45 protein-coding genes and 1 tRNA gene are annotated in these 43,516 nt (G+C 65.1%); 31 read left to right on the top strand and 15 right to left on the bottom strand.

Going from position 1 to position 43,516, the window contains the following annotated elements:
• Positions 1-104: 104 nt before the first annotated feature.
• A tRNA-Met gene (locus ACP16H_RS23640) sits at positions 105-181 on the top strand.
• Positions 182-440: 259 nt separating this feature from the next.
• Here ACP16H_RS23640 and ACP16H_RS23645 read toward each other — a convergent pair.
• The 6 genes from ACP16H_RS23645 to ACP16H_RS23670 all read right to left on the bottom strand — a co-directional run bounded on the left by ACP16H_RS23645 (position 441) and on the right by ACP16H_RS23670 (position 5,444).
• Positions 441-965 carry a DUF2478 domain-containing protein gene (locus tag ACP16H_RS23645; protein WP_425074653.1) on the bottom strand — a complete coding sequence of 175 codons (525 nt, stop codon included), beginning with the start codon at positions 963-965 and terminating at the stop codon, positions 441-443.
• Positions 966-1,037: 72 nt separating this feature from the next.
• Complete coding sequence (locus tag ACP16H_RS23650) at positions 1,038-2,909, bottom strand: sensor histidine kinase (protein ID WP_425074694.1); 1,872 nt, start codon at positions 2,907-2,909, stop codon at positions 1,038-1,040.
• A 110-nt stretch (positions 2,910-3,019) separates the two neighbouring features.
• Complete coding sequence (locus tag ACP16H_RS23655; protein ID WP_425074654.1) at positions 3,020-3,499, bottom strand: DUF6505 family protein; 480 nt, start codon at positions 3,497-3,499, stop codon at positions 3,020-3,022.
• Entirely contained in the window at positions 3,496-4,203 is a 708-nt protein-coding gene (locus tag ACP16H_RS23660; protein WP_425074655.1) for a DUF4444 domain-containing protein, read from the bottom strand. Before ACP16H_RS23660 ends, ACP16H_RS23655 begins: the two co-directional genes overlap by 4 nt.
• Positions 4,200-5,249 (bottom strand): P-loop NTPase, encoded by a 1,050-nt coding sequence (locus tag ACP16H_RS23665; protein ID WP_425074656.1) that lies wholly within the window; start codon positions 5,247-5,249, stop codon positions 4,200-4,202. The genes ACP16H_RS23660 and ACP16H_RS23665 overlap by 4 nt, the downstream gene beginning before the upstream one ends.
• Before the next feature lie 3 nt (positions 5,250-5,252).
• Positions 5,253-5,444 carry a DUF6494 family protein gene (locus ACP16H_RS23670; RefSeq protein ID WP_425074657.1) on the bottom strand — a complete coding sequence of 64 codons (192 nt, stop codon included), beginning with the start codon at positions 5,442-5,444 and terminating at the stop codon, positions 5,253-5,255.
• Between the two features lie 56 nt (positions 5,445-5,500).
• On the opposite strand from ACP16H_RS23670, the gene ACP16H_RS23675 reads away from it, so the two are divergent.
• The gene (locus ACP16H_RS23675; protein ID WP_425074658.1) at positions 5,501-6,238 is read left to right on the top strand and encodes a hypothetical protein; all 738 of its coding nucleotides are present in this window, start codon (positions 5,501-5,503) and stop codon (positions 6,236-6,238) included.
• Here the strand turns inward: ACP16H_RS23675 and ACP16H_RS23680 are convergent.
• On the bottom strand, positions 6,232-8,175 hold the full coding sequence (locus ACP16H_RS23680; RefSeq protein ID WP_425074659.1) for a 4Fe-4S binding protein: 1,944 nt from the start codon (positions 8,173-8,175) through the stop codon (positions 6,232-6,234). The genes ACP16H_RS23675 and ACP16H_RS23680 overlap by 7 nt on opposite strands.
• 369 nt (positions 8,176-8,544) lie before the next feature.
• Here ACP16H_RS23680 and ACP16H_RS23685 point away from each other — a divergent pair, with 369 nt between their 5' ends.
• The 10 genes from ACP16H_RS23685 (at position 8,545) to ACP16H_RS23730 (ending at position 18,343) form a co-directional block, all read left to right on the top strand.
• Positions 8,545-9,078 carry a DUF3305 domain-containing protein gene (locus ACP16H_RS23685; protein WP_425074695.1) on the top strand — a complete coding sequence of 178 codons (534 nt, stop codon included), beginning with the start codon at positions 8,545-8,547 and terminating at the stop codon, positions 9,076-9,078.
• Positions 9,075-9,713: a DUF3306 domain-containing protein gene (locus ACP16H_RS23690; RefSeq protein ID WP_425074660.1), complete on the top strand. Its 639-nt coding sequence runs from the start codon at positions 9,075-9,077 to the stop codon at positions 9,711-9,713. The genes ACP16H_RS23685 and ACP16H_RS23690 overlap by 4 nt, the downstream gene beginning before the upstream one ends.
• A gap of 9 nt (positions 9,714-9,722) precedes the next feature.
• Complete coding sequence (locus ACP16H_RS23695; protein ID WP_425074661.1) at positions 9,723-10,322, top strand: TorD/DmsD family molecular chaperone; 600 nt, start codon at positions 9,723-9,725, stop codon at positions 10,320-10,322.
• A 76-nt stretch (positions 10,323-10,398) separates the two neighbouring features.
• Positions 10,399-10,581, top strand: coding sequence for a twin-arginine translocation signal domain-containing protein (locus ACP16H_RS23700; protein ID WP_425074662.1), 183 nt, complete (start codon positions 10,399-10,401; stop codon positions 10,579-10,581).
• Positions 10,582-10,773: 192 nt separating this feature from the next.
• A complete protein-coding gene (locus ACP16H_RS23705; RefSeq protein WP_425074663.1) occupies positions 10,774-13,671 on the top strand; it encodes a formate dehydrogenase subunit alpha in 2,898 nt (965 codons plus the stop codon).
• A 12-nt stretch (positions 13,672-13,683) separates the two neighbouring features.
• Positions 13,684-14,277: a formate dehydrogenase FDH3 subunit beta gene (fdh3B, locus tag ACP16H_RS23710; protein WP_425074664.1), complete on the top strand. Its 594-nt coding sequence runs from the start codon at positions 13,684-13,686 to the stop codon at positions 14,275-14,277.
• A gap of 129 nt (positions 14,278-14,406) precedes the next feature.
• Entirely contained in the window at positions 14,407-15,642 is a 1,236-nt protein-coding gene (locus tag ACP16H_RS23715) for a formate dehydrogenase subunit gamma (protein ID WP_425074665.1), read from the top strand.
• Positions 15,642-16,895 (top strand): c-type cytochrome, encoded by a 1,254-nt coding sequence (locus tag ACP16H_RS23720; protein WP_425074696.1) that lies wholly within the window; start codon positions 15,642-15,644, stop codon positions 16,893-16,895. Before ACP16H_RS23715 ends, ACP16H_RS23720 begins: the two co-directional genes overlap by 1 nt.
• The gene (locus ACP16H_RS23725; RefSeq protein WP_425074666.1) at positions 16,892-17,017 is read left to right on the top strand and encodes a hypothetical protein; all 126 of its coding nucleotides are present in this window, start codon (positions 16,892-16,894) and stop codon (positions 17,015-17,017) included. Before ACP16H_RS23720 ends, ACP16H_RS23725 begins: the two co-directional genes overlap by 4 nt.
• The gene (locus ACP16H_RS23730) at positions 17,018-18,343 is read left to right on the top strand and encodes a sigma-54-dependent transcriptional regulator (RefSeq protein WP_425074667.1); all 1,326 of its coding nucleotides are present in this window, start codon (positions 17,018-17,020) and stop codon (positions 18,341-18,343) included. It abuts the gene before it with no gap.
• 199 nt (positions 18,344-18,542) lie between these two features.
• Here ACP16H_RS23730 and ACP16H_RS23735 read toward each other — a convergent pair whose 3' ends face one another.
• The 6 genes from ACP16H_RS23735 to ACP16H_RS23760 all read right to left on the bottom strand — a co-directional run bounded on the left by ACP16H_RS23735 (position 18,543) and on the right by ACP16H_RS23760 (position 23,463).
• Positions 18,543-19,412: a substrate-binding domain-containing protein gene (locus ACP16H_RS23735; protein ID WP_425074668.1), complete on the bottom strand. Its 870-nt coding sequence runs from the start codon at positions 19,410-19,412 to the stop codon at positions 18,543-18,545.
• 37 nt (positions 19,413-19,449) lie between these two features.
• Positions 19,450-20,262, bottom strand: coding sequence for a substrate-binding domain-containing protein (locus ACP16H_RS23740; RefSeq protein ID WP_425074669.1), 813 nt, complete (start codon positions 20,260-20,262; stop codon positions 19,450-19,452).
• Between the two features lie 37 nt (positions 20,263-20,299).
• Complete coding sequence (locus ACP16H_RS23745) at positions 20,300-21,040, bottom strand: ATP-binding cassette domain-containing protein (protein WP_425074670.1); 741 nt, start codon at positions 21,038-21,040, stop codon at positions 20,300-20,302.
• Positions 21,033-21,743 (bottom strand): ABC transporter permease, encoded by a 711-nt coding sequence (locus ACP16H_RS23750; protein WP_425074671.1) that lies wholly within the window; start codon positions 21,741-21,743, stop codon positions 21,033-21,035. Before ACP16H_RS23750 ends, ACP16H_RS23745 begins: the two co-directional genes overlap by 8 nt.
• A 167-nt stretch (positions 21,744-21,910) precedes the next feature.
• On the bottom strand, positions 21,911-23,149 hold the full coding sequence (locus ACP16H_RS23755; protein ID WP_425074672.1) for a lytic murein transglycosylase: 1,239 nt from the start codon (positions 23,147-23,149) through the stop codon (positions 21,911-21,913).
• 101 nt (positions 23,150-23,250) lie between these two features.
• Positions 23,251-23,463 carry a hypothetical protein gene (locus ACP16H_RS23760; RefSeq protein WP_425074673.1) on the bottom strand — a complete coding sequence of 71 codons (213 nt, stop codon included), beginning with the start codon at positions 23,461-23,463 and terminating at the stop codon, positions 23,251-23,253.
• A 77-nt stretch (positions 23,464-23,540) separates the two neighbouring features.
• Here ACP16H_RS23760 and ACP16H_RS23765 point away from each other — a divergent pair, with 77 nt between their 5' ends.
• The 16 genes from ACP16H_RS23765 to ACP16H_RS23840 all read left to right on the top strand — a co-directional run bounded on the left by ACP16H_RS23765 (position 23,541) and on the right by ACP16H_RS23840 (position 39,005).
• Positions 23,541-25,187, top strand: a complete 1,647-nt coding sequence (locus ACP16H_RS23765; RefSeq protein WP_425074674.1) for an ATP-binding protein — start codon at positions 23,541-23,543, stop codon at positions 25,185-25,187.
• Positions 25,188-25,196: 9 nt separating this feature from the next.
• Complete coding sequence (locus ACP16H_RS23770; RefSeq protein WP_425074675.1) at positions 25,197-25,880, top strand: response regulator transcription factor; 684 nt, start codon at positions 25,197-25,199, stop codon at positions 25,878-25,880.
• Between the two features lie 233 nt (positions 25,881-26,113).
• Entirely contained in the window at positions 26,114-27,040 is a 927-nt protein-coding gene (locus ACP16H_RS23775; protein ID WP_425074676.1) for a hypothetical protein, read from the top strand.
• A 98-nt stretch (positions 27,041-27,138) separates the two neighbouring features.
• Positions 27,139-28,089 carry an AAA family ATPase gene (locus ACP16H_RS23780; RefSeq protein WP_425074677.1) on the top strand — a complete coding sequence of 317 codons (951 nt, stop codon included), beginning with the start codon at positions 27,139-27,141 and terminating at the stop codon, positions 28,087-28,089.
• Complete coding sequence (locus ACP16H_RS23785) at positions 28,086-28,967, top strand: DUF58 domain-containing protein (RefSeq protein ID WP_425074678.1); 882 nt, start codon at positions 28,086-28,088, stop codon at positions 28,965-28,967. Before ACP16H_RS23780 ends, ACP16H_RS23785 begins: the two co-directional genes overlap by 4 nt.
• Positions 28,964-29,329: a hypothetical protein gene (locus ACP16H_RS23790; protein WP_425074679.1), complete on the top strand. Its 366-nt coding sequence runs from the start codon at positions 28,964-28,966 to the stop codon at positions 29,327-29,329. Before ACP16H_RS23785 ends, ACP16H_RS23790 begins: the two co-directional genes overlap by 4 nt.
• Positions 29,322-30,281, top strand: a complete 960-nt coding sequence (locus tag ACP16H_RS23795; protein WP_425074680.1) for a VWA domain-containing protein — start codon at positions 29,322-29,324, stop codon at positions 30,279-30,281. Before ACP16H_RS23790 ends, ACP16H_RS23795 begins: the two co-directional genes overlap by 8 nt.
• The gene (locus ACP16H_RS23800) at positions 30,278-31,147 is read left to right on the top strand and encodes a VWA domain-containing protein (protein ID WP_425074681.1); all 870 of its coding nucleotides are present in this window, start codon (positions 30,278-30,280) and stop codon (positions 31,145-31,147) included. The genes ACP16H_RS23795 and ACP16H_RS23800 overlap by 4 nt, the downstream gene beginning before the upstream one ends.
• Complete coding sequence (locus tag ACP16H_RS23805; protein ID WP_425074682.1) at positions 31,144-31,818, top strand: hypothetical protein; 675 nt, start codon at positions 31,144-31,146, stop codon at positions 31,816-31,818. The genes ACP16H_RS23800 and ACP16H_RS23805 overlap by 4 nt, the downstream gene beginning before the upstream one ends.
• Positions 31,815-33,005, top strand: coding sequence for a hypothetical protein (locus tag ACP16H_RS23810; RefSeq protein WP_425074683.1), 1,191 nt, complete (start codon positions 31,815-31,817; stop codon positions 33,003-33,005). The genes ACP16H_RS23805 and ACP16H_RS23810 overlap by 4 nt, the downstream gene beginning before the upstream one ends.
• Before the next feature lie 84 nt (positions 33,006-33,089).
• Positions 33,090-33,725 carry an S-(hydroxymethyl)glutathione synthase gene (gfa, locus tag ACP16H_RS23815; RefSeq protein ID WP_425074684.1) on the top strand — a complete coding sequence of 212 codons (636 nt, stop codon included), beginning with the start codon at positions 33,090-33,092 and terminating at the stop codon, positions 33,723-33,725.
• A 97-nt stretch (positions 33,726-33,822) separates the two neighbouring features.
• A complete protein-coding gene (locus ACP16H_RS23820; protein WP_425074685.1) occupies positions 33,823-34,551 on the top strand; it encodes a response regulator in 729 nt (242 codons plus the stop codon).
• Between the two features lie 16 nt (positions 34,552-34,567).
• Positions 34,568-35,731, top strand: coding sequence for an FIST N-terminal domain-containing protein (locus ACP16H_RS23825; RefSeq protein ID WP_425074686.1), 1,164 nt, complete (start codon positions 34,568-34,570; stop codon positions 35,729-35,731).
• Positions 35,728-37,974: a hybrid sensor histidine kinase/response regulator gene (locus tag ACP16H_RS23830; RefSeq protein WP_425074687.1), complete on the top strand. Its 2,247-nt coding sequence runs from the start codon at positions 35,728-35,730 to the stop codon at positions 37,972-37,974. The genes ACP16H_RS23825 and ACP16H_RS23830 overlap by 4 nt, the downstream gene beginning before the upstream one ends.
• A gap of 15 nt (positions 37,975-37,989) precedes the next feature.
• Complete coding sequence (locus ACP16H_RS23835) at positions 37,990-38,667, top strand: hypothetical protein (protein WP_425074688.1); 678 nt, start codon at positions 37,990-37,992, stop codon at positions 38,665-38,667.
• The gene (locus ACP16H_RS23840) at positions 38,664-39,005 is read left to right on the top strand and encodes a hypothetical protein (RefSeq protein ID WP_425074689.1); all 342 of its coding nucleotides are present in this window, start codon (positions 38,664-38,666) and stop codon (positions 39,003-39,005) included. The genes ACP16H_RS23835 and ACP16H_RS23840 overlap by 4 nt, the downstream gene beginning before the upstream one ends.
• 128 nt (positions 39,006-39,133) lie before the next feature.
• On the opposite strand, the gene ACP16H_RS23845 is transcribed toward ACP16H_RS23840, so the two are convergent.
• Entirely contained in the window at positions 39,134-39,940 is an 807-nt protein-coding gene (locus ACP16H_RS23845; RefSeq protein WP_425074690.1) for a quinoprotein dehydrogenase-associated SoxYZ-like carrier, read from the bottom strand.
• A 122-nt stretch (positions 39,941-40,062) separates the two neighbouring features.
• Here ACP16H_RS23845 and ACP16H_RS23850 point away from each other — a divergent pair, with 122 nt between their 5' ends.
• Positions 40,063-41,094: a quinoprotein relay system zinc metallohydrolase 2 gene (locus ACP16H_RS23850; protein ID WP_425074691.1), complete on the top strand. Its 1,032-nt coding sequence runs from the start codon at positions 40,063-40,065 to the stop codon at positions 41,092-41,094.
• Positions 41,095-41,290: 196 nt separating this feature from the next.
• Entirely contained in the window at positions 41,291-41,662 is a 372-nt protein-coding gene (locus ACP16H_RS23855) for a helix-turn-helix transcriptional regulator (RefSeq protein WP_425074692.1), read from the top strand.
• Between the two features lie 2 nt (positions 41,663-41,664).
• On the opposite strand, the gene ACP16H_RS23860 is transcribed toward ACP16H_RS23855, so the two are convergent.
• Complete coding sequence (locus tag ACP16H_RS23860; protein ID WP_425074693.1) at positions 41,665-42,270, bottom strand: hypothetical protein; 606 nt, start codon at positions 42,268-42,270, stop codon at positions 41,665-41,667.
• Between the two features lie 176 nt (positions 42,271-42,446).
• On the opposite strand from ACP16H_RS23860, the gene ACP16H_RS23865 reads away from it, so the two are divergent.
• A partial coding sequence (locus ACP16H_RS23865) for an S-(hydroxymethyl)glutathione dehydrogenase/class III alcohol dehydrogenase (RefSeq protein ID WP_425074308.1) occupies positions 42,447-43,516 on the top strand: 1,070 nt, incomplete at its 3' end.

Genomic DNA, 43,516 nt, shown 5'->3' on the forward strand with positions numbered 1-43,516 from the left:
GTGCTTCCACGCCAATGGTACTGCGTCTCAAGACGTGGGAGAGTAGGTAACCGCCAAACCTAGCAAAGACACAACTCTCTATACAAAACATAATACAAAATTGACGCGGGGTGGAGCAGCCCGGTAGCTCGTCAGGCTCATAACCTGAAGGTCGCAGGTTCAAATCCTGCCCCCGCAACCAAATCCAAATGCCTCAAAGGCCCGCCATCACGGCGGGCCTTTGGCGTTCGCAGCAGCTCCTTTTCCTTAAAAACTTAATCGCTCACAGGCACGATATGGGTCCTTCACTCATCGCGACAGGTGTATTTGGGGATTAGGTTTCTCGTCTGGCTCAAGCGAGCGGCAGGCTTGAACCGGTGCCTGGTTCGCCATTCGGGAACGAGTTGGCGAAAAATTCCGCTTCAACCAATCCAGCTATTATTTGGTAGAAATGGACAACCCTAAGTGACGTTTCGGAGGATCTGGCGATCCGTCGCTTGCGATGACCAGTCCAAAATTGCCTTCAGATCAGGCGTAACGGGCGCCGCCAGGTCGGCGGCGAAGTCGAGGAACGCCGGCACATTGTTCGGGTTCACGGCGACCAGAACGGCAATGTCCCGCGATAGCGCTTCGGCAATGATCGGGCGGAAGCCGCGGCCACCGATTTCCTGTTTCCCGTATTTGTTGACGATCAAAATGGCGGGATGCGTGTCCAAGGCCGCTGCAACCAGACCGACTGCACTCTCCAACCCGGCGGGATCCAGGCGGCAGCCCTGTGACAATGCGCCCAGATCCTGACTGATCCGAACCACATCTGTTCCAGACAGGATATGCAGGTCCATATGGCACTTACGCGAAGGATCGCGGTCGTCATTGACCTGCACCGCACCGGCCAACGGAATTCCGTTGGCTCGGAGAATGTCAGCAGCCTGTCTGAGCAGGGCGTCCGCGGCGCCGCGTCCATCCACAGAAACATATCCAAGCATTTTGTCCTCCCACGCGCTGGGATACCCCGAACCGTATGCCGGGAAAACGGATAAGTTGGTGGCAGAAGGGCTTCATTCTTCAGTGATCGGCAGCCAAACCGTGAATTCCGCGCCGCCCTCTGGACGGTTGCGATACATGATCCTTCCCCCGGCCCTTTGTGCCAGCCTTTGAGAGATCGACAGGCCAAGGCCGGTGCCCTCGCCGGGTTTCGTCGTGAAGAAAGGATCAAAAACCGTGTCCAGAAGGGACTCGGGGACTCCGGGACCATTGTCCGCGACGACGAGGTCGACGCCTTTCCGGCCGGAGTCCACCCGTTCCCGCAATTCAAGATGCAGCGTCCCATCCTGCTCCATGGCGTGGGCGGCATTGACGATCAGATTTATTACAATCTGTTGGATTTCACCGGCGGAAATGCGCACTGGCGGAATGACACTGAAATCGGTCTCCACGGAGATATTGGCCGAGGACAGCACATGGTCGACAAGCACCAGGCAGTCCCGCAGCACCGTCTCAAGATCGGTCAGGTCGTCCGCGCTGGAAAAATCGTCCGGACGCGCGAATTGCAGCAATTTCCCGACGATCGCGTTGATGCGCCCGATTTGAGCGTCGATAAGATCGACCTCGGTCCGCACGTCGTCGATGTTTGCGCCGAGGCTGTCGCGAAGGACGTCCAGATTGCCTTGGATGACGGCCACCGGATTGTTGATCTCATGCGCCACGCCGGCTGTGATCTCGCCGATTGAAGCGAGCTTCTCGCTCATGACCAATTGCCGCCAGGTGTCTTCGACCTTGGCATTCGCCGCCTTCAATTCGGCTGTGCGTTCATCGACTCTTTGGTTCAGTTCCTCGGCCCAGGCGCGCAGTCGGACGTCCCGTTCCTGAACCTGATCCAGAAGGTCGTCGAGATGATTGGCCACTTCGCCGATTTCGTCGGACGTGTTGCTGACCCCGTTTCGAGCGGACAGGTCTCCTTCGCCGACGCGCCGCATGGTACGTGACATGTGTTCGAGGGGCGCAAAGACACCTTTGGCGAGCCACAGGAAGAGCGGGACGGACACCACAACCACAGCAGCGAAAGCTGCCAGCATGACCAGGTAGGCGTTGCGCTTTGCCGTGGTGAAGGGGGCTTCGAGGAAGCCGACGTAAAGCATGCCGACAGGCTTACCAAAGCTGTCACGCAGCGGCAGATACCCGGAAATATACCAGTCGTTCACGACGAAAGCGCGGTCCAGCCATGTCCGCCCCTGATCCAGAACCTGTTCGCGGACCGCTGCCGAGACGCGGGTGCCCAGCGCACGGACGTCTTCGAACAGGCGCACATTGGTGGAGATGCGCACGTCGTCCAGAAACAGGGTTGCCGTGCCCTGACGATCTCCGCCGGTGAAGGCGTTGAGATAGACGAGTGCGTTGATCGTGTCGATGAATTGAAGGTTGCGGTTCAGAAGGATGCCGCCCACCAGCACGCCCCTTTTGCCGTTCAACCGCACCGGGGTCGCTGAGTGCACCATCATGCCCCGATCCTCCACCACCCGTTCGGTTGGTACTGCGGCCTTCGTCGGCAGAAGATCAACCCGGGCGCGGATGTCGAGCCCCCCGGGCAGAGCAGCCAGATCATCGGCGTCGAAGATGTCTATGGCTGTGCTGGGCTGGCCGTCGAATGCGGACTGGATCACTGGCCAGGTTCTGGCCTCGACGCGCGCCTCGTCCATGGAAAGGAAGCGCAGGACGTCGAGGCCCAGTTCGTCTCTCTTGCTCTCGAAATACAGGTCCCGCCGGGCTTTCGGCAGCTCCAGAGCCTCGGCAAACTCGACGGAACCCGCCACGCTGCCCAGTTCGTCGCTTGTGGTCGACATGATCCGCGCGAGATATTGTTCCGCGATCCTCAGATCGGATTGCACGTTGGCAATCAGGATCCTGTCGTAATCCGCCGTCCAGCGAGCCATGCCGAGCAGCAGCAGCAAGGGGGTCAGTACGACCAGCGGCGCAAGAGCCAGGAACAGCAGGCGCACGCGGATGGACCGCGTGAAGAGTCGCCGCACCTGCTCGAGCCCGGTCACGGGTCCAGATGCCCGTGTACCGCGAATTGGTCGAGGTCGGCATCATCGGCTTCGATCACGCGGAATACCTCGCGGACGCCGGCTTCGGTCAGGTCACGGGCGACGATCAGCAGGGTGTTGGGCGCGTGTTCCTCACACAGGTCGGCCATGTGGAACAGTTCCTCGCGGGCGACCGGACGGGCCGCATCCACCGAGGGCGCGCCGTAATAGGTGACGAAGTGCTGCGCCAGCGTGGTTTCCAGCTCGGCCAGTTCGGTGGGTTCGATCTGGGTCACGGCGACGAACGTCACCCGTCCGCCGGTTTCCAGCCCCAGCCAGCCGTTGGAAAAGGCCTGTCGCTGTTTGCCGGTCAGGTCGCCCTCGGTCCAGTCCGAGAATTCGAACCCTCCGGGGATGCACCATTCGCCAGTGCGCGCGGGCAGGGCAAAGACGTTCTGGTCGCTTTCATCAAAGTGGATGGCGCGGGCGAGTTTCACGGTGTGTCCTCCAGAAGGTCAGTCAGCGGGATCAGGCGGGTGTCGTCGCCGGTGCGGAGCAGCATCCCGAAATGTTCATCCACGCCGAGGAAGGTGCCGGAGGTATCGCCGCGTGTCACCGTCTCGCCCATGCCATGAACGAGGCCGCGCCATTCGGCGTTCAGCCCTTTGTTGCCTGCATCCTCCCAGCGGGCGATCCAAGCCAGAGTGTGCCGCGCCCAGGCTTCGACCAGCATCGCCGGTTCCACGTCGGCGCAGCCCTCGACGAACAGCGCGGTGCGGTCGGGGTTAAGCCCGGTGTCGTCGGACATGGGCAGCAGGTCCAGCGACCACGAGACCACCAGCCAGTCGGGCACGACATCGGGATCGTCAGTTGCCGCAAAGGCCCGCATGCCCCCGGCCAGCGCGCCGTTGACGCGCAGCCTGCCGTCCCAATCCAGATGCACGGCGACCTCTGGCGGGGCCAGCGCGCCAAGGGCGTTCTGGAACCCTACGCCGCACAGCGGCAGCATCGCCATGGCCTCGCGCAGCGGCACCTCGGGGGCAAAGACCAGCGCCGCCCCCATCCGGTCCTGCGCGATGCGATAGGTCACCAGCCCCGCGTCTACGCCCTGAATAGCCCGCAGGACGGCGGTTTCCTCGGGCGAGTCTGCAACCGCCTCGCCGTACATCGCCGGGGGAAAGCTCAGCGCCTGTTCCGTCATGCCATGTCCCGGTCGATCAGCGCGCGAGCGACCTTGTGGAAGGCCTCCGCCTGCGGGCTGTCAGGCTGGCTGACCACGATGGGCGCGCCGCCGTCCGCGGCAAGGCGAATGGAAAGGTGCAGCGGGATTTCCGCCAGCAGGGGCACACCCAGCTTTACCGCTTCGGCCGCGACGCCGCCGTGGCCAAAGACATGCTCCTCGTGGCCGCATTGCGAGCAGATATGCGTCGACATGTTCTCGATCATGCCAAGGATCGGGACGTTCAACTGCTTGAACATGTCCAGCCCCTTGCGGGCGTCCAGCAGCGCCACGTCCTGCGGCGTCGACACGATTACCGCCCCATCCACCTGCGCCTTTTGAGCAAGCGTCATCTGCACGTCACCGGTGCCCGGCGGCAGGTCGACGATCAGCACGTCCAGCGCGCCCCATTGCACCTGCATCATCATCTGCTGAAGCGCGCCCATCAGCATCGGCCCACGCCAGACGACCGCCTGATCCTCGTTGGTCATCAGCCCGATGGACATCATCGTCACGCCGTGGTTGCGCAGCGGCAGGATCGTCTTGCCATCCGGCGAGGACGGCCGCCCCGACACGCCCAGCATCCGCGGCTGTGACGGCCCGTAGACGTCCGCATCCAGCAGACCCACGCGCCGCCCCTGCTGAGCCAGGGCACAGGCGAGGTTCGCCGACACGGTCGATTTCCCCACGCCGCCCTTGCCCGACGCCACCGCGATCAGGTGGTTCACGCCGGGGATCTTCTGCGGGCCTTGCGGCTTGGGTTTCGGCTTTGCGCCCAGCCCCGGGGGCGGCGCATCCGCCGTCACCGCGATATTGACCGACCCCACGCCCGCCGCCGCCAGCGCCGCCTCGGCGCGCGCCTTCACCGGCTGCCAGGCGTCGGCCTGTCCCGGCGCGACCTCCAGCACGAATCGCACACCGGTGTCCGCCACGCCAAGCGCCCGCACCACGCCCGCCGACACGATGTCGCCGCCGGTCGGGGCCTCGATGGTCTTCAGGATCTCCAGAACCTCGTCACGCGTCGCCACGTCCTACTCCTGTCCTTGGATCTCGCCCGTGACCTCATGGGTCAGGTCGAGCTCCTCGATGGTGATGACGGCCTTCACCGCGTAACGCTTGCCCGACGTATCGGCGTCGCGCATCGCTTCCTCGATGGCCTGCTGCGAGGTGACACCCACCTGCTTCAGGAACTTGCGCATCGACATGTTGAATTCGTCGCTCATGACGTCTCTCCCGTGAAAGTTGACGCAAGGCCGCGCTGCCGCTTAGGCTGGCTGCCATGCGCTGTTTGTTGTTGATACTGGCCCTCGCCGTGCTGCCCTTCAAGGTGCTGGCACAGGAAAGGTCCGTCCTGCTGTACGCCCCGCCTGCGCTGGTGGACACGGGGCTGATGAAACACATCCTGCCGCGCTTTGCGCTCAAGACACAGGTGCGCGTCACCCTGACCGACACGCCTGAGGCCGCGCAGGTCGTTCTGGGCGACGCGGGTCAGCCGCTGTTCGAGGGGGCGGGGCAGGTCTGGGCCATGGAGGTGACGCAGCCGACCGAATGGACCGGGCGTTTCGCCGACTGGCTCGGCGGTGACATCGGCCGCGACACGGTGCTGGCCTATGCGCCCGATGGCGCGGCGATCTTCACGCCCCCACCGCAGGCTGCGCGCAAGGTTGCCACGCTGGAACTGGACGGCGACCCGGCGTTGGGCCTGCAAGTCTCGCGCCTGAAATGCGCCCGCTGTCATGCGGTCGACGACCAGACGCGCCTGTCCGGCATCGGCTCCACCCCCAGCTTTTCCGTGCTGCGCAGCCTGCCCGGCTGGCAGGACCGTTTCATCGGCTTCTACGCCCTGAACCCGCACCCCGCCTTTACCCAGATCGCCGAGGTCACGCTGCCCTTTGACGAGGCACGCCCCAGCCCCATCGTCCCCGTCGAGATGACGCTGGACGAGGTCGAGGCCGTGCTGGCCTATGTCGCCGGGATGGCCCCCGCCGATCTGGGAAAGCCGCTCGATCATCAGTGATCGCGTCGTTTCGAAAGGTAGTCCTCGGTGGTGCGCGGGCGCGGACGCGGCTTTGACGCAAAGGGGCTGTCGTCGGCGTGGAACTGCGCGTTCACCCGGCAATCGTCGCACATCTGGATCATCCGCAGCTTGTCGCCCGCGAACATCGCGTGTTCGGACAGCTTCGCCGTGATGCGTTCCACCGTGGATTTCACTCCGAACAGGGCGCCGCATTCGACGCAGGCAAAGGGTTCTTCCTCCTTCAGGATGCGCTGGCTCAGCGCGGCGTCGCTCAGGTCCAGACGCGGTTCCAGCGTGATGGCCTTTTCCGGGCAGAGGTTGGCACACAGCCCGCATTGCAGGCAGGCGTCCTCCTGGAACCGAAGCTCGGGCCGGTCGGGATTGTCCCCCAGCGCGCCCGAGGGACACAGCGACACGCAGGACAGGCACAGCGTGCAGGCGTCCTGATCCACCACAACCGCACCATAGGGCGCACCTTGCGGCAAGGGCAGGGTGGCATCGCCATGCAGCGCACGGGCCGCCTGCCGCGTGATCTGTCGCCGCGTGCCCATGGGCCGCACGGGCTGCGCCACGGCGTCAGGGGCGTTCTCGTCGAACAGTGCCTCTGACAGCGCATCGGGGTCCACCGTGTCGATGATCGACACCGAGGCCGCGCCGCCAATGGCCTGCGCCAGCGCCACCTGCGCACCGATGGCGTCGAGGTCCGCACCCGGTCCCGCCAGCAGGCTGACAGAGGCAAAGCCCGCCCCCAGCGCCGCCACCGCCTCGGCATGGCCAAAGACCCCGAGTTTCGGCAATTCCAGAGGGATCACGTCGGCGGGCAGGCCTTGGCCGTAACGTGCCGACAGGCGGATCATCTCGGCCCCGTGGGCATCATGCACCAGCAGGCGCGGCGCGCTGCCGCCTGCATCCATGAACGCCTTGGCCAGCGTCTGCACCCGCCGCATGGTCAGGTCCACCGGCGGCGCGTCATAGCTGATCGCGCCCGAGGGGCAGACCGCCGAACAGGCTCCGCATCCGGCGCAGATCATCGGATCGACGGTCACATGCTCGCCCGCAGGCAGGATCGCCCCCGTGGGGCAGAGGTCCAGACATCGCGTGCAGCCCGTCTGCTCGGCCCGCGAATGGGCGCAGAGCATCGGCTCCATCTTCACGTGCAGCACCTTCTCGAAGGTCCCCGTCAGATGCGAGGCCGCCAGCACCGCCGCCGCCACCGCAGGGGCATGGCCCGGCTCGGCCCGCAGGTAGCCTTCGCGCTTCTCATGTGCCGGGAACAGCGGCGCCTCGCCGCGCAGGTCCAGCAGGATGTCGCAGGCCGATTGCCCGCCGTCGCGCGGCTCGGACAGGGTCAGCGCCCCGCGTCCGCCCGGTTCCACCATGCGCAGCGCGTCGATGGTCACCTCGAACTGCCCCAGCGCGCCCTTGGCCCGGCGCAACCGCCCGGTGATGACGTCATAGGCGCGCGTATCCGGCACCTCCGCCCCGTCGGGCAGCAGGACGGTGACGGCGAGGTGGTCCTTCAGCTGTTCGGCGGCAGCCAGCGCGACCTCGGCGGGGCCGACGATCAGGCAGACGCCCTCGGACAGCACGTCGATGGTTTTCTCGGGCGCGGCGGGCAGCAGGGCCTCGGCCACGAGCGCGGACATTTTGGGTAGTTTGTGGCCCTGATCGGCGCTCCACCCGGCGCGGTCGCGCAGGTCCAGCAGGGGGGGCGCATCGACCCCCAGTTCCTCGGCCAGGGCGGTAAAAACTGCCTCTTCCTGGGTGCAGCAAAAAATCGTGTCACCGGTGGTCAAGGCCTCTGCCGCGCGGTCGATCTGCCGGGTGCACAGCGCCGTGCAGGGTGCGGGGACGGTCAATCCGGTGGCCTCGGACAGGGCCTTGGCGTCGATGGTCTGCGTTCCCAGACAATCACAAGTTATCAAGGTCTTGGCCATTCACTTCCTCCCCTGCGGCGCGCGGTTTTTTCCCGGTTCAGGCAGCCCGCGCGCCGGGTAGCTACACATGATTCGATGTGGTGAACAACCGCTTTCCAAGAGGCGCCCCTTGGCGTCCGGCCCCTTTCGTGGCCCGTTTCCCGCCAGGTGATTCGCCCGTTCTCATTCCGCCTGTTTTCCGAGCAAAACACTCGGGTTGGACACATTGGCCATGGGTGTCACCAGCCGCCGTGGACCCCGGTCAAAATGACCCGAAAACCCATTCGGCGTACGATGGTGTGCAAAAACGCTTTCGGCGCGGAAAATCCTGCGCTTAGGCTGGGGCAAGGGAGGAATACCGTGATCCACAACCCGAACGCCTATCGCACCATGCCGGTGGGGGTCGTCCTGCGACGGACGCCCGGCGTCACCCGTTGGGCCAAGTGGCACTGGTCCGCCTCCGCCGTCCTGCCCGGCGCGGGAGAGGCGTCGTGGAAGGAACTCCGCCGCGAGGGCGAAGCCGTGGAATACCACGCCGCCACCACAACGCTGGAACTGCACGGGGCCGAGGCAGAGGCCTACCTCAACGGCCTGTCCTCCGAAGTGCCCAGCCTCTACGTCGTCATGCGCCGCAGCGACGGCGAGCATCCGTTCGAAATCCTCCGCGTCACCGCCTCCCCCTACGAGGCGCAGGACTACACCGACAGCGGCGAGGAGCAGGTGGAAAAGGTCCCCATGCCGCACGGGCTGGTGGCCTGGATCCGCGCCTTCGTCGAGGAATTCTACGAGGAAGAAACCTTCATCAAGCGCAAGCGCGACCGCAAGCGCGTCGACCTCGTGCAGGACGGCATCGGCGATCCGCGCATCGGCAAGGCGGCGGACATCTACGCCTCGCCCAAGCTGAAACGGCGGAGGCTGCAATGAGCTTTTGGGAACGCCGCAAGGCCGCCGTCGCCGCCGAGGCGCAGGCCGAGGACGCGGCCCGCATCGCCGCCGAAAAGGCCGCCACCGAACAGGCGCTGGCCGAGAAGTCCGACGAACAACTGCTGGCCGAGGCCGGCCTGCCCGAGCCCGAGCAGGTCGAGAACGGCGAACAACTGCGCGCCTTCCTTCAGGCGCAACTGCCGCAACGGCTGAAGAACCGCGCCCTGCGCCAGCTGTGGCGGTCCAACCCGGTGCTCGCCAACCTCGATGGCCTGCTGGAATACGGTGAGGATTACACCGACGCCGCGCGCTGCGTGCCGGACATGAAAACCGTCTACCAGGTGGGCAAGGGCATGTTCGACAAGTTCGCCGAGGAGGCCGCGCAGGCCGCCCGGGCGGAGGACGGCGGGGCAGGCGAGGGGGTCACGGAGAGGCTCCGCGACGGGGAGCCCGACCTCGCCCCGCCCGCTTCCGACCAACCTGTTCCCGAACAGCCCCAGACGCCGGAACCCGAGACATCAGAACCCATCGCCGCCGCGCAGCCCGCGCCCGAGACGGCCCCGTACGAGATAACCGAACCCGACACATCCCCGGCCCCCGTGGCCCGGCGGATGCGGTTTCGCTTTGAGACCTGAGGAGAGACGATGACCGCAGCCGCTGCCACCCAGATCGCCGAAGAGGACCGCCTCCGCGCGGACCTCTACAACTACCTCGGGCTGATCCTGTCAGGCCCGCCGGACGAGATGTTGCTGGCGCAGACCTCGTCGCTGTCGGGCGATGACACCGCGCTGGGGCAGGCGATCAGCACGCTGGCCAAGATGGCCAAGGTCACCAAACCGCAAAGCGCCGCGCGCGAGTACAACGCGCTGTTCATTGGTCTGGGGCGCGGCGAACTGCTGCCCTATGCGTCGTACTACATGACCGGGTTTCTTAATGAAAAACCGCTGGCGGCCCTGCGTCAGGACATGACCCGCCACGGTCTGGCCCGCGCCGACAACGTGTTCGAACCCGAGGACAACATCGCATCGCTGATGGAGATGATGGGCGCGCTGATCGTCGGCCGCTTTGGCCGTCCGGCCCCGCTGGCGACGCAAAAGGAATTCTTCAACAAGCACATCGCGTCCTGGGCCGGACATTTCTTTGCCGACCTCGAAGGCGCCAAGGGGTCAGTGTTCTACACCCCCGTGGGCACCATCGGCCGCGCCTTCATGGACATCGAGGCCGAGGCCTTCCGCCTCGGCTGACATTGAGCCTGCGAGGGCGAAGCCCTCGCGTAACGAGCGGCGCGAGAGCGCCGGAACCAACAACCGGAGGAATGCAATGACGGAGAAAGAGGCCACGCGCCGCGATTTCCTGAAACTTGCGGGCACCGCTGCCCCCGTTGCTGCCGTGGCCGTGGCCACCAGCGGCACCGAGGCGGCTGCCAGCGCACCGGACCTGTCGTCCAACAAGATGCAGGACACGGAACATACCCGGGCCTACCTGGCCTCCGCGCGCTTCTAGGCGCGCCCCTGCGCGGTTTCACACCTGCGCAGAACGACGAACAGCGGCAGTCCGAAACAGGGCGCAGCACCCCCGCTGGTGGAACGAATGGTAGCGTGAGGCCCGACTGTTCCGCCTTTCACCGTCCGGAACGCGCAACTGCGTCCGGGCATCGTCCTGCGGGCCGAAAGGCACGTAAAGGGAGAGAGACACATGCTTAGGAAAAAGACCAACGGGGTAGCGCGACGCCCCCAGCGGACTTCGATCCTGTCCGAGGTGGCAAAGACCTCGGTCGACCGGCGCGGATTCCTCCGCGGTTCCGGTCTGGCGATCGGCGGCCTTGCTGCCATCGCGGCGACGGGCGGCACCGTCCAGCAGGCCAGCGCGGCCACGGCGTCCACGGGGAAGGTGGACCTGATCAAATCCGTCTGCACCCATTGTTCGGTCGGTTGTACCGTCATGGCAGAGGTGCAGGACGGCGTCTGGATCGGCCAGGAACCCGGCTGGGACAGCCCCTTCAACCTCGGCGCGCATTGCGCCAAGGGCGCGTCCGTGCGTGAACACGCGCATGGCGAACGCCGGTTGAAGTACCCGATGAAGAAGGTCGGCGGCGAATGGGTCCGCATCAGCTGGGAGGACGCGATCAACGAGATCGGCGACCAGATGATGAAGATCCGCGAGGAAAGCGGACCGGATTCCGTGTACTGGCTGGGTTCGGCCAAGCACAACAACGAGCAGGCCTACCTGTTCCAGAAATTCGCGCGCTACTGGGGGACGAACAACGTCGACCACCAGGCGCGCATCTGTCACTCGACGACCGTCGCAGGTGTTGCCAACACCTGGGGCTATGGCGCGATGACGAACTCCTACAACGACATCCACAACTCTCGTGCGATCTTCATCATCGGGGGCAACCCCGCCGAGGCGCACCCGGTGTCGCTGTTGCATGTCCTGCGGGCCAAGGAGCAGAACAACGCACCGCTGATCGTCTGCGATCCGCGTTTCACCCGCACGGCGGCCCATGCCGACGAATACGTGCGGATGCGTCCGGGGTCGGACGTGGCGCTGATCTGGGGCATCCTCTGGCACATCTTCGAGAACGGCTGGGAGGACAAGGAGTTCATCCGCACCCGTGTCTGGGGCATGGACCAGATCCGCACCGAAGTGGCGAAGTGGAACCCCGAGGAAACCGAACGCGTGACCGGCGTGCCGGGCAGCCAGCTGGAGCGCGTGGCGCGCACCATGGCGAACAACCGTCCGGGCACCGTGATCTGGTGCATGGGTGGCACCCAGCATACCACCGGGTCGTCCAACACCCGTGCCTACTGCGTGCTTCAGCTGGCACTGGGCAACATGGGTCTGTCGGGCGGCGGCACCAACATCTTCCGCGGCCACGACAACGTTCAGGGCGCGACGGACCTTGGTGTTCTGTCCCACACGCTGGCGGGCTACTATGGCCTGGCCAAGGGCTCGTGGCAGCACTGGGCGCGCGTCTGGGGCGAGGACTTTGACTGGCTGAACGGCCAGTTCGCCAAGATGAAGGCGGCGGATGGTTCCGACAAGGACCTGATGTACGAGACCGGCATCCCGGTGTCGCGCTGGATCGACGGTGTCCTCGAGGACGCCGAGAACATGGACCAGCCCAACAAGGTCCGTGCCATGGTGCTCTGGGGCCATGCGCCGAACTCTCAGACCCGCCAGGTCGAGATGAAGAAGGCGATGGAACTGCTGGACATGCTCGTGGTGGTCGACCCCTATCCGACCGTCTCGGCCGTTCTGCATGACCGCACCGATGGCGTCTACCTGCTGCCGGCGGCCACCCAGTTCGAGACCTACGGCTCGGTCACCGCGTCGAACCGCTCGATCCAGTGGCGCGATGCCGTGGTGAAACCGCTCTTCGAGGCGAAGCCCGATCACACGATCATCGGCATGTTCGCGCAGAAGTTCGGCTTCCACGACCGCCTGTTCCGCAACATCGCGATCGAGGAGGACGGCGTCACGCCGAACATCGAGGACACGTTGCGCGAGATCAACAAGGGCATGTGGACCGTCGGCTACACCGGCCAGTCGCCGGAGCGCCTGAAGCTGCACATGGCCAACCAGCACACCTTCGACAAGACCACGTTGCAGGCGGTTGGCGGCCCGGCGGATGGCGACTTCTACGGTCTGCCCTGGCCCTGCTGGGGCACGGCAGAGATGAACCACCCCGGCTCGCCCAACCTCTATGACATCAACACCCCCGTGGCGAAGGGCGGCCTGCCGTTCCGCGCCCGCTATGGTGTCGAACGGGACGGTCAGAACCTGCTGGCCGAAGGCGTGTCCAACCCCGGTGCGGAAATTCAGGACGGCTACCCCGAGTTCACCATGCAGATGCTGATGGACCTCGGCTGGGACGCTGACCTGACCGACGACGAGAAGGCCGCCATCCAGGCCGTCGCGGCGGAAAAGACCAACTGGAAGACCGACCTCTCGGGCGGCATCCAGCGCGTCGCCATCGCCCATGGCTGCGCCCCCTACGGCAACGCCAAGGCGCGCTGCGTGGTCTGGGAATACCCCGACCCCGTGCCGCTCCACCGCGAGCCGCTCTACTCGAACCGTCGGGACCTGGTCGCAGACTACCCGACCTACGAGGACCGCAAGTCGTACCGCCTGCCGACGCTCTACGCGTCGATCCAGAAGAACGACTTCTCGAAGGACTACCCGATCGTCCTCACCTCCGGCCGTCTGGTCGAATACGAGGGCGGCGGCGACGAGACCCGGTCGAACCCCTGGCTTGCGGAACTCCAGCAGGACATGTTCGTCGAGATCAACCCGCGCGACGCCAACAACCTTGGTGTGCGTGACGGGGCGATGTGCTGGGTCGAAGGTCCCGAGGGCGGCAAGGTGCTCGTCAAGGCAATGGTGACCGAACGGGTCGGCGAGGGCGTGGCCTTCATGCCGTTCCACTTCGGCGGCCATTACCAGGGCGAGGACCTGCGGTCCAAGTACCCCGAGGGTGCAGACCCCTATGTCCTGGGGGAATCCACCAACACCGCGCAGACCTACGGCTATGACGTCATCACGCAGATGCAGGAGACCAAAGCCACCCTCTGCAAGATCATGCCGGCATAAGGGAGAGAAAGAATGGCAAGAGCGAAATTTCTCTGCGACGCGGAACGCTGCATCGAATGCAACGCCTGCGTCACCGCCTGCAAGAACGAGCACGAGGTGCCCTGGGGGATCAACCGCCGCCGCGTGGTGACCATCCAGGACGGCAAGCCCGGTGAACGCTCGATCTCGGTGGCCTGCATGCACTGTTCGGACGCGCCCTGCATGGCCGTCTGCCCGGTGGATTGCTTCTACCAGAACGAGGAAGGCGTGGTCCTGCACTCCAAGGACCTCTGCATTGGCTGCGGCTACTGCTTCTACGCGTGCCCCTTCGGCGCGCCGCAGTACCCGCAGGCGGGCAACTTCGGGTCCCGTGGCAAGATGGACAAGTGCACCTTCTGCGCCGGTGGCCCCGAGGAGAACAACTCCAGCGCGGAGTTCTCCAAGTACGGTCGCAACCGGATCGCCGAGGGCAAGCTGCCCATCTGCGCCGAGATGTGTTCCACCAAGGCCCTGCTGGCCGGTGATGGCGACGTCGTGTCCGCCATCTACCGCGAGCGCGTGGTCGCCCGCGGCTTCGGCTCGGGCGCCTGGGGCTGGGGCACGGCCTATGATCAGAAGGGCGGCTGACGCCTGACAGGCGGGCCGGGGGCATTCCCCGGCCTGCATCCACCACCACTGACACGGCGGGGCCTTTCAGGGCCTCGCCCTTTGTGGCGTTGCGGGACCGGAGGGGGCCGCGCGCCAATGGGGAAACGCATGAAAAGCCGTACCGCAGAAGCGCTGTTCTTTGTCCTCCTGCTTGTCGTCGTCGCTGTGACGTCATGGTGGTTCACGCCCAAACGCGGCGTGGACGAGGTCGAAGCACAGCTGATTGCCGCCCGGCAGGCGACCGGCGGCGCACAGACGCTGGAAGACATCCTGCGGCGCCAGCAGGGGCTGCCGATCGACGAATCCTTCCGGTCGACCAACACCGGCGGCGACGCCGTCCCGCCGCCGAACCTCGCGCCGCTGGGCACCTCTTCGGACCCGGACCTGTGGCGCGCCATCCGTTATGACAAGCTGCAGGACCCGACCGTCACCACCGGCACAGAGGTCGGCGCGGTGATGATCCAGGACGGCGGGATGCGCTGGCTGGAATTCCGCGCGGGTCCACTGCGCACCTATGGCGGCTGGTTGCTGCTGGGCACCATCGGCTTCCTTGCCGTGTTCTTCCTGTTCCGGGGCCGCATCCGCATCGAGGGCGGCAAGTCCGGTCACACGGTCACCCGCTTTCACGCCTTCGAACGCTTCACCCACTGGTTGACGGCGGGGTCGTTCCTGCTGCTGGGCTTCACTGGCCTGTTCACCCTGTTCGGGCGCGCATTCCTGATCCCGATCATGGGTCACGAGGCCAATTCGACGCTTCTGATCGTGTCCAAGTACATCCACAACAACGTGTCCTGGGCCTTCATGATCGGCATCGCGCTGATCTTCGTCCTCTGGGTCTGGCACAACATTCCCGACAAGCTGGACCTGATCTGGTTCAAGCAGATGGGCGGCATCGTCGGCGACCAGCACCCGCCCGCCAAGAAATTCAACGCCGGGCAAAAGCTGATCTTCTGGTCGGTGGTCCTGCTGGGCGGCTCGATCTCTCTGTCTGGTTTGTCGCTGCTCTTCCCCATGGACCTGCCGCTCTTCGCGAAAAGTTTCATTCTGCTCAACGACCTTGGCGTGCCGTCGATCCTCGGGATGGACCCGCTGCCGGTGGCGCTGGCCCCGCAGGAAGAAATGCAGCTGGCGCAGCTTTGGCACGCCATCGTGGCCTTTGTCCTCATGGCGATCATCATCGCGCATATCTACATCGGTTCCGTCGGCATGGAAGGCGCATTCGAGGCCATGGGATCGGGCGAAGTGGACGAGAACTGGGCTGAGCAGCACCACTCGATCTGGTACGAAAAGAAGAAGGCTCAGGGCGAGGCCACAGCACCCGACGCCGCCACCCCGGCGGAATGATGCGCTGGCTGGCGGTCGCCCTCCTGTGCGGCGCTCCGGCGTTCGCGCAGGAGTTCACCACCCTCAAGGGACACGGCGGCCCCATCATGGGCATCGCCGTCTCGCACGAGGGCACGGTGGTGACCGCCAGCTTCGACAATTCGGTGGGGGTCTGGGAGGGGCGCTCGCCTGACTGGCTCGAAGGCCATGACGCGGCGGTAAACGCGGTGGCGCTGGGCGACGGCTTCATCGTCTCCGGCGGTGACGATTTCACCGTGCGCCTGTGGTCGGACGCCCCGCGCGTGCTGGGCCAGCACAAGGGTAAGGTCATGGCGCTGGCGGTCTCGGGCGACCTTGTTGCCAGCGCGTCGTGGGACGGCACCTTGGGCCTCTGGCCGCTCACGGGCGAGGGGCGGCTGCTCGACGCCCCCGGCGGCGTGAACACGGTGGCTTTCGACACCCCGTCCCGGCTTTACGCCGGGACCTCCACCGGCCAACTGATGCGCTACGATCTGGACACGGGCGAGGCCCTGCCGCTGGCCAACCACGGTTTCGGCATCAACGAGCTGATCGTTTCCCCCGACTGGATCGCCTACGGCGCCGTCGACGGCGGCACCCGGGTGATCGACCATTCCGGGGACGAGATCGCCGACTTCACTCTCGACCGCCGCCCGATCCTTTCCATGGCCTACCACGCGCCCTCGCACCAACTGGCGGTGGGCGACGGCCACGGCTATATCATGATGCTCGACACGGCGGCCTGGGCCATCACCCGCGACTTCCGCGCCACCCGCCAAGGCCCCGTCTGGGCGCTGGCCTTCTCCCCGGACGGAGCCACCATCTGGGCAGGCGGCCTCGACGACGTCGCCTACGGCTGGCCCGTCGCCTCGCTCGACGCCTTCGAGCCGGGTATCTCCGGCGAACGCTCCTTCCTGCGCGACGCCGATACCATGTCCAACGGCGAACGCCAGTTCATGCGCAAATGCTCCATCTGCCACGCCACCACTCCGGGCCCGTCACGCAAGGCCGGCCCCACCCTCCACGGCATCTTCGGCCGCCGCGCGGGCAGCCTGCCGGACTATCCCTATTCCGAAACCCTCGCCACGTCGGATATCCTCTGGACGGACGCGACCATCGACACACTCTTTGACCAGGGACCGGACCACTATATCCCCGGCTCCAGGATGCCCATGCAGGTGATCTCCGGCGCCACTGACCGCGCCGACCTCGTCACCTGGCTGAAGCAAGCCACAACAACGGAAGACACGAAATGAAAGCAATGCTCCTCGGGTTCCTCGCCATGGCCCTCATCGGTGTCGGCGCATGGTACGGCCTCAACGCGCTGGAACTGACCTCGGCGCAGGTCCACTCGGACAGCAACGTCCGGCTCGACTGAATGGCCGAGGACTACGGCAGCGACCTCGCCGGTGCGTCGATCCTCGTGATCGACGACGAACCCGGCATGCGCAACTTCCTCTACAAGACGCTTGGCCCCCGGGTGAAGCGCATCGAACTGGCCGCCTCCCCCGACGAGGCCACGGCCAAGCTCGACGAATGCCACTTCGACCTGGTGATCCTCGACAACGTCATGCCGCGCAAGACCGGCCTCGAGTGGGTCGCCGAACAGCGCAAGCTTGGCTTCCTCGCCGACACCATCCTCATCACCGCCTATGCCGACCTCGAAACCGCCATCGCCGCCCTGCGCGCGGGCGTCAGCGACTTCGTCCTGAAACCCTTCCGCGCCAACCAGATCCTCGGCGCCGTCGCCCGCACGCTGGACCGCAAGTACCTGCGCCGCGACAACACGCTCCTGCGCCACGAACTCAGCGCCGACCAGGGCGGCAAGATGCTCGGCACCTCCGACGCCCTGTCCGAGGTCCGCGCGCTCCTCAAACGCCTTGCCCCGCTGCCAACCCCCGTCCTCTTCACCGGCGCCTCCGGCACGGGCAAGGAACTGGCCGCGCGCACCCTCCACCAACTCAGCGACCGCCGCGACCGCCCCTTCGTGCCCGTCAACTGCGCCGCCATCCCGCCGGATCACATCGCGCAGGACCTCTTCGGCATCAACGGCCCCGAGGACACGCTGAAACCCGGCCTCTTCCTGCTGGCCGACGGCGGCACGCTGTTCCTCGACGAAGTCGCGCAGATGCCGGAACAGGTCCAGGCCGCGCTCCTGCGCGCGATCGAGGACCAGCGCGTCCGCCCCATCGGCGCGGAACGCGAATTCCCCCTCAACCTCCGCCTCGCCTTCGCCACCAATGCCGACTTGGAACAGGCGGTGGCCCAGGGCAAATTCCGCGCCGATCTCTACCACCGCATGAACGTGGTGCGCATCCACATGCCCCCGCTCAAGGACCGCTCCGAGGACATCACCGAACTCGCCGCCCTCTTCATGCAGCAATTCTCCACCACGCTGGGCCTGCCCGCGCTGGACCTCTCCGCCGAGACCCTGCTGAAGATGCGCCGCTACGACTGGCCCGGCAACGTGCGCGAACTCAAGAACCTCGTGGAACGCTCCGTCATCCTCGGGACCTTCCCGCCGGAATTCTCGGGCGACACCCGCGTCACCGGCAACCGTGCGGTGGAAAACCTCGACCAAGTCATGCAACGCCACATCCTGCACGTGCTCGACCTCTGCGACGGCAATCGCGCCGAGGCTGCCCGCCGTCTTGGCGTCTCGCGCAAGACCATCGACCGCAAGGTCACTGCCTGGGACGAATGACCCCGCCAGGAGGTCGGCACACCCCCCCCCTTCATCTTGACGAAAATACCGCGGGGGCCCGGGGGCAGAGCCCCCGCCTGTCGTGCGTAGCGCGACAGTCTGGACATGCGGGCAGAGCCCCCAACGCGCCCGGAACGGACGCGCCGGTCGCCTCGGCATAGCCGAGGCGAAACCTCACGCAGTCCAACGCCCCCAGCCGTCAGGCGTTCCAGCGGACCGTGCCCAGCCCTGTCAGGTCATAGCCGCCCATGCGATCCGCCCGCGCCGCCATGGCCTCGGACTGGCAGAACACCATCAGCCGCTGCATGCCCGTGTCGAACCAGGCGCGGCGGTTCACCAGCAGGTCGAACCGTTCCTCGATCAGCGGCACGAAGGGCAGGCCGAAATCCTTCGCCACCGACATCAGCCCCAGCGTCGCCTCGGCATCGCCGCGTGCCACCGCCTGCACGGCCTCGGTCTCGGTGCGGGTGACCTCGACCATTTCGACCCGCTTCAGGTCCAGCCCGGCCTTGGCCGCCAGCATCCCGAACAACACGTCCGACCCGCTTTCCGGCTGGCGCGGCACCACGCGCCGCCCCGCCAAGTCGGCCATCCCGGCAATGCCCGACACATCCCGCCCCAGCACAAGCCCGCGCGACCGGGTGGCAAAGCGCACCAGCACCGCGTTCTGCCCTGCGCAATCCCGCGCCACGCGGGGCACGTTCCACTCGCGCCCCTCGTCATCGGCCAGGTGCAGACCCGCCGCGACGCCTTCGCGCCGCCGGAACCGTACCAGCCCGTCCGTCGATCCATCGAAATAGGTGGCCAGGCCGCAACGCGATTCACGAATGGCCCAGTCCAGCAGCGGGTCATGCGATCCCAGTACCACCCCGGGGCGGGGCGTCTTGGACACCGCGCCCTCGGAATGCGCATCTAGCCAGGCGCGGATGCCCGCGGCGGGGAACAACAGCTTGCCCGTCGCCCGCGTACAGGGAACCTCGCCTGAGGCGGCGAGGTCGTAGATCTTGCGCTCCTTCAGCCGCAGCAACTCGGCCAGTTCGGGAACGGTGAGGAATTCGTGCTCGGTCATGGTCTGCCCTTTCGCCGGGCAGACCCCGGGGCATCCCTCAGTTAGCAACCTTCGGCGCGTTGGGGAAGAACAGCTGCTGCCCGTCGATCTTGTAGCCCGCGATGGCGTCCTGCCCTTCGGCGCTCACCAGCCAGTCGGAAAACGCCTTGGCCGCGTCGACCTTCACCGCCGGACATTTCTCGGGGTTCACCGGGATCACGCCGTACTGGTTGAACATGTCCTCGTCACCCTGAACGGCGATCTGGTAGTCCTGCTTGTTGCCAAAGTTGATCCAGGTGGCCCGGTCGGTCATGACATAGGCGCCCATGCCGATCCCGGCATTGAGCGTCGCGCCCATGCCAGACCCCGTCTCGCGGTACCACTCGCCCTCGGGCGCGATCCCGGCGGCGTTCCACAGCGCCACTTCCTTCTTGTGGGTGCCCGAGTCATCCCCGCGCGAGGTAAAGGCCGCGCCCTTGTCCGCGATGGTCTTGAGCGCCGCCTCGACGTCCGTAGACCCTGCCACGCCAGCCGGATCGCTGGCCGGTCCGACGATCACGAAATCGTTGTACATCAGGTCCGTGCGCATGGTGCCACCGCCCTCGGCGACGAACTTCTCTTCGGCGGGCTTGGCATGTACCAGCAGCACGTCGCCGTCGCAGTTGGCGGCGTTCTTGATCGCCTGGCCCGTGCCCACGGCGACCACGTTCACGGTGATCCCGGTCTTGTCGGAAAAGATCGGCAGCAGGTAGTCGTACAGCCCCGAATTCGCGGTCGAGGTGGTCGATTGCACGATGATGCTTTCCTCGGCCAGTGCGCACAGAGGTGTCATCGCCAGCGCGGCGGCCAGCGTCAGTTTGGTGAGTTTCATGATGTCTCCCTTGGGTTATGCCTTCAGGTTTGTCCGCTCAGGCAACAATCCTGCCGTTGATGAAATCCCGGGCCGCAGGGCATTGCGGACCGGCAAAGAAATCCTGGGCCACGGCATGTTCCGCCACGCGCCCGCGGTGCAGGAACACCACGTCATCGGCCAGCCTGCGCGCCTGTCCGATATCATGCGTCACCAGCACGACCTTTACGCCGCGATCGCGGGCGTCCATGATGATGCGCTCGATGGCCAGCACCGACCCGGGGTCAAGGCTCGCCGTCGGCTCGTCCAGCAGCAGCACGCGCGGCTCCAACGCCAGCGCCCGCGCCAGCGCCAGCCGCTGTGCCTCGCCGCCCGACAGGGCGCGCGCCGGTTGCCGCGCCTTCTCCAGCAGGCCGACATGCGCCAGCAGCGTATCGCGCCGACCCCGATCCAGCCCACGCGCCTTGAGCACGAAATCCAGGTTCGCCGCCACCGACCGCCGCAGCAGCACCGGCTTCTGGAACACCAGCGCCTGCGTCGCCGTCATCTCCTCCGCCGGGCGCCCGTTCCACAGAACCTGCCCGTGATCGGGGGTGTTCAGGCCATGCAGCAGCCGCAACAGCTGTGTCTTGCCAGTGCCGTTCGGCCCCATGATCGCCGTGATGCCCGGGCCGTCAAGTGACACGGATGCCCCGGACAGGATGCTGCGTCCGCCCAATGTCAGATGCAGGTCAACCGCTTCCAGTGTCATCGGTGCCACCGTCTGCACGCCCAACGGCGCATAGGCAAAATCACGCATGCGCCACCTCCGCCTCTCCCTGCATACGCAAGACCTGCACGGCGGCATTCACCCCCAGCGCGATGACCATCAGCACGATCCCCAGCGCCAAAGCTAAAGCCAGCTCGCCCTTCGACGTCTCCAAGGCAATCGCCGTCGTCATCACCCGCGTCAGGTGGTCGATGTTGCCGCCCACGATCATCACCGCGCCGACCTCCGCCACCGCCCGGCCGAACCCGGCCAAAGCTACCGTCATCAGCGCCGTGCGCCCGTCCCACAGCAAAGCCTGCACCGACTGCATCCGCGTCAGGCACAGCGACCGGAACTGCTCGGCATACTCGTCGTTCAGGTCTTCCAGCACCTGCCGCGACAGGGCCGCGACGATGGGCGTGATCAGCAGAGTCTGGGCGATAATCATGGCGGTCGGCGTGTACAGGAGGCCCATGAAGCCCAACGGCCCGGCGCGCGACAGGGCCAGATAGACCAGCAGGCCCAGCACCACCGGCGGCAGGCCCATCAGCGCATTGACCAGAACCAGCACCGCGCCGCGACCGGGGAAGCGCGTGATTGCCAGCAACGCGCCGATCGGCAAACCGATCAGGCAGGCCAGCAGACAAGCGGAGAGGCTGACGCGCAGCGACAGGCCGACGATCTCGATCAGATCGGCGGTGGGATGCAGCACCAGCCCAAAGGCCAGCGCGAAGGCATCACCAAAGTCCTGCATATCCTCCGAAGCCCTCCCGTTCTCCTGCGCTTAAAATACGGGTGGCACCAAGGTAAGGGCAAGGGAATGCTTGTCCCCGTTATGTCCCGTTGGTGTGCTGATGGGGGTCAAAGTGGCCGCTCAGCGATGCGACTGGGAAAATTTTGCAGGATTTTGCAGGTCCGAATTCACTTCAGCGCCGCTTTCATATCCTTTTCCGGAAAACAGGTCGCGGGCAGGCCTTTCGCCTCCTGCCAACGCCCGATGGAGCGCCGCGTCTTGAATCCCGGCAGGCCATCGGCCCCGCCGACGTCATGTCCCATCTTTTCCAGCGCGCGCTGCATGGCGGCCACGTCAGATCGGTACAGCCCGCCGACAGCGCCCCAGCGCGCGGTGAAATCACCCACGCCATACTGGATGCGGTCGCCGACATGTCCGACGAACAGCGCATAGAGATCGGACATGTTGTAGTCCTTCAGGACGTAGAAGTTCGGCGTCACGATAAAGGCCGGACCGTGCCGCCCGGCGGGCATCAGCAGGAATCCCTGTCCCTTCAACTCGTGCGCCGGGAACGCCTTGCCGCCGACGCGGCGCACCCCCGCCTTCTCCCAGTCGGCAATGCGCCGCCCCTGATCCGGTCCTTCGAGCGTGCAGCTGACCGAGGCCGGAACCACCACCTCGAATCCCCAGTCACGGCCGGTCTGCCAGCCATGCGCCTTCAGGTAATTGGCAATCGACGCAATCGTGTCCGCCTCTGACCGCCAGATGTCGGCGTGCCCGTCACCGTCGCCATCCGCTGCAAATTTCAGGAAATTTGTCGGCATGAACTGAGGTTGCCCCAGCGCACCGGCCCAACTGCTTTTCATGGCGGAAGAAGGCGCATGACCCTCCTGCGCGATCTGCAACAGGGCAATCAGTTCCGCCGTGAAGTAGGCCGCTCGGGTGGACATGAACCCTTTGGTGCCCAGCACCTGAAAGGCATCATGCGGGATCTTGGCCGCGCCATAAGCGCTTTCGCGGCCCCAGATGCCCAGCACGATCCGTCCCGGCACCCCAGTAGACGTCTCCGCGCGGGCCAACGCCTTGGCATGGGCTTTCATCATCCGGCGGCCCTGCGTGGTCGCGCCGTCCAATCCGCCCCGGTTGAAATATTTGCCCGGGCTGCCAAATTCCGCCTGCCGCTGGATCTTGGGCGTTGCGGGTTTCGTGCCCGGCGGTACGAGGTCCGGGAGGTCCCAGTTCAGCGACACGCCCTTGAACGCAGAGTCAAAAGTGCTGCGCGACACACCCTTGCGGCTGGCCGCAGGCCAGACCGTCTGCTCAAGCCAGCCGCGAAACTGCCGCTCGACGGCGGCCCGGTCCTGCGCCAGCGCGGGCAGGGCATGAAGGCAGACCAGCAAACTCAGAAAAAGGCTACGAAGGGGCACGTTCACTCTCCGACAAAGACCGTCGGTCAAAGCCTATCGCCCGATCTGCCAATGCGCATCCCCCGGGGTGCGCTTCAGCGATGTTTTACCGATGGAGGGCGTCAAGCCTCGCGTTCGGCAAGGTTCACCATCTGACATTTCCAGCTTTGGATACGTTCGCCGGGGTGCTCGTTCACCCATTTCGCCAGCTGCGGCTGGGCACCCATCATGCACATCATGGGGGTGACGTCCGTGAACAGCAGGGACCGTTCGTGGCAACTGGCTGCCTGTGACTGTGACCCGAACATACAGGTCATGAAAATCAGCTCGATCATCTGAGGCCTCGCTCAATACATCCTTTAGTCGCAATTCAACTATGCCTTAATGTCAGGAACGGTCTGGTTAACGCACCGTGCGCTGCTTCGAATTGTCCGCATTCGAAGCCTGTTTTGGTGGCAGGGCAACGGCATCTGCCCAAGGAAGGAGCATCATGGACAAGCCTCGCCCCGGTCTGTCTTTGAAAGCCCGGCTGACCGCGGGGACCATCGCGCTGACCTTTGGCACGGTTCTCACCGCGCTGGTGTTGCTGGTCGGTATGGCGCAGGTGGCCGCGCGGATGCAGGCGGCGCTGGATGCCGAAGCACGGATGGCACGCTATTCCACCTTGTCCACGCAGGTCTCGACCTTCCTTGTCGTGGCAACCGAAGCAGTGCAGCGCGGCGTGCCCGCCGAAACCCGCGCCGACCGCCTGACAGCGGTGGTGGACAGCATCCATGCCACGTTCGCGCTGCTCGACGGTGATCTCGAGCGAGCGGTAGCGGACGCAGAACGGCTTGATCTCAATACGCAAAGCCGCCACGGCACGCAGTCGCTTCTCCTTGCCCGCATGTCCGCGTCGGTGGACCAGACGCTACGAGGCCTCTCACGCGACGGACAGGAGACCTCTGCCCTGCGCGCTCATATCGACAGTTTTGCCTCCAGCTTCGATCCCCTCCTGAACGAGGCCGTGAACACCGAGGTGCTGTTCCGGCGTGAGACCCTTTCAGGCATCGAAACCCTCCGTCAGCGCCTGACTGTAATCGCCCTAGCCTTGGCAGTTCTGTCAATCCTTGCAGCCACAGTGTTTTACGCGGGACTCATTCGTCCGCAGTTTCGTCGTCTTGACCTTCTGCGCGGGGCAGCGCGCCAGATCGGACAGGAGGACTTCGCCGTCACCCTGCCCGAGACCCGCTCCGACGAGATCGGTGCCCTGTTCGCCGAGACAAACCGTGCCGCGGGCACCCTCGCCGCCAGAAAAGCGGAAGTGCAGGCAGACTGGGCGCGTCTCAACGATCTCATCGCCGAACGGACCGAACAATTGCAGGCTGCCAACGCACGGCTGGAATCCATAGATGAGAACCGTCGCCGCCTGTTTGCCGACATCAGCCACGAATTGCGCACACCGCTCACCGTCATCCTGATGGAGGCGCAGTTGGGCCAACAGGCCACACCTGAAGCCGCAGAGACGTTGAAAACGATCGAGGCCCGCGCTTCCCGACTCAACCGGCGCATTGACGACCTTCTCAGGGTGGCACGCTCTGACACGGGCGCTTTGGCGTTGTCGCCCGAACCCGTCTACATCCCGGACCTGTTCGTCGAAGTGGCCGAGGAAACCGCTGCGGAATGCGCCTCTGCCGGTGTGGTCCTGACCGTCAAGGCTATGTCCGCAACTGTAACAGCCGATCGCAATTGGCTGCGCCAGGTGCTTGTGGGGCTGATCCGCAATGCGCTACGCCACGCGCGCGACGGTAGTCTTGTCCAGCTTTCCGCCGACTCCGATGGCGTCCTTTCGGTAATCGACAACGGCCCGGGCATTCCTTCCGAAGTCCAGGCCACGATCTTTGACCGCTTCACCCAAGGCGCGCCCAATCGTGCGGGTTTCGGCCTTGGTCTTGCCCTCGCCAAATGGGTCATCGAGGAACACGGCGGAACCATTTCCATAGACAGCCCTGTCGCGGATCCACTCGGTGACCGGCCGGGGACAAAAGTTGCTGTTCGCCTCCCCCTCAACACGCGCTAAGACAAGGCCATGACGCAGCGGCTTCTCATCGTGGATGACGACCCCGGCATCGCTTCGGCGCTGGCGCGCGGCATGACGTTGAATGGCTACGAAACGACGACAGAAAACCGGGCGGATCGGGCCTTGTCGCACCTGATTTCAGACCAGTTCGACGCGGCGATTGTCGATGTCATGTTGGGGCAGGACAGCGGCATCGACGTGGTGCGCGCCGCCCGCGCCCGGGGCGCGACCTTGCCGATCCTCATGCTCTCTGCGCTGTCCGAAGTCGAACACCGGGCAGAGGGCCTCGAAGCCGGGGCAGACGATTATGTCGTCAAACCCTTCGACTTTGCCGAACTGGTGGCGCGCCTGAACGTGCAGGCCCGCCGCGCCCAGGCCCGCAGGCCGCAGAATGCCCGCTTCGCACGCTCGGACCGCAGCCTGACGCGCGGTCCGGACTCTGTGACCCTCACCGAACGCGAGGCTGACCTGCTGCTGCTCCTGCTTGACGCCGGCCCCGAGCCGCTTCCCCGCGGCGAAATCTTCGATGCGCTCTGGGCTGCCGAAGGCTCGGGCGCGGAAAATGTCGTCGATGTCTACATCGGGTATATCCGCAAGAAACTGACTGCGGGCGACTTCGGATTCACCATCAAGACCGTGCGAAACAGGGGGTTTTGCCTCGACGGAACGATGCCGGACGTCACTCAATTCTGAACCGGGTTACCTCTGAACCCTTTCTCAGAAAATAAGAATTCCGTCTTTCCCCGCGACCGGGCAAACTGGCTTCACCTCCCGACCGGGTGACCGGCGTTGTGCGGGGCCTCTCTCCCTTCCGGCCCCGCCAGCGCGCCGCGCGAACCTGTCCCTGCCAGCGCCGTCAACCAGACGATCACCATCACGTCACGCAAGGTTTGGACGAAACGCAACCCCGCACTATCATCGCGTCCATGCGCCACCTTCTGGTTCTCATTTTGCTGACGATGGTCTCTGCCCCCATCCGGGCGGCAGAGCAGTCGGTTGATCGCGCCAGCTACCTTGCGCTGGCCCGCACCGGGTGGACCTATGACCTGCGCACTTCGATGATGCGGCGGGACATGTCGATCCCGGTCCATATCAACGGGCGCGATTTCGCGGGAGCCGCGCTCTGTATTGTCGGTGAGCGCCCGACGGAGCAAACGCTCAAGACCCTTCAGGCGTTTTCCGATCTGGCGCGACACGTCTTTGGTCGGCCTTTGCCGATGCGCTACGCCGGGACCGAGGTGACCCATTGCGGGCCGCGTCGGACCGTGATCCTGCGGCTCTACTCCGGTTATCCGCCGAACCATGCTCTGACCCGCGATCTGGACTGGCTGGACGTGACCTATGCGCTGGGCCTGCCGAAGCGGCGAAACTATGCGGCCACTTCGCCGGGGCAGGCGCAAACCTTCTTTGGCCGCAACGGCGCGGCGACGCACATCCTTGTGCAGCAGGGGCCGAATGCGGGTGACGCACTGCACCGCACCTATTTCCGGTCCATCCTGATCGAGGAACTCTTCCAGAGCTTTACCTTCGGCATGGACATCCTGATGCTGCGGCGAAAGCCGGATTTCGCGTCAAAGCTTCAAGAAGTGCCGCTGAACATCCACCGCCTGCCTTGGGGTTCGCCTGCCTTCATGGCCGCCCTGGTCAGTTCCAACCCTTCCGGTCTTTGCGCCTTCGACGTCTTCATGATGCATGCCGTGGCGCAATCCCCTGTAGAAGAAACGACCGACCCCGCCTTCCTCGATTTCATCGACACGCATTTCGACGCCCTCGAAGGCCAGGCGCGGGCCACCCTGAACGATGCGAGGTTTTCGGCCGTCCTCGACCCGGATTGCCGCGCCTACCAGCCCTGAGCTTGCGACCTTCGACTGAATAGGTGCTTCGCTGGTCTTCGCGTTAGGGTGGTTCCCAGACCCGGCATGGGCAAGCCCTCATGGGGCTGGGAGGACACATGGACGCGCATACCACGCCTGCGGGGCTGAGGCCCCTTTGGGACCACCTGTCTCATGGTTTGATCGGTTTGGAACCGCTGATCGAAAGGCTCATGATCTCGCTGCTTTCTGGCGGTCATGTCCTGATCGAGGGGCCGCCCGGGCTGGCAAAGACCCGTGCGGTCAAATGGCTGAGTTCAGCCATCGAAGGCAGTTTCGCCCGTATCCAGTGTACACCCGATCTGATGCCCTCGGATCTGACCGGAACACCTGTGTATCGCCCCGGCACAGGCGACTTCGCTTTTGTGAAAGGGCCGGTATTCCACAACCTTGTCTTGGTGGACGAAATCAACCGCGCTCCGCCCAAGGTGCAGTCGGCCTTGCTCGAAGCGATGGCAGAGCATCAGGTCACCGCCGGGAACGAGACGCATCCACTGCCCGATCCCTTTCTCGTGGTGGCCACGCAGAACCCGATCGAGCAGGATGGGACCTTTCCACTGCCCGAAGCCCAGCTGGATCGGTTCTTGTTATACGTGGTGCTGACGCTCCCGGATGCGACGGCGGAGCGGCAGATCCTGGACCTCGTCGAATCCGAGAGCACCGGCGTCCGCCCAATGCCCCCGCAGCTGTCGCTGGATGATCTGGCAAATGCCCGCCAGCAGGCCATGCGGACGCACTTGGCACCAGAGCTGCGGGATTACATCGTCCGTCTTGTGATGGCCACGCGCGAGGGAGATCTGCGCGATGACATCGCTCATCCGGTCTCGCCGCGTGGTACGCTCGCGCTGGCGTCGGCCGCCAAGGCTCGGGCCTTCCTCAGGGGGCGTGACCATGCTCTCCCCGAGGACGTCGAAGCCCTCGCGCCGGATGCCCTTGCGCACCGCATGGTATTGTCCTGGCGCGCCGTGGCCGAGGGAAAGACCGCGCGGGCGCTTGTGTCCGACATCCTGAGCCGGGTCGAACCCCTGTGAGCGCCCTCCCGGAGACACCGGGTGTCACCCTGAATGCCGAGGGATTGATCGCTCTCAGGCACGTCGCCCTTCAGGCCCGGACCGAACCGATTCTGGCCGATCTGCCGGGCGGCTTTGCTGCGAAGCGCAAGGGCCATGGTCAGGAGGTTGCCGACGTCCGCGCCTATGTATCGGGCGACGACCTGCGCCATCTCGACCGCGGCACCACGGCCCGGACGGGGGAGCTTCATGTCCGGCAGTTCATGGACGAACGCGACCGGGTGACCCTGCTGGTGGCTGACTTCCGCGCGCCGATGCTTTGGGGCGTGACCCGCGCCTTCCGGTCTGTCGCCGTGGCAGAGGCTCTGGCCCTGCTTGGCTGGCAGGCCGTCGAGCAGGGCGGGCGCGTCGGGCTGCTGGCGATTACGGGTGTGACGACCCTGGCCGTTCGGCCAAGGGGGCGGGTCCGAGGGATGCTGGACGTGATCGGCGGACTGGTGACGGCGCACGCGCAGGCTCTTGCAAGTCCCGCGAACCAGCCGCTTGCCCCGGCGCTGGAACGGGTGGAGCGCCTTGTTCCGAGGCGGGCAGAAGTCGTGGTCGCTTCGGGGTTCGACGGCATCGACGGGCTCGAAGACCGCCTGTCCGAGATCGCCCGTCGCCGCCCCTTGCGCCTGCTGCGCATGGGCGACGCCGAGTCTGGTCGGCTCCCGCGCGGCCGCTATCCGATCCGGCTGCCTGACGGTCGCAGGCTGCGGGTGTCGCTGACTGGCAAGAGCCAGTCGACACCTCCGCTGGAGGTCGCGGGTCATCCCGTCCTGAACCTTGATGCCGGTTGGCCGGTTCACGATCTCGCGCGTCAGTTGTCCGCTGCCTTTCCTGCGGATCGCTCCCCATGAACGAAGCCCAGATCTCCGAAGCCACTCTTCAAGCGAGCCTGCGCGACATCCGCCTGCCGTCCGAGGCACAGGGAGGCCTCGCCGCCGACCTCGCCGCGACACTGGCTTTCGCGTCGCTTGCCGCCTTGATCGGCGCGGCGGTCTGGCGACTGGCGACGCGTGCCAAGCCGGTGAAAGCGCCGACTCTCAGGAGGTCACTGAACGACCTGCCAAAGGATGAAGATGCCCGCCGTCTGGCCCTGCTCCGCCTGTTGAAAACCCATGCGCCGGATCGTTTTGCCGCGCTCCGCCCGACGCTTTATGCCCCCGGCCCTGTATTGGATGTCCGTACCTTGGAGGCCGAACTGAAACGTCATGTATGAACTCGCCGCGCCATTCGCATTGCTGCTGTTCCCGCTGCCCTTTCTGGCTGCGCGGCTGCTGCCGGCAAGTGATACCCGAGGCGCCGCCTTGCATGTCCCCGAGACCATCGGCGCAGCCCTGATCGCCGCAGGGAGCGCGCATCGGGCAGGCATCGGGACCACGCGTTTTTTGCCTTGGGCCGCATGGGCATTGGTCGTTGTCGCCTTGTCCGGGCCAAGGATGCTGGAACCCATTGCCGCCTTGCAGGTGTCGGGCCGGGACCTTGCCATCGTGCTGGATCTGTCAGGGTCCATGGTGCGCGACGACTTCGACCTGAATGGCCGAAAAGTCACCCGGCTGGAAGCGGTCACCACCGTTGGCGCTGACTTTGCGCGGCGGCGCGCGGGGGACCGCGTGGCGCTGATCGTCTTCGGGTCCGAGGCCTACTACGCCGCGCCCTTTACCTTCGACGTCGAGGGAGTCGCCCGCAGGATCGAAGAGGCGCAGATCGGCATCTCGGGGCGCGCGACCAATATCTCGGACGGGTTGGGTCTGGCCCTGAAACGCATGGCCAAAAGCAAGGCCGAAAGCCGCGTCGTGATCCTGCTGTCGGATGGCAAGAACAACGCAGGCGCAACCAACCCGCGCGGCGTGGCCCAACTGGCGGCGCGGATGGGCGTGCGCGTGCATACTATCGCTCTGGGTCCGCTGGACCTGACGGAGGCAGAGGCGCACGACAACGGCGCGGTGGACGTGGCGACCTTGCGCGCAGTATCGCAGATCACCGGAGGAGAGACATTCCGCGTCAAGACAACTGATGATCTGTTCGCCGTCACCGGAGCCCTGGACCGGCTGGAGGCCACGGACAGTGCGGGGCTCGCGGCCGAGGTCTGGCGTCCGCTCTGGGTCTGGCCCGCCGCGCTGGGTGCGCTGCTGGCACTGTGGATCGCATGGCGGGAGGCCGAAGCATGACGCTCCTGCGCCCTGAATGGCTGCTGGCATTGCCCCTGCTGCTGGCGCTGGGTTGGCATCTGAGCCGTCGCGCCGGAAGCCTCGGCGATTGGGAACGCGCCTCCGACCCGGCGCTTCTGCGCGCCATGGCTGCGCTTGGACAAGTCGAAGGACAGGGGCGCGGCACGGGCTGGCTGGCCGCCCTTATGGCTGCAGGGTTCGTGGTTCTGGCGCTGTCGGGACCAGCCGTTCAGCGCCGCGATACGGTCTCCTTCCGCAACCTCGACGCGGCGATCTTCGTGTTGGATTCATCGGACAGTGCGACCGAAAGCCCGCTATGGCCGCAAGCGGTGGCGCTTGGACGACATGGGATCACGGCCTTGGGGACGCGCCCCGGCGCGCTGGTGGTCTATGCGGGCGACGCCTATGTCGCGACGGACATGACAGGCGATCACCGGCAGTTGGGCCAGACCCTGTCATTGATCGACGGCGATACCGTTCCCGACAGGGGCAGCCGACCCGAACGCGGGCTGGAAACAGCCCTGCGACTGCTGGACGAGGGCAACGTCCTGTACGGTGATGTCGTGCTGATTGGCGACGGCGGTGGCATTGGTCCGAACGCGCTGGCCGTCGCTCAGGAGATCGCCCGGCGCGGCGCACGCCTGTCTGTTGTGCCAATGGGCGGCGATCTGTCCGGTTTGGTGGCCGGTGGGCAGGTCTTCGATCCGGGCAACAGCGGCGCCTTTGCGCGCTTCCTGTCTGACGAGGGAAGGTCCCAGTTGATCGCTCAGGATTATCCGCTGCTGTTTTGGCGTGACCTTGGACCATGGATGCTGGCGCTGTCACTGCTTCCCTTGCTCTGGCTGTTCCGGAGGACGGGCGCGTGAGGCTTCTCCTTGCCATCCTCGCCCTGTCCCTCGGGCTGGCCCTGGCTCTGGGCGGAACGGCGCCCTTTGGGCGTGTCCTGATGGCGCTCCGACTTCCGACGCTCGCAGCGCCTCTGATGACCGATCCGGGCTGGCGCGGTGTCGCGTTGTACCGGGCTGGACGGTTCACCGAAGCGGAAGCGGCTTTCTCCGAGGCGCGGGCGTTCTACAACCTCGGGACAGCGGCGGCGCGCAATGGTCGCTATGCTGCGGCATTGGAAGCCTACGATCTTGTGATCCATGGCGGCGATGCCGACGCCCGCGCAAATTTCGACCTGATTGCGGGATATTACGCAGGGCTCGGCATCGACCCCGCAGCACTGGGACTGTTCCCGAAGCGCGAAGATGGCCCCGTCGCCGAAGCGCCCATCGCGCGGGGCAATGCGCGCGGTGCGGGCAGCGGTGACGAAGTGACGAACACCAATACGATGATGGGCACTGTCGAGCTGCAGACCGGCGAGCAACTGGGCGTCCGGCGGGTCTTTGACGACCGGTTCATGCTGGCGGACGAACGCTGGCTGGAACAGTTGTCGGATGTTCCGGGCGAATACCTGTCTGCCCGCATCGCCCTGGAGCGCAAGCGGCGCGATGCGCTGGGCCTTCTGTTGCCCGATCCGGAGGACCCGCGATGAAGTGGCTTGCTGTCATCCTGTTCCTCTTGCCCGGCCTGGCCATGGCACAGACCCGCGAAGTCCGCCCCGGTGAACTGTCCCTGACCGTATCCGTCGTGAACACCGAGCACGTCCCCTATACCCGCGAAATGGTGATGATCCTGATCCGCGGAGTCTATCGTCGGCATGTCACGCGCGAAAAGCTGGAACAACCGAAACTGGAGGGCTTCAACTGGACGCAGCTCGGGCCGGACAACTGGCACGAGGAACGCATCAACGGCCAGAAAGTGAAGGTGCTGGAGCGCCGGATGGCCCTCTACCCCGAGCGCTCCGGGACGCTGAAGATCGGTGCCTTCACCCACCACCTGACCCTGACCGACGAAGGCGACGACTGGTTCGATCACGACATCTCGTCCGAGCCGATCAGCATCGAGGTCGCCCCGGCGCCAGTCCCGGAAAATGGCGACTGGTGGTTTCCCACGCTCCGGTTGCAGGTCTCGGACCAGTGGTCGAACGCACCCGACCAGCTGAAGCCGGGGGAGGGTGTCCTGCGTGTCGTGCGTTTGGAGGCGCTGGGCGTCACGCCCGAGATGATCCCGCCGATGCCGGAACTGACGTCGCCCTCGGCGATGATCTTTGCCCATCCCGAGCAACGCTTTGTCGAACTCTCGCCCTACGGACCGATGACCTATGCCTTCTGGCGATGGACGATCCAGCCGACGAATGACCGGTCGGCCATCGTCGAACCGATCCGGTTTTCCTATTACGACACGCATCACCGGCAGATGCGCGAGGTAGAGATCTCGGCGCAGAGGGTGGCTTATGATGCCTCGGTCCTGCCTCCGATCCCTGCACCTGAACGGCCCGCTGAATTGCCGGGTTGGCCTATGGCTCTGCTCGGGTTTCTGACGGGTGCCGGTCTGCTGGCATGGGCCATGCAAGGACAACGGGCCGATGCCCGCGCATTGTATCGGCGCGTCCCGCTGCTCGACCCGCTGGCGCGGCGGTTGCGGCGGGCGGCCCGCAGCAATGACCTGTCCGCGACGCGCGCCGCCGCGCGGGCGTTCTTGGTTAGGGATGGCGTGACCGGACGCGAGGCCGGAGTGCTGGACGGTTTCGACCGGGCGGTCTTTTCGGCGCGGCGTACTGCGCCCGATGCAACCGGATTTGCCCATGCCTTCCTGCGCGCCAGAAGGCTTAAGACCTAATGCTGCATTGTTCGAATCCCATTGCAGGATCAACCTGACGGCGAGGCGCCTACGGGAGAGGGGCGTCCAACCGGGAGGAACAACATGGGACTACTCGACATTTTTTTCCGCGGAGGGGCTGACAGCGCTGCTGCCAGTGCGCCGCGATATACGCATGTAAAGATCCACCCCCAAGTGGACAACGGCATCCCCGCCGAACAGGCAGGGTTCGCAGGCGGCACGCTGACCTGCAAGTGCAAGTCGAACCCGGTCAAGGTGCAGATCAACGCCCAGACCGCGCATAACCACGTCTGCGGCTGCACGAAGTGCTGGAAACCCGCCGGAGCGATCTTCAGCCAGATTGCCGTGGTCGGTCGTGACCAGGTGAAGGTCACCGAGAACGGCGACAAGCTGGACATCGTCGACCCCAACGCCGCCATCCAGCGCCATGCCTGCCGCGAGTGCGGCGTGCACATGTATGGCCGGATCGAGAACACGGGCCACCCGTTCCACGGCCTCGATTTCGTCCACACCGAACTGTCGGACAAGACCGGCTGGGCGGCACCGACCTTTGCGGCCTTCGTGTCTTCGATCATCGAATCGGGCGTCAAACCCGAGCGCATGGACGACATCCGGGGCCGCCTGACAGAGCTTGGCCTGACCCCCTACGACTGCCTGTCGCCGCCACTTATGGATGCAATCGCCACCCATGTGGCCAAAACCAGCGGGAAACTCGCCTGAGCGACCCAAGGTCATGAGCGGAAATGTAAACATGCATTTCCGAAGGTGTTGCATTATGCCGCACAGGCGCTAGCCTTCCGCTCAGGGAGGACTACCAATGCAACACTTCAAGGTTGCAGCGCGTGACGACACCGTGTCGTCCGTGCTGATCGTTGATGACCATCCACTCTTCAGCGACGCGCTTGCCTCGGCACTCGAAGGGTTGTTCCCCGACTGCGTGTTCGAAAAGGCGCGTTCGCTGAAGGACGCCCTGCGGGCGCTGGACGCCGGCTTTCTGCCGGATCTCGTGATGTTCGATCTCAAGCTGCCTGATGTGCAGGGGATTTCCGGTTTCGTGACGCTGCGCGCCCGCGTGCCCGATGTGCCGATCCTGGTGATTTCCTCGCTGACCTCGCGCGCGCTGGTGCATGCGCTGATGGAGGAGGGGGCATCGGGCTTCCTGACGAAGGACACGCCGGTCGAGGACCTGCAACAGGTGCTGACGCAGATCGTGCGCGGTCGCAAGCATGTGCCGCTGGAGTACCAGCAGGCAGAGCAGCACTGCGCCACGGGCAGTTCGGCGGATGATATCAACCACAAGCTGGCCGCGCTGACGCCGCAGCAGAAGAAGGTGGTGAAACTCATCTGCGCCGGGAAGCCGAACAAGCAGATTGCCTACGAACTGCAGCTGGCCGAGGCCACGGTGAAGGCGCATATCACCGCGCTGCTGCGCCGTCTGGGGGCCAGCAACCGCACGCAGGCCGCGCTGATGATCGAGGCGGCGAACCAGCACGCCATGGGCGGGGCCGAGGAAACGCCCGAGGCGCGCAGCTTCCTGTGCCATTGACCCCGAGGGCACCGTCATGAAGGACGGATTCGAACCCGGGCTGCCGTCCTGCGTGACGGTGGCCTGTTCCAATGCGGGTGACGCGGAAACCGCCGCGCGCGAGGCGGCGGCGGGCATTGCGCTGGACGACACCTGTTTCGTTCTGGCGCTGATCCCTGCCGGGCTGGACACCGACGTTCTGGCGGGTGTCTTTGCCGAGGTGCTGGACAGCGTGCCGGTCTTTGGTTGCACCACGGCGGGGCAGATCACGCCCAACGGCTACGAGAACGACGCGCTGATGCTGGTGGCCTTCCGGCGCGAGCATTTCCGTTGTTCCTCGACCCTGATCGCGCCGCTGAAACCGCTGTCCATCGCGGGCATCTTTGACACCATGGCGCGGCAGAACGCCAAGTTCACCCGCACCGCCGGGTGGAACCGGCTGGCGCTGGTCTTTGCCGATGGGCTGGCCAAGCAGGAGGACCTGCTGGCCTCGGTGCTGGAAAGCGTGCTGGAGGGGATCCCGGTCTTTGGCGGATCGGCGGGCGACGGGCTGGCGTTCGAGCGCACGCTGATCCTGCACAATGGCCTATTCCACGACAACGCGGCGCTGGTGCTGCTGGTGGAGACGGACCTGCATTTCGAGGGGGTCTCTTTCGATCACTTCAAGCCCGAGGGGCATGAACTGGTGGTCACCGAGGCCCAGACCGAGGAACGGCTGGTGACCGAGATCAATGGCGCACCGGCGGCCAAGGAATATGCGCGGCTGGTGGGCTGCACGGTGGGGGAGTTGACGCGGCAGGTCTTTGCCGAGAACCCCATGCTGGTCTGCCACAAGCAGAACCACTACATCCGCGCCGTGCATGACGTGCGCGACTTGAACACGCTGTCGTTCCTTGCCGCCATCGACGACGGGCTCATCATGGTGCTGGGGCGCGGCAAGGACATCATCGCCACGCTGGAGGCCGAGCTGGACAAGCGCGACGCGCGCGGGCAGCGGCCGGATTTCGTGCTGGCGTTCGATTGCGTGCTGCGCAAGCTGGAGATCGAGGAGAAGAAGCTGGACGGGCAAGTGTCGGAGATCTTTCGCCGTCGCCGGGTGCTGGGCTTCAACACCTATGGCGAGCAGCACTGCGGGTTGCACATGAACCAGACCTTTGTGGGCGTGGCCTTCTACCCGGGGCAGAAGGGTGGTCTGTATTGAACCTGATCGACCCGCTCGAGCCGCCAGAGCTGCAACTGCTGCGCCAGACCCGCATCATCGAGGCACTGGTGCGGCGCGCGACGCGGCAAAACGAGGTGGGGCAGACGGCCTATTCGGCCTTTCAATCGGCGATTGAATTGCAGGCGCAGGTGGCGGCCAAGACCCGCGATCTGGAACGCGCGGCGGACGAGCTTAAGAGCATCCGGTTTGAGCGCGAGCGGACGCGCAAGAACCTCGACGAGGCGATGGCGGTGATGGGAGAGGGCTTTGCCCTGTTCACCGACGGGCAGTTGAGCATCTGCAACGACCTGTTCCAGCACCTGTTGCCGGACGTGTCGGGGCGGGTGGTGCCAGGGCTGGCCTTGCCCGACTATTTCGACCTGATGGCGGAGTCGCGCTTTGTCGTGTCGATGGATCGCCAGATAAGGGCGGGGTCTGCGGTGCCCTCGGTGTCGTCTGTGATTGAGCTGACGGAGGACCGCTGGTATCAGCTGTCGGTGCAGCGGTCGTCCTTGGACAATACGGTGCTGCTGCTGACCGAGATCACCGCCATCGTGCGGCAGAACCGGTCCGAGAAAGAGCACCTGATAGACAAGCAGGCGGACTACCTGCAGGCGGTGTTCGACAACATGACTTCGGGGGTGTGCAGTTTCTCCGGCGACGGGCAGCTGGTGATGCACAACCAGCAGTTCCGGCAGTTGACCGGGCTGCCGATGACGGCGTTGCAGAAGGGGATGACCCTGACGCGGCTGTTGCACCTGATGACCATACGCGGCTTCATCGCGGATCATTCGCTGTTGCAGGTGGACGACTGGCGGCGGCAGTTGATGCGGCAGGGGCGGCTCAGGCGGCAGGTGCGGTCGCGGTCGGAGCAGGTGTTCGACCTGCAGGCGAACCGGCTGCCGGATGGCGGTTTCCTCGTGGAACTGAAGGACGTGACGCTGGAGAACCGCGCCACCGAGACGCTGGAAAAGCGGGTGAAGGAGCGGACATCCGAGCTGACCGAGGCCAACACCCGGCTGACCGAGCAGTACGAGGAAAAGGCCCGCGTGGAGGAGGAGTTGCGGCTGGCGAAAGAACGCGCCGAGGCGGCGGTGTCGTCCAAGACGCGGTTCCTTGCGGCGGCCTCGCACGATTTGTTGCAGCCGATCAACGCGGCCAAGCTGATGATCGCCACGTTGCAGGGCAACGCGGCGGAGACGCCGCTGGCGCCCATGGTGGGGCGGCTCAAGGGGGCGTTCACCTCGATCGAGCAGTTGCTGCACGCGCTCCTGGACATCTCGCGGCTGGATTCGGCGGATCGCGATACGGTCAGCCCTTCGACGCTGAACCTTGGGCAGATCATGCGCAGCGTCTACGAGGACCAGACGCCGCTGGCAGAAGAGCGGGGCGTACGGCTGGACGTGGTGCCCTGCGATTCATACGTTCGGTCGGACCCGCTGTACCTGCTGCGGTCCGTGCAGAACCTCGTGGTGAACGCGATCCAGTACACGCCCGAGGGCGGGCGCGTGCTGATGGGATGCCGCCGCAAGGAAGGCCGGGTGATCCTTCAGGTCTGGGACACCGGCATCGGCATCGGGGCCGAGGACCAGAGCCGCATATTCGAGGAATTCGCCCGCGCCGGAAACGTGCCCGTGGGGTCAGGGGTCGGCCTTGGCCTGTCCATCGTCGAACGCACTTGCCGCCATCTGGGCCATCGGCTGTGGATGTCGTCGGAAATCGGCGTTGGCAGCATCTTCTGCATCGAGTTCGACGAGGTGCAGGCGGAACTTCCGCTGGAGGCCGCGCCGCCGCCGCCCACCACCGGCGAGTCGCTGGAGGATTGCATCGCTCTGGTGGTCGAGAACGACGAGGATGTGCTCTTCGCCACCACCCAGACGTTGGAGAACTGGGGGGCCTCGGTGCTGGCCGCGCGATCCACCGACGAGGCGCTGGGCCACATGCGCGACATGGGGATGCCGCCGGACATCCTGCTGGTGGATTACCAGCTGAACGACGGCGACACCGGGCTGAAGGCGATTCAGGCGATCCGGGGCGAAAGCGGCGTTCACGTTCCCGCGATCATGATCACCGCCGACCGCCGCGAGCGCCTGTTGCGCGCCGGGGCCGAGCAGGATTTCGCCGTGATGACCAAGCCGGTGCAGGTCTCGCGCCTGCGCCCGCTGATCGAATGGAAGCTGAAGGGCAGGACTGCGCCGAAAGTCGGCAATGACAGTCCCGGGCCGGTTGCTAGTCTCGGCTGAGGGAGGATTTCAACCATGCGCAAGACCTTGTTCGCAGGACTTTTCGTGGCGCTCTGCACGCCGCTTGCCCCGACACTCGCCGCCGAAACACTGGACGGTCAACAGACCTATGACATGCTGTTCCGGCAGGGCACCCTGGACGACGTGACCAACGACCAGTCGTTGACCTACACACGCGCCGTGAGCAACGCGCTGAAACCCGAAGCCGCAGAGCGCGACACGGGCACGATCGTGTTGTCCTTCGAGCAGCAGCAGGCGCTGATGGCGCTGCTGGAGTTCCGGCAAGACGACAAGCACCGCGGTCTGGGCAAATTCCCGGCCAGCGTCGGCAATCCGATGATCATGTATTTCTACGAAGCCATCGTCCGTGACATGGCAGAGGCGGCAGGAGGCAGCCCTTTCTACATCCGCAACCGTGTGAAGGACGCGCTGATCCAGCCGTCAGAGGCTATCGAGGGCGAGGCGATGGTCGGCGGCGAGACTGTCCCGACACAGACCATCCACCTGCACCCATTCAAAAATGATCCGAATGCCGATCGTATGCAGGGCTTTGACGACCTCGAACTGACAGTGACCATGTCTGACAAGGTGCCGGGCTGGTATCTGCGCCTCGTGGCCGACGTCCCGGGCGAGGGTGACACGCCGGTGTATCACTCTGAAATCGACTTCCAGTCCATAGGGGCGGTGAAATGAGGGCGCTCCTGCTGGCGGCCCTGTTGCCGGGGGCGGCCCTGGCGCAGGATGCGGCGCAGCGGTACAACGATTATCCCACGGCGGCGCGGGCGGACTACGTGTTCGCCTGCATGGCCACCAACGGGCGATCGCGGCAGGTGCTCGAACAATGCGCCTGCTCGATCGACGAAATCGCCAGCATCCTGCCTTACGAGAAATACCTGCAGGCGGAAACGGTGCTGTCCATGCGTCGCACCGGCGGAGAACGCATGGCAGTGTTCAACTCCGCCGTGGCCGCCGAGGCGCTGGTGGCCGACCTGCGCCGTGCTCAGGCGGAGGCAGAAATCGTCTGTTTCTGAAGGTGGACCGGTAAATTTGCCATTTCCGGATACAGACCTGCGGGCCGGCGAGAGGCGCTGCCTCTCGCGCTCTCCGAGGTATTGGTCAAACCAAAGAAGCAGGGGTGATGCACCCCTGTTCGGAGCGGTCAGCCTTCAGCAGTCTTGGGCAGGACCTGTTCGAACGTGTTGCCCTCGGTGTCCGTCGCCTTGACCGTCAGCGCTGCTGTTCCGTTGTCGGTATAACTGAAACGGAACGCCGGATTTTCCGAGATCGAGATGCCTCCGTCCATCGTGAACAGCATCTCGTCCCCTTGCCAGACTTCGAGATGGTCGATGAAATGGGCCGGGATGAACAGTTGCGTCACCTGGTTGCGCTGCAAGCCAGAATAGTTGGGGTGGCGCAACATGATCTGTGCCTCGCGCCGCGCGGTCGACTGCTGCGCCGCCGTCTCGCCGAACATCTTCAGCTTCATCTGCCCCAGGCCTGCCAGCGCCTGCTCCGGATCGCGAGAAGCAGGGGCGGAGCAGCCGCCGGACGCCTTGACATAACGCCCCGACATGAAGAGCCCGGCGTCGGTTTCGGCGATGACGCGAACGTTGGAATACTGGTTGACCCGGACGCGCAGCTCCATTTCCACGGGCTGCATCGCGGCGCCGAATGTCAGTTCGGCGGCCACAGGGGCGGGGTTCTCGTCGATCACCACCGTGGCTTTTGTCACTGTCACCGATGGGTCGCTCTGATGCAGGATCACCGGCACCGTGGCGGCGTCATGCGCGCGGTAGGGCGCATCAAGGGTCAGCGGGCTGGACTCGGCAATCGGCTGATCGCCAACCACGTCATAGCGCAGATCTTCCCAGGTGGGGCTGGCAATCAGCGGGTTGGTGTCCTCGGCCATGACGGCCGTCGATGTCAGCAGCGCAAGAACCACCGCCGTACTCAGGGTATGGGCCATGCCTCTCCTCCTCGCATGGAATGCCGGAAGCCTGCCATGCTTTGCGCATGCAACAAACTGCGCATTAAGTCTGTGTGGTTTGGCGCGCTGCCCGTGGCAGGCTGGCGCGAGGGAGGAAACCCATGTTCGAGATGGTCATGATGTTGTGCCTTGGCGCGGGCGACGCCACCTGCCGCGAGGTCCTTTTGCCTGGTTACGAGGCCCCGACGCTGGCGGCGTGTGAAGAACAAACCCCTGACATTCCCGTCTTTTCCACGGGTTCGCCGCAGGGGGTGCCGACCTGCCGCCAGACAGCGTCCGCGCTCTCCCTGACCGAGATCGCACCGGGCCTCTGGGTGCACGAAGGTCTCGTGGAGGAGCCGGATACGACCAACCTTGGCGATGTCTCGAATCTCGCAATCGTGATCGGTGACACTTCGGTCGCGGTGATCGACAGCGGGTCTGCGGCGTGGGTCGGGGAATCACTGTGGCGCGCTATCCGCCTTCGGACGGACCTGCCGGTCAGCCATGTGATTCTGACGCATGTGCATCCGGACCATGTCTTTGGTGCCGACGTGCTGGCGCGTTCAGGGGCCGAGGTCGTCGGACATGCAGGTCTGCCACGCGCCCTACTGGACCGGCAGGAGAACTACCTCGAAAGCCTCCAGCGGCTGATCGGGCAAGAGGCCTTCCTCGGAACCGAACCGCCGCAAGTCACGCAAACAGTGTCAGCCGAGACCCAGATCGACCTCGGAAACCGGGTGCTGCAACTTTCCGCCTGGCAGCCGGCACATACGGGGACAGATCTCACGGTGACGGATATGAAGACCGGGACCCTTCTGGCCGGTGACTTGCTTTTTCACCGGCATACACCGGCACTGGACGGTACTTTGCGCGGCTGGCAGGCGGTTCTGCGCGGGCTCACGGACCGTGAATTCGTGCGGGTGGTGCCGGGGCATGGCGATTCGACGCTGCCCTGGCCGGAAGGCGCTTCGCCGCTGATGCGGTATCTCGACACGCTGGCCCGCGATACCACGGCGGCAATCGACGCGGGCGAACACCTCGGCGAGGCCGTTTTGCATATCGCCGAAGAGGAACGCCCACACTGGGACCTGTTCGACGCTTTCAACCCGCGCAATGCCACGGTGGCCTTCACCGAACTGGAGTGGGAGTAGCAGCGCTCAATCCAGCGCCATCACAGCCTCGACTTCGAACTTCTCGCGCGGGAGGCGTGCTGCGCGAGCTCTCGGTTCTGCGGGATGAGGGCTATGTGATTCATTCGGAGCGCTGCCATTCTCCGACCTCGCGAATTCCGGTCTGGCCAAGATCGAACGTGCCCTGCCGCCGGACAAGGTCCGCGATCTTCGCCGGATGTTGGACTGCCTAAACGTCGGACGGCTGTCACCGATGCACGATCTGTCGACCTTCGGGCGGCTGGATCCGGCGCTGCTACCGTCCTTCGAAACCGCGTTTCTTGAACGGGTTTGCCTGCGCTTCACGTACCGCGACGCCAAGGAACGCGAGACCACACGCGAAGTCGAACCGCAGGCCATGCTCATCCTGCCGCCCATGTGGTATCTCGTTGGTTGGGACCCGGAGCGCGAAGACTTCCGGCATTTTCGCATGGACCGCATCAGCGCGCCCGAAGTCGTGGCCGAACGTCGTTTTCACCCGAGACATGTCCCGTTCGAGAATGACGTCTGTCCCTTCAGCGCATTGGAACAGGCGCGCGCGACGGTCTGATGCTACTGCGCCTGTGCGGCCAGCATCTGCGCCAGACCGTATAGTCGCTTCTCCAGCAGCACCGGCGTCTCGCAGAGGTACGAAATATTCTTTTGCCGGTCGCTGTAGATTGTCTGGTCCCAATCCAGCTGCTCCTCAAGCGCATCGACCTTGTCGAAATCCGGGTCGTCTCTCGCCAGTTCCTCATCCATGGCGACACGCGCTGTCTCGATCTTTTCGGACAGGGCAATTTGCGAAAGCGAGAAATCCCCGATTCCTTCGATGATGCGTGTCCGCCGGGCAGACAGCGAATCGAACACGTCCTGAAACACCAGTCCCAGAAGGTCGACATCGCCGCCATGGTCGGCGCCAAAGGCAGCGACGTCCGGTTGCAGTTCTTCCAGCGTCAGACGACGCACGGCCAGCTTGTCAGCCAGTGTCGAAACCTCACGGCGAAGCGAATCATCCAGCTGCGCGGCCTCGGGAACCCCCGACGGCCACATCAGCCCGATTGACAGGTTTTCGACCTTGCGTTGCACGCAGGGCCAGGTCGGGTCCGAGAAATCGGCAGCCCAGGCGGGGGTGGTGCCCAGAAGGGCGGCACAGGCCAGCGCCTTGCTCAAAGACATGTCATTTTCCTCCCGTTTTCCGAAGGATGGCGGAGCGGCCCGCGCCTGTCCATGCCCGGCCCATACCTCCGGATGCATCCGATGGTATGCATTGTGCCAAGAGGTCGCAGCCACCCATACTCGCCCTCAAGGATGTCCCCGCAGCCAAGTACCGGGGGCAAGGGAGGATTACAGACATGCGCACCCGTGCCGCCGTCGCCCTTGAGGCCGGCAAACCGCTCGAGATCATGGAAGTGGAACTGGACGACCCGAAGGCGGGCGAGGTTCTGGTCGAGATCAAGGCCACCGGCCTGTGCCACACCGACGAATTCACCCGCTCGGGCGCCGACCCCGAGGGCCTGTTCCCCTGCATCCTCGGCCATGAGGGCGCGGGCGTGGTGGTCAAGGTCGGCGAGGGCGTCACCACGCTGAAGCCGGGCGATCACGTGATCCCGCTCTATACCCCGGAATGCCGCCAGTGCCCGTCCTGCCTGTCGGGCAAGACCAACCTCTGCACCGCCATTCGCGGCACGCAAGGCCAGGGCCTGATGCCCGATGGCACCACGCGTTTTCACATGCTCGATGGCACGCCGATCTATCATTACATGGGCTGCTCGACCTTCGCGAACCACACGGTCCTGCCGGAAATCGCGCTGGCCAAGGTCCGCGAGGACGCGCCCTTTGACAAGATCTGCTACATCGGCTGCGGCGTCACCACCGGCATCGGCGCGGTGATCAACACGGCGGGCGTGGAAATCGGCTCGACCGCGGCGGTGTTCGGCCTTGGCGGGATCGGTCTGAACGTGATCCAGGGCCTGCGCATGGCGGGCTGCGACATGATCATCGGCGTGGACCTGAACGACGACAAGGCGGAGATGGCGAAGAAATTCGGCATGACGCACTTCGTTAACCCGTCCAAGGTAGACAACACCGTGCAGGCGATCGTCGACCTGACGAAGCGCGGCGCGGACCAGATCGGCGGCGTGGACTATTCCTTTGACGCGACGGGCAACGTGAAGGTGATGCGCGACGCTTTGGAGTGCTCGCACCGTGGCTGGGGCGTGTCGGTCATCATCGGGGTCGCCCCGGCGGGGGCCGAGATCTCGACCCGTCCGTTCCAGCTGGTCACCGGCCGCGTCTGGAAGGGCACCGCGTTCGGCGGCGCCAAGGGCCGCACCGACGTGCCGAAGTTCGTCGACTGGTACATGGACGGCAAGATCGAGATCGACCCGATGATCACGCACAAGCTGACCCTGGACGAGATCAA

This window comes from Sagittula sp. S175, from assembly GCF_049800975.1.
In the GTDB taxonomy this organism is placed as follows: Bacteria; Pseudomonadota; Alphaproteobacteria; order Rhodobacterales; family Rhodobacteraceae; genus Sagittula.

Excerpts from the sequence above, each read along its gene's own strand:
- ACP16H_RS23645 (WP_425074653.1), bottom strand. The coding sequence starts at position 965 with ATGCTTGGATATGTTTCTGTGGATGGACGCGGCGCCGCGGACGCCCTG.
- ACP16H_RS23650 (WP_425074694.1), bottom strand. The coding sequence starts at position 2,909 with ATGGCTCGCTGGACGGCGGATTACGACAGGATCCTGATTGCCAACGTG.
- ACP16H_RS23660 (WP_425074655.1), bottom strand. The coding sequence starts at position 4,203 with ATGACGGAACAGGCGCTGAGCTTTCCCCCGGCGATGTACGGCGAGGCG.
- ACP16H_RS23670 (WP_425074657.1), bottom strand. The coding sequence starts at position 5,444 with ATGAGCGACGAATTCAACATGTCGATGCGCAAGTTCCTGAAGCAGGTG.
- ACP16H_RS23675 (WP_425074658.1), top strand. The coding sequence starts at position 5,501 with ATGCGCTGTTTGTTGTTGATACTGGCCCTCGCCGTGCTGCCCTTCAAG.
- ACP16H_RS23680 (WP_425074659.1), bottom strand. The coding sequence starts at position 8,175 with ATGGCCAAGACCTTGATAACTTGTGATTGTCTGGGAACGCAGACCATC.
- ACP16H_RS23685 (WP_425074695.1), top strand. The coding sequence starts at position 8,545 with ATGCCGGTGGGGGTCGTCCTGCGACGGACGCCCGGCGTCACCCGTTGG.
- ACP16H_RS23690 (WP_425074660.1), top strand. The coding sequence starts at position 9,075 with ATGAGCTTTTGGGAACGCCGCAAGGCCGCCGTCGCCGCCGAGGCGCAG.
- ACP16H_RS23695 (WP_425074661.1), top strand. The coding sequence starts at position 9,723 with ATGACCGCAGCCGCTGCCACCCAGATCGCCGAAGAGGACCGCCTCCGC.
- ACP16H_RS23700 (WP_425074662.1), top strand. The coding sequence starts at position 10,399 with ATGACGGAGAAAGAGGCCACGCGCCGCGATTTCCTGAAACTTGCGGGC.
- ACP16H_RS23705 (WP_425074663.1), top strand. The coding sequence starts at position 10,774 with ATGCTTAGGAAAAAGACCAACGGGGTAGCGCGACGCCCCCAGCGGACT.
- fdh3B (WP_425074664.1), top strand. The coding sequence starts at position 13,684 with ATGGCAAGAGCGAAATTTCTCTGCGACGCGGAACGCTGCATCGAATGC.
- ACP16H_RS23715 (WP_425074665.1), top strand. The coding sequence starts at position 14,407 with ATGAAAAGCCGTACCGCAGAAGCGCTGTTCTTTGTCCTCCTGCTTGTC.
- ACP16H_RS23720 (WP_425074696.1), top strand. The coding sequence starts at position 15,642 with ATGCGCTGGCTGGCGGTCGCCCTCCTGTGCGGCGCTCCGGCGTTCGCG.
- ACP16H_RS23725 (WP_425074666.1), top strand. The coding sequence starts at position 16,892 with ATGAAAGCAATGCTCCTCGGGTTCCTCGCCATGGCCCTCATCGGTGTC.
- ACP16H_RS23730 (WP_425074667.1), top strand. The coding sequence starts at position 17,018 with ATGGCCGAGGACTACGGCAGCGACCTCGCCGGTGCGTCGATCCTCGTG.
- ACP16H_RS23735 (WP_425074668.1), bottom strand. The coding sequence starts at position 19,412 with ATGACCGAGCACGAATTCCTCACCGTTCCCGAACTGGCCGAGTTGCTG.
- ACP16H_RS23740 (WP_425074669.1), bottom strand. The coding sequence starts at position 20,262 with ATGAAACTCACCAAACTGACGCTGGCCGCCGCGCTGGCGATGACACCT.
- ACP16H_RS23745 (WP_425074670.1), bottom strand. The coding sequence starts at position 21,040 with ATGCGTGATTTTGCCTATGCGCCGTTGGGCGTGCAGACGGTGGCACCG.
- ACP16H_RS23750 (WP_425074671.1), bottom strand. The coding sequence starts at position 21,743 with ATGCAGGACTTTGGTGATGCCTTCGCGCTGGCCTTTGGGCTGGTGCTG.
- ACP16H_RS23760 (WP_425074673.1), bottom strand. The coding sequence starts at position 23,463 with ATGATCGAGCTGATTTTCATGACCTGTATGTTCGGGTCACAGTCACAG.
- ACP16H_RS23770 (WP_425074675.1), top strand. The coding sequence starts at position 25,197 with ATGACGCAGCGGCTTCTCATCGTGGATGACGACCCCGGCATCGCTTCG.
- ACP16H_RS23775 (WP_425074676.1), top strand. The coding sequence starts at position 26,114 with ATGCGCCACCTTCTGGTTCTCATTTTGCTGACGATGGTCTCTGCCCCC.
- ACP16H_RS23780 (WP_425074677.1), top strand. The coding sequence starts at position 27,139 with ATGGACGCGCATACCACGCCTGCGGGGCTGAGGCCCCTTTGGGACCAC.
- ACP16H_RS23790 (WP_425074679.1), top strand. The coding sequence starts at position 28,964 with ATGAACGAAGCCCAGATCTCCGAAGCCACTCTTCAAGCGAGCCTGCGC.
- ACP16H_RS23795 (WP_425074680.1), top strand. The coding sequence starts at position 29,322 with ATGTATGAACTCGCCGCGCCATTCGCATTGCTGCTGTTCCCGCTGCCC.
- ACP16H_RS23800 (WP_425074681.1), top strand. The coding sequence starts at position 30,278 with ATGACGCTCCTGCGCCCTGAATGGCTGCTGGCATTGCCCCTGCTGCTG.
- ACP16H_RS23810 (WP_425074683.1), top strand. The coding sequence starts at position 31,815 with ATGAAGTGGCTTGCTGTCATCCTGTTCCTCTTGCCCGGCCTGGCCATG.
- gfa (WP_425074684.1), top strand. The coding sequence starts at position 33,090 with ATGGGACTACTCGACATTTTTTTCCGCGGAGGGGCTGACAGCGCTGCT.
- ACP16H_RS23820 (WP_425074685.1), top strand. The coding sequence starts at position 33,823 with ATGCAACACTTCAAGGTTGCAGCGCGTGACGACACCGTGTCGTCCGTG.
- ACP16H_RS23825 (WP_425074686.1), top strand. The coding sequence starts at position 34,568 with ATGAAGGACGGATTCGAACCCGGGCTGCCGTCCTGCGTGACGGTGGCC.
- ACP16H_RS23835 (WP_425074688.1), top strand. The coding sequence starts at position 37,990 with ATGCGCAAGACCTTGTTCGCAGGACTTTTCGTGGCGCTCTGCACGCCG.
- ACP16H_RS23840 (WP_425074689.1), top strand. The coding sequence starts at position 38,664 with ATGAGGGCGCTCCTGCTGGCGGCCCTGTTGCCGGGGGCGGCCCTGGCG.
- ACP16H_RS23845 (WP_425074690.1), bottom strand. The coding sequence starts at position 39,940 with ATGGCCCATACCCTGAGTACGGCGGTGGTTCTTGCGCTGCTGACATCG.
- ACP16H_RS23850 (WP_425074691.1), top strand. The coding sequence starts at position 40,063 with ATGTTCGAGATGGTCATGATGTTGTGCCTTGGCGCGGGCGACGCCACC.
- ACP16H_RS23855 (WP_425074692.1), top strand. The coding sequence starts at position 41,291 with ATGTTGGACTGCCTAAACGTCGGACGGCTGTCACCGATGCACGATCTG.
- ACP16H_RS23860 (WP_425074693.1), bottom strand. The coding sequence starts at position 42,270 with ATGTCTTTGAGCAAGGCGCTGGCCTGTGCCGCCCTTCTGGGCACCACC.